Origin of the sequence: Paenibacillus sp. EZ-K15 (assembly GCF_002573715.1) — a bacterium.
Lineage (GTDB): Bacteria > Bacillota > Bacilli > Paenibacillales > Paenibacillaceae > Paenibacillus_AQ.
The window spans coordinates 57,672-115,342 of the sequence record NZ_PDHM01000010.1 but is presented as its reverse complement, the minus strand read 5'-3'; the positions used below and the strand labels follow the sequence as shown (position 1 = coordinate 115,342).

At 48.1% G+C, this 57,671-nt stretch carries 60 protein-coding genes and 1 riboswitch (2 of these 61 cut by a window edge); of the genes, 24 read left to right on the top strand and 36 right to left on the bottom strand.

All coding sequences use genetic code 11. The features are described from left to right. From CRG97_RS07510 to CRG97_RS07445, 14 genes are all read right to left on the bottom strand, one after another. Window positions 1–364, bottom strand: the beginning of a protein-coding gene (locus tag CRG97_RS07510; RefSeq protein WP_098742479.1) for a glycosyltransferase domain-containing protein. The gene continues 1,154 nt to the left of window position 1, outside the view; the window shows 364 of its 1,518 coding nt (coding positions 1–364); it begins with the start codon at window positions 362–364; the stop codon falls past the left edge of the window. Continuing rightward, window positions 357–1,733, bottom strand: a complete 1,377-nt coding sequence (locus CRG97_RS07505) for a nucleotide sugar dehydrogenase (protein ID WP_098742478.1) — start codon at window positions 1,731–1,733, stop codon at window positions 357–359. Before CRG97_RS07505 ends, CRG97_RS07510 begins: the two co-directional genes overlap by 8 nt. A gap of 244 nt (window positions 1,734–1,977) precedes the next feature. Next, complete coding sequence (locus CRG97_RS07500) at window positions 1,978–2,565, bottom strand: GNAT family N-acetyltransferase (protein ID WP_098742477.1); 588 nt, start codon at window positions 2,563–2,565, stop codon at window positions 1,978–1,980. After that, entirely contained in the window at window positions 2,562–2,795 is a 234-nt protein-coding gene (locus CRG97_RS07495) for an acyl carrier protein (RefSeq protein WP_098742476.1), read from the bottom strand. Before CRG97_RS07495 ends, CRG97_RS07500 begins: the two co-directional genes overlap by 4 nt. After that, window positions 2,792–4,504, bottom strand: a complete 1,713-nt coding sequence (locus CRG97_RS07490; protein WP_098742475.1) for an HAD-IIIC family phosphatase — start codon at window positions 4,502–4,504, stop codon at window positions 2,792–2,794. Before CRG97_RS07490 ends, CRG97_RS07495 begins: the two co-directional genes overlap by 4 nt. Before the next feature lie 71 nt (window positions 4,505–4,575). Continuing rightward, window positions 4,576–5,757 carry a phosphotransferase gene (locus tag CRG97_RS07485; protein WP_098742474.1) on the bottom strand — a complete coding sequence of 394 codons (1,182 nt, stop codon included), beginning with the start codon at window positions 5,755–5,757 and terminating at the stop codon, window positions 4,576–4,578. 258 nt (window positions 5,758–6,015) lie between these two features. Beyond that, complete coding sequence (locus CRG97_RS07480; RefSeq protein WP_098742473.1) at window positions 6,016–7,101, bottom strand: phosphotransferase; 1,086 nt, start codon at window positions 7,099–7,101, stop codon at window positions 6,016–6,018. Between the two features lie 193 nt (window positions 7,102–7,294). Beyond that, the gene (locus CRG97_RS07475) at window positions 7,295–7,588 is read right to left on the bottom strand and encodes a hypothetical protein (protein WP_098742472.1); all 294 of its coding nucleotides are present in this window, start codon (window positions 7,586–7,588) and stop codon (window positions 7,295–7,297) included. Window positions 7,589–7,608: 20 nt separating this feature from the next. After that, on the bottom strand, window positions 7,609–7,911 hold the full coding sequence (locus CRG97_RS07470) for a hypothetical protein (RefSeq protein WP_098742471.1): 303 nt from the start codon (window positions 7,909–7,911) through the stop codon (window positions 7,609–7,611). Continuing rightward, window positions 7,908–8,228 (bottom strand): alpha-helical endospore appendage domain-containing protein, encoded by a 321-nt coding sequence (locus CRG97_RS07465; protein ID WP_237566331.1) that lies wholly within the window; start codon window positions 8,226–8,228, stop codon window positions 7,908–7,910. Before CRG97_RS07465 ends, CRG97_RS07470 begins: the two co-directional genes overlap by 4 nt. 29 nt (window positions 8,229–8,257) lie before the next feature. After that, window positions 8,258–8,599 carry a nucleoside-diphosphate sugar epimerase gene (locus tag CRG97_RS07460; RefSeq protein WP_098742469.1) on the bottom strand — a complete coding sequence of 114 codons (342 nt, stop codon included), beginning with the start codon at window positions 8,597–8,599 and terminating at the stop codon, window positions 8,258–8,260. Between the two features lie 84 nt (window positions 8,600–8,683). Beyond that, window positions 8,684–9,388 (bottom strand): glycosyltransferase family 2 protein, encoded by a 705-nt coding sequence (locus tag CRG97_RS07455; RefSeq protein WP_098742568.1) that lies wholly within the window; start codon window positions 9,386–9,388, stop codon window positions 8,684–8,686. Window positions 9,389–9,568: 180 nt separating this feature from the next. Beyond that, the gene (locus tag CRG97_RS07450; RefSeq protein WP_098742468.1) at window positions 9,569–10,150 is read right to left on the bottom strand and encodes a WIAG-tail domain; all 582 of its coding nucleotides are present in this window, start codon (window positions 10,148–10,150) and stop codon (window positions 9,569–9,571) included. Between the two features lie 72 nt (window positions 10,151–10,222). After that, a complete protein-coding gene (locus CRG97_RS07445) occupies window positions 10,223–11,368 on the bottom strand; it encodes a glycosyltransferase family 4 protein (protein WP_076323042.1) in 1,146 nt (381 codons plus the stop codon). A gap of 290 nt (window positions 11,369–11,658) precedes the next feature. Between CRG97_RS07445 and CRG97_RS07440 the strand changes: the two genes are divergently transcribed. Beyond that, complete coding sequence (locus CRG97_RS07440; protein WP_098742467.1) at window positions 11,659–12,762, top strand: YheC/YheD family endospore coat-associated protein; 1,104 nt, start codon at window positions 11,659–11,661, stop codon at window positions 12,760–12,762. Window positions 12,763–12,816: 54 nt separating this feature from the next. Here CRG97_RS07440 and CRG97_RS07435 read toward each other — a convergent pair whose 3' ends face one another. From CRG97_RS07435 to CRG97_RS33205, 6 genes are all read right to left on the bottom strand, one after another. After that, complete coding sequence (locus CRG97_RS07435) at window positions 12,817–16,479, bottom strand: DUF5704 domain-containing protein (RefSeq protein WP_237566330.1); 3,663 nt, start codon at window positions 16,477–16,479, stop codon at window positions 12,817–12,819. An 11-nt stretch (window positions 16,480–16,490) separates the two neighbouring features. Continuing rightward, window positions 16,491–17,690, bottom strand: coding sequence for an S-layer homology domain-containing protein (locus tag CRG97_RS07430; RefSeq protein WP_098742466.1), 1,200 nt, complete (start codon window positions 17,688–17,690; stop codon window positions 16,491–16,493). Window positions 17,691–18,015: 325 nt separating this feature from the next. Continuing rightward, the gene (locus CRG97_RS07425) at window positions 18,016–18,414 is read right to left on the bottom strand and encodes a helix-turn-helix transcriptional regulator (protein ID WP_076323038.1); all 399 of its coding nucleotides are present in this window, start codon (window positions 18,412–18,414) and stop codon (window positions 18,016–18,018) included. 114 nt (window positions 18,415–18,528) lie between these two features. Next, on the bottom strand, window positions 18,529–19,152 hold the full coding sequence (locus CRG97_RS07420; RefSeq protein WP_237566329.1) for a hypothetical protein: 624 nt from the start codon (window positions 19,150–19,152) through the stop codon (window positions 18,529–18,531). A gap of 293 nt (window positions 19,153–19,445) precedes the next feature. Then, window positions 19,446–20,180, bottom strand: a complete 735-nt coding sequence (locus CRG97_RS07415) for a hypothetical protein (protein ID WP_098742464.1) — start codon at window positions 20,178–20,180, stop codon at window positions 19,446–19,448. Window positions 20,181–20,368: 188 nt separating this feature from the next. After that, window positions 20,369–20,527, bottom strand: coding sequence for a hypothetical protein (locus CRG97_RS33205; protein WP_202618884.1), 159 nt, complete (start codon window positions 20,525–20,527; stop codon window positions 20,369–20,371). A 220-nt stretch (window positions 20,528–20,747) separates the two neighbouring features. Here CRG97_RS33205 and CRG97_RS07410 point away from each other — a divergent pair, with 220 nt between their 5' ends. The 6 genes from CRG97_RS07410 (at window position 20,748) to queF (ending at window position 24,753) form a co-directional block, all read left to right on the top strand. Continuing rightward, on the top strand, window positions 20,748–21,200 hold the full coding sequence (locus CRG97_RS07410) for a hypothetical protein (RefSeq protein WP_098742463.1): 453 nt from the start codon (window positions 20,748–20,750) through the stop codon (window positions 21,198–21,200). Window positions 21,201–21,254: 54 nt separating this feature from the next. Then, a complete protein-coding gene (locus CRG97_RS07405; RefSeq protein ID WP_076323032.1) occupies window positions 21,255–21,959 on the top strand; it encodes an AIM24 family protein in 705 nt (234 codons plus the stop codon). 105 nt (window positions 21,960–22,064) lie between these two features. Further along, a riboswitch (PreQ1 riboswitch) is annotated at window positions 22,065–22,107 on the top strand. Window positions 22,108–22,235: 128 nt separating this feature from the next. Beyond that, window positions 22,236–22,913, top strand: a complete 678-nt coding sequence (gene queC / locus CRG97_RS07400) for a 7-cyano-7-deazaguanine synthase QueC (RefSeq protein ID WP_098742462.1) — start codon at window positions 22,236–22,238, stop codon at window positions 22,911–22,913. After that, complete coding sequence (queD, locus tag CRG97_RS07395; RefSeq protein ID WP_098742461.1) at window positions 22,910–23,401, top strand: 6-carboxytetrahydropterin synthase QueD; 492 nt, start codon at window positions 22,910–22,912, stop codon at window positions 23,399–23,401. The genes queC and queD overlap by 4 nt, the downstream gene beginning before the upstream one ends. After that, window positions 23,394–24,185, top strand: a complete 792-nt coding sequence (gene queE / locus CRG97_RS07390) for a 7-carboxy-7-deazaguanine synthase QueE (RefSeq protein ID WP_481856187.1) — start codon at window positions 23,394–23,396, stop codon at window positions 24,183–24,185. Before queD ends, queE begins: the two co-directional genes overlap by 8 nt. A gap of 70 nt (window positions 24,186–24,255) precedes the next feature. Next, window positions 24,256–24,753 carry a preQ(1) synthase gene (gene queF, locus CRG97_RS07385; protein ID WP_098742460.1) on the top strand — a complete coding sequence of 166 codons (498 nt, stop codon included), beginning with the start codon at window positions 24,256–24,258 and terminating at the stop codon, window positions 24,751–24,753. Window positions 24,754–24,870: 117 nt separating this feature from the next. Here the strand turns inward: queF and CRG97_RS07380 are convergent, their stop codons facing one another. The 3 genes from CRG97_RS07380 to CRG97_RS07370 form a co-directional block, all read right to left on the bottom strand. Further along, a complete protein-coding gene (locus CRG97_RS07380; RefSeq protein WP_098742459.1) occupies window positions 24,871–25,773 on the bottom strand; it encodes an EcsC family protein in 903 nt (300 codons plus the stop codon). Window positions 25,774–25,974: 201 nt separating this feature from the next. Further along, window positions 25,975–26,448: a Dps family protein gene (locus tag CRG97_RS07375; RefSeq protein WP_098742458.1), complete on the bottom strand. Its 474-nt coding sequence runs from the start codon at window positions 26,446–26,448 to the stop codon at window positions 25,975–25,977. A gap of 206 nt (window positions 26,449–26,654) precedes the next feature. Continuing rightward, window positions 26,655–28,097, bottom strand: a complete 1,443-nt coding sequence (locus CRG97_RS07370; RefSeq protein ID WP_098742457.1) for a potassium/proton antiporter — start codon at window positions 28,095–28,097, stop codon at window positions 26,655–26,657. 199 nt (window positions 28,098–28,296) lie between these two features. On the opposite strand from CRG97_RS07370, the gene CRG97_RS07365 reads away from it, so the two are divergent. After that, complete coding sequence (locus CRG97_RS07365) at window positions 28,297–29,406, top strand: GNAT family N-acetyltransferase (protein ID WP_098742456.1); 1,110 nt, start codon at window positions 28,297–28,299, stop codon at window positions 29,404–29,406. A 238-nt stretch (window positions 29,407–29,644) separates the two neighbouring features. Here the strand turns inward: CRG97_RS07365 and CRG97_RS33060 are convergent, their stop codons facing one another. Together CRG97_RS33060 and CRG97_RS07355 are read right to left on the bottom strand one after the other, a co-directional pair. Further along, a complete protein-coding gene (locus CRG97_RS33060; protein WP_161952922.1) occupies window positions 29,645–30,022 on the bottom strand; it encodes a hypothetical protein in 378 nt (125 codons plus the stop codon). Beyond that, entirely contained in the window at window positions 30,000–30,662 is a 663-nt protein-coding gene (locus CRG97_RS07355; RefSeq protein ID WP_098742455.1) for a general stress protein, read from the bottom strand. Before CRG97_RS07355 ends, CRG97_RS33060 begins: the two co-directional genes overlap by 23 nt. Before the next feature lie 235 nt (window positions 30,663–30,897). Between CRG97_RS07355 and CRG97_RS07350 the strand changes: the two genes are divergently transcribed. Together CRG97_RS07350 and CRG97_RS07345 are read left to right on the top strand one after the other, a co-directional pair. Continuing rightward, complete coding sequence (locus tag CRG97_RS07350) at window positions 30,898–31,851, top strand: hypothetical protein (RefSeq protein ID WP_098742454.1); 954 nt, start codon at window positions 30,898–30,900, stop codon at window positions 31,849–31,851. A 72-nt stretch (window positions 31,852–31,923) separates the two neighbouring features. Beyond that, window positions 31,924–32,163: an NHLP leader peptide family RiPP precursor gene (locus CRG97_RS07345; RefSeq protein ID WP_098742453.1), complete on the top strand. Its 240-nt coding sequence runs from the start codon at window positions 31,924–31,926 to the stop codon at window positions 32,161–32,163. Window positions 32,164–32,255: 92 nt separating this feature from the next. On the opposite strand, the gene CRG97_RS07340 is transcribed toward CRG97_RS07345, so the two are convergent. The 3 genes from CRG97_RS07340 to CRG97_RS07330 form a co-directional block, all read right to left on the bottom strand. Continuing rightward, window positions 32,256–34,145 carry a sensor histidine kinase gene (locus tag CRG97_RS07340; RefSeq protein WP_202618883.1) on the bottom strand — a complete coding sequence of 630 codons (1,890 nt, stop codon included), beginning with the start codon at window positions 34,143–34,145 and terminating at the stop codon, window positions 32,256–32,258. Window positions 34,146–34,294: 149 nt separating this feature from the next. Continuing rightward, on the bottom strand, window positions 34,295–36,211 hold the full coding sequence (locus tag CRG97_RS07335; RefSeq protein ID WP_098742451.1) for a sensor histidine kinase: 1,917 nt from the start codon (window positions 36,209–36,211) through the stop codon (window positions 34,295–34,297). A 198-nt stretch (window positions 36,212–36,409) separates the two neighbouring features. Beyond that, window positions 36,410–37,861 carry a SulP family inorganic anion transporter gene (locus tag CRG97_RS07330; RefSeq protein ID WP_098742450.1) on the bottom strand — a complete coding sequence of 484 codons (1,452 nt, stop codon included), beginning with the start codon at window positions 37,859–37,861 and terminating at the stop codon, window positions 36,410–36,412. Between the two features lie 351 nt (window positions 37,862–38,212). Between CRG97_RS07330 and CRG97_RS07325 the strand changes: the two genes are divergently transcribed. From CRG97_RS07325 to CRG97_RS07315, 3 genes are all read left to right on the top strand, one after another. Beyond that, on the top strand, window positions 38,213–38,917 hold the full coding sequence (locus CRG97_RS07325) for a hypothetical protein (protein WP_098742449.1): 705 nt from the start codon (window positions 38,213–38,215) through the stop codon (window positions 38,915–38,917). A gap of 550 nt (window positions 38,918–39,467) precedes the next feature. Next, complete coding sequence (locus tag CRG97_RS07320; protein ID WP_098742448.1) at window positions 39,468–39,860, top strand: hypothetical protein; 393 nt, start codon at window positions 39,468–39,470, stop codon at window positions 39,858–39,860. Between the two features lie 355 nt (window positions 39,861–40,215). Next, a complete protein-coding gene (locus tag CRG97_RS07315) occupies window positions 40,216–40,938 on the top strand; it encodes a peptidylprolyl isomerase (protein ID WP_098742447.1) in 723 nt (240 codons plus the stop codon). 169 nt (window positions 40,939–41,107) lie between these two features. On the opposite strand, the gene CRG97_RS07310 is transcribed toward CRG97_RS07315, so the two are convergent. Continuing rightward, on the bottom strand, window positions 41,108–43,240 hold the full coding sequence (locus tag CRG97_RS07310) for a class I SAM-dependent methyltransferase (protein ID WP_098742446.1): 2,133 nt from the start codon (window positions 43,238–43,240) through the stop codon (window positions 41,108–41,110). Between the two features lie 172 nt (window positions 43,241–43,412). Here CRG97_RS07310 and CRG97_RS07305 point away from each other — a divergent pair, with 172 nt between their 5' ends. The 3 genes from CRG97_RS07305 to CRG97_RS07295 all read left to right on the top strand — a co-directional run bounded on the left by CRG97_RS07305 (window position 43,413) and on the right by CRG97_RS07295 (window position 46,517). Beyond that, window positions 43,413–44,132 carry a 3-ketoacyl-ACP reductase gene (locus CRG97_RS07305; protein WP_098742445.1) on the top strand — a complete coding sequence of 240 codons (720 nt, stop codon included), beginning with the start codon at window positions 43,413–43,415 and terminating at the stop codon, window positions 44,130–44,132. Between the two features lie 246 nt (window positions 44,133–44,378). After that, window positions 44,379–45,302, top strand: coding sequence for an AEC family transporter (locus tag CRG97_RS07300; protein ID WP_076323014.1), 924 nt, complete (start codon window positions 44,379–44,381; stop codon window positions 45,300–45,302). 33 nt (window positions 45,303–45,335) lie between these two features. Then, on the top strand, window positions 45,336–46,517 hold the full coding sequence (locus CRG97_RS07295) for a MalY/PatB family protein (protein ID WP_098742444.1): 1,182 nt from the start codon (window positions 45,336–45,338) through the stop codon (window positions 46,515–46,517). Between the two features lie 105 nt (window positions 46,518–46,622). Here the strand turns inward: CRG97_RS07295 and CRG97_RS07290 are convergent, their stop codons facing one another. The 4 genes from CRG97_RS07290 to CRG97_RS07275 form a co-directional block, all read right to left on the bottom strand. Next, window positions 46,623–46,892, bottom strand: a complete 270-nt coding sequence (locus CRG97_RS07290; protein WP_237566328.1) for a beta/alpha barrel domain-containing protein — start codon at window positions 46,890–46,892, stop codon at window positions 46,623–46,625. A gap of 81 nt (window positions 46,893–46,973) precedes the next feature. Further along, the gene (locus tag CRG97_RS07285) at window positions 46,974–47,927 is read right to left on the bottom strand and encodes an ROK family protein (RefSeq protein ID WP_098742443.1); all 954 of its coding nucleotides are present in this window, start codon (window positions 47,925–47,927) and stop codon (window positions 46,974–46,976) included. Window positions 47,928–47,976: 49 nt separating this feature from the next. Then, a complete protein-coding gene (locus tag CRG97_RS07280; protein WP_098742442.1) occupies window positions 47,977–48,846 on the bottom strand; it encodes a MurR/RpiR family transcriptional regulator in 870 nt (289 codons plus the stop codon). 294 nt (window positions 48,847–49,140) lie between these two features. Beyond that, window positions 49,141–49,668, bottom strand: a complete 528-nt coding sequence (locus CRG97_RS07275) for a hypothetical protein (RefSeq protein WP_098742441.1) — start codon at window positions 49,666–49,668, stop codon at window positions 49,141–49,143. Window positions 49,669–49,842: 174 nt separating this feature from the next. Between CRG97_RS07275 and CRG97_RS07270 the strand changes: the two genes are divergently transcribed. From CRG97_RS07270 to CRG97_RS07255, 4 genes are all read left to right on the top strand, one after another. Beyond that, window positions 49,843–50,430: a M15 family metallopeptidase gene (locus CRG97_RS07270; RefSeq protein WP_098742440.1), complete on the top strand. Its 588-nt coding sequence runs from the start codon at window positions 49,843–49,845 to the stop codon at window positions 50,428–50,430. Window positions 50,431–50,970: 540 nt separating this feature from the next. Beyond that, a complete protein-coding gene (locus CRG97_RS07265; RefSeq protein ID WP_098742439.1) occupies window positions 50,971–51,357 on the top strand; it encodes a GntR family transcriptional regulator in 387 nt (128 codons plus the stop codon). Next, complete coding sequence (locus CRG97_RS07260) at window positions 51,347–52,225, top strand: ATP-binding cassette domain-containing protein (protein ID WP_098742438.1); 879 nt, start codon at window positions 51,347–51,349, stop codon at window positions 52,223–52,225. Before CRG97_RS07265 ends, CRG97_RS07260 begins: the two co-directional genes overlap by 11 nt. Next, the gene (locus tag CRG97_RS07255; protein ID WP_098742437.1) at window positions 52,222–52,950 is read left to right on the top strand and encodes a Tat pathway signal protein; all 729 of its coding nucleotides are present in this window, start codon (window positions 52,222–52,224) and stop codon (window positions 52,948–52,950) included. Before CRG97_RS07260 ends, CRG97_RS07255 begins: the two co-directional genes overlap by 4 nt. A 354-nt stretch (window positions 52,951–53,304) precedes the next feature. Here CRG97_RS07255 and CRG97_RS07250 read toward each other — a convergent pair whose 3' ends face one another. After that, window positions 53,305–53,904: a TetR/AcrR family transcriptional regulator gene (locus tag CRG97_RS07250; protein ID WP_076323000.1), complete on the bottom strand. Its 600-nt coding sequence runs from the start codon at window positions 53,902–53,904 to the stop codon at window positions 53,305–53,307. Window positions 53,905–54,091: 187 nt separating this feature from the next. Between CRG97_RS07250 and CRG97_RS07245 the strand changes: the two genes are divergently transcribed. Next, window positions 54,092–54,802, top strand: coding sequence for a futalosine hydrolase (locus CRG97_RS07245; protein ID WP_098742436.1), 711 nt, complete (start codon window positions 54,092–54,094; stop codon window positions 54,800–54,802). Continuing rightward, the gene (locus tag CRG97_RS07240; RefSeq protein WP_098742435.1) at window positions 54,799–55,653 is read left to right on the top strand and encodes a 1,4-dihydroxy-6-naphtoate synthase; all 855 of its coding nucleotides are present in this window, start codon (window positions 54,799–54,801) and stop codon (window positions 55,651–55,653) included. The genes CRG97_RS07245 and CRG97_RS07240 overlap by 4 nt, the downstream gene beginning before the upstream one ends. 220 nt (window positions 55,654–55,873) lie before the next feature. On the opposite strand, the gene CRG97_RS07235 is transcribed toward CRG97_RS07240, so the two are convergent. Continuing rightward, window positions 55,874–56,389 carry a mismatch-specific DNA-glycosylase gene (locus CRG97_RS07235; RefSeq protein WP_098742434.1) on the bottom strand — a complete coding sequence of 172 codons (516 nt, stop codon included), beginning with the start codon at window positions 56,387–56,389 and terminating at the stop codon, window positions 55,874–55,876. Window positions 56,390–56,432: 43 nt separating this feature from the next. Beyond that, entirely contained in the window at window positions 56,433–56,936 is a 504-nt protein-coding gene (locus tag CRG97_RS07230) for an LURP-one-related family protein (RefSeq protein WP_098742433.1), read from the bottom strand. Window positions 56,937–57,090: 154 nt separating this feature from the next. Here CRG97_RS07230 and CRG97_RS07225 point away from each other — a divergent pair, with 154 nt between their 5' ends. Continuing rightward, window positions 57,091–57,609, top strand: coding sequence for an RNA polymerase sigma factor (locus CRG97_RS07225; RefSeq protein ID WP_098742432.1), 519 nt, complete (start codon window positions 57,091–57,093; stop codon window positions 57,607–57,609). After that, on the top strand, window positions 57,606–57,671 hold the start of the coding sequence (locus CRG97_RS07220) for a DUF4871 domain-containing protein (RefSeq protein ID WP_098742431.1). 915 nt of this gene lie beyond the right edge of the window; only the first 66 of its 981 coding nucleotides appear in the window; the start codon lies at window positions 57,606–57,608; the stop codon falls past the right edge of the window. Before CRG97_RS07225 ends, CRG97_RS07220 begins: the two co-directional genes overlap by 4 nt.

Sequence of the window (57,671 nt, the reverse complement as noted above, 5' to 3'; positions counted from 1 at the left end):
AGCTGGCCGCATTAGACAACGGGCCGACGATACCGATCCTGTTATCGGATTCCATGGTTTCCGTCAGCCTTTCCAACCACTGACTGGTTACGATCGTGTCGCTGTTGAGAAGTATGCAGTATCGGGATGTTGACAGTTTTAACCCTTGATTCGCAGAAGCAGTATAGCCCTGCGGTTTCGCATGTCTAATTAATTTATAGTGAAATTGTCGTGTATACTGTTTCAGATATTTCCTTGTGGTTTGATCGCTTCCATCATCAATGATAATTAAATTAATTTTTTGTGTAGTATTATTTTGAATGGAATCCAAACATAGTTTTACTGCGTCCAAACCGTTATGCACACAAATGACAACATCAATCAATCCCTTCCCCCCCTTCCCCGTTATCTTGGATCGACACATCCTGAGATGAACTTTTCCCAAATCGCTTATGTCCGCCGAGCAATACGATGTTTCCTTTAATCGACTGAGTCACATTTTTCGTGTCATACAGCAAAGCGGCATGCTCAGCAATAAACTGGTAATCGATCATACTATGATCCGTAGTAATAACGACCAGATCTGCAGAGGCAATCAGATCCGGCAAAAGTTCTATCGAGGGTATCCTGTGTCCATTGTCTATAAACCATGGAATGAGCGGGTCATAGTAGGTTACAATAGCCCCCTTCTGCTGTAGAAGCCTGAACACTTCGAGTGCAGGCGATTCGCGCATATCGTTGACATCTTTTTTATAAGCCATTCCAATGCATATAATATTTGAGTTTTTTAGCGGCTTTTCATTGTCATTGAGTATGTCTGTAATCTGCGATATCACATATCGGGGCATATTACTGTTGATATCGCTGGCCAATTCAATAAATTTGTTATAGAATCCAAACTTTTTAGCCCTCCATGACAGATACGTCGGATCGATCGGGATGCAGTGCCCGCCGATACCCGGCCCTGGGAAAAAGGGGATATAACCAAACGGCTTGGTCGAAGCTGCGTCGATCACCTCCCAGATGTTAATCCCCATTCGATCACACATGAGCGTCAGCTCGTTCACAAGCGCAATGTTCACACTTCGAAACGTGTTCTCCAACAACTTAACCATTTCGGCCGCAGCCGTTGAGCTTACAGGAATGACGTTCTCCAAAAAAGAACGGTAAAATTGAATGCCGAGATTTGCACATACCTCTGTGATTCCACCTAAGATTTTAGGTGTATTTTTTACATTAAACTTAGGGTTTCCCGGGTCTACTCTTTCCGGAGAATAACATACGAAAATATCTTTTCCCACTTCCAATTGCGTATTGACTTCAATCACATTCTTAATTAATTCTTCAGTCGTTCCGGGATAGGTTGTGCTTTCCAAAATTATCAGTGTATCTCTCGACGCATATCGGATTATGGAATCAACGGCTGATCGAATCATGGAAACGTCAGGGTCTTTGTTGATGTTAAGCGGGGTTGGCAAGCAAATAATGATGATATCTGCCTCAGCCAGCACTGAAAAATCATGAACGGCATACAGGCGCTGATGGATCAAAGAATCGATATCTTCATCCTTTATATCCGTAACATACGATTTTCCGCGTTGTAACTGTTCCGTTTTATTCTCATCAATGTCAATTCCGTACACCCTGTAATTGGCTCTTGCCGCCTCCACTGCCACAGAAAGTCCGACATAACCGAGACCGATCACGGCCACCGTAGCCGTCCTGCTTCTTATTTTGTGCAAAATTTCGCTCATCCTGGTTGTCCATCCCTTCTTGAAGGTTGAGTCTTTGTTCAAAAAACATCCATGATGAAATACCGGACGATAATGAATTTCCTTCTCCTAATAAAATATGAAATACGCTTGAGGAGAGAAACGGCGAATTCACCAGACATATTACCCATGTCATTCTTTTCGTTTGATATATACAGAAAAGACAGCGAGTTGTTTCGCTGTCGTCAGTAAACAAGTCATATTTTCTTTCATTCCGTAATGTATGTTAATTATCTTCCGGATTCTCCCTCAGCAGACGCTCCGCCAAAATTGCAGGCTTCTCTAATCTTTGTTGAATCATAGGCCAGTTCTCCTTCGTAGCCGTATGAATAACCATGTCATAGGAAACGCCTCTAATAGTTAGGCCATCACGTTCAATTCCGGTCCGGGGCAAACCGCAGTTATCATGAAAAGAAACGACACTCGCATTATCAATAACCGTGTTGGAGAACACACTGGACAAACCCAGAATATCAAACGCAACGTGAAAAATAAGCCATACGCTGGCAGGAGCGGCAGGGATCGAATCGGAAATAATCCATCTTCCCCAATTCCCGGCTTGACCATCAATATCATAGATCGCTATGGTTCCGATAGGTACGCCCGAGAGATGCTCAATGCAGAAGTAATAGTCGCCTTCTCTGTGAAAATATTGTTTCAACCATGATTCATGAGTAGAATAACGAGAGTCGATTTCTCCAATATACCTGGATAAATCGGGGGATCTCCTTAGTTTGAAAATAAAATCAGCGTCGTCCATCGTAATGGGTCTTAATCGAATCCCGAAGCGTTCAACTTTGATGTTGTGCTTCACGACTTCACCTCAATGATCTCAACTATGTCATCCAAGCTTTGAATTCCCGCTACTTCCCTAATGGAGAAGCGAACATCAAATTGCTCTTCAAGACGAAGAATGAGTTCCATATGTTTTAAAGAATCCCAATTCGCCAACTCTTCCCGCTTTGGATTATCAAGAGGTGGTAATGCAATGTTTAATACCTCGGATAAGATCGACCCGATTTGTTTGCGTAATTCTGTAGTCATCGATTTACCTCCACTCTAGCAGGATGACTTCCGCAAGCTGCTTTAACACGTGCATAGAGATCTTTAAGCGACAGTTGTTCAGGCGAACCCGTAACAAAACGCTTTATCCAGTCCAAGGCGGGAGCATTTCGCGGCCCCTGAGCCATTTCGATATGGATACGCTGCACCCCTCGATCTATTAGTTTCTCCAAGATCCAGGCAAAGGCAACCGTTTCAATCTCACGGCCAAGCGCCCTGCAACTAAAAAGCGTTTCGATTAAATGCGCTTGCTCACCATCCAACCGGCATATAAAAGCGCCGATAATTCCACTGTCTGACAGTATATCCGAGAGGCGAATCGTAATCGTTATATATTTTGAGGCATTCATAACGTCATTCGCCTCAATTTCTGTCATCCGCCTTAATGCCAGGTTAAACTGATTCGTTTTATGACTTAATTCATGCAGCCGCGTGACATGGGAAGCTTCATTCTCATAGATGGTTATAACCATGTTCAAGCTGTCTAAATAAGAATGATAGTCGGATGCTGTTTGTCTGATCTTCTCCCTTGTTTGATTGGCCTGAATATCGGTTGTTCTGGATACGGCCATGGTATCCTGGTGAAGTTGATACAATCCGGGAAAATGACATACGCCGAACATCGTTTCTTCACCGCTTCGTTTTGCTCGCAGAAGACGAACCTCCGGTAATACGGCGGCCATCTTCACCAATTCTGCCGGATTATCATCCACAAACAAGAAAGCGGACGGGTCGATATTCAATATTTGAGCCAATCGATTCAGATTTTCTGCTTTTGTCTGCCAATTCGCGCAGACAGCGGCAAAATCATCCCATCTCAGCGGAAAATCGCTCCGGGTATCAAACAGAGCCTTAACATCTTCTTCTTCATTGCGGCTGCACAACGTGAGCAGCACTCCTGATTGTTTAAGCTTGAGCAGCAGCCTTTGCAACCGTTGATGCCCTTCCGTTAGCGTTACCCCTTCAGCCCCTTCCTCTCCTAATACCCCGTGATAAAGCGTATCATCGAGATCAAGGGCAATCGCTTTAAGTCTCGGAACACAGGAAGCAGGTAAGAGATGTACGCCAAGGTGACGGGATATGATCGTCGTTGCCTGATTGGAAAATGGGTAGTTGCTGATTTCCTCATTCCGATAATCATAGAAGGATTCGGTACCTTCATGGGCCAATTGGGATAAATCGATCAGAACACATCCTGTGTTGTTCTCAACGGACTCCAACAAATACGAATTTAACTTTCGGAACCATCCACGATCACTTGCACGGAAGCTGAGCACCCTATTTGCGTCTTCAAGGGACTCCGGCCAGTTATTTACCCAGATCGGTTTATCCGTTACCATACGGAGTTTATCGATCCGTTCATTCAGCCAATGAGCAGCTTCTTGTGCACTCATAGAGCGGGCGTAGATTCGCCAATCTAACCAAATGATATATACATCCGCCTGAGTTTCCCCGCCAATACCGGACAGAGTGCTATCATAATCAGAGTAATCAAAACAGACATCAGCCTCCCATAATCCGCAAAAAGGAGACATCAAATTGGCAACAAACTCAAAGGGCATCGTTCTGTCGACTCGTATTCGGATGGTTCGATTGCATGGGAGCTTCGGGCTTCCTGCAATCCGAGCCCTGGAGGGAAGGGAGCACAGCAGAGAATCCGCTAAATCTAGATAGGTTAACACATGGTTCATTCCTATACCTCCCTCCTGTTTTCAGAGCATTGACCTGGCCATTCAGATCCTATCCCGCTAAGTCATTGGCATTAATATAACCCAAGCTCCTTTCCCCACACATTGATTCTCTCTAAATAATGATCCAATAAATATACCGACTTCAGATCATCTACTCCCCAAAGCAGCTGCTGGAACAAACTGCGTTCCAAAACGCGCTGCAAATAAGCCATTTTGTACAACTTAACCGGGTCAGTATCGAACCGGTTTCCATATTTGAGCATTTCTGCGGCATATAAAGGCGCACAGCGTTCAATCACGGCATTTTCGTCGCCTCTCCAGTCCTTGCGGTATGCAAAAAACACGCCCAATAAATTAAACATATCGAACCAGCATGGTGAGAAACGTGCGCCTTCCCAATCGATAAATTTAATATTCCAGTTCTCTTCAGCTACATTGTGGCAGCCCATATTCGGAGTTTGCAGATCATTGTGAATGATACTTTTACCGGCCTGCAGGAGTTCGGGAAAATAAATAGGTCCCTTTTGTAACATGGTACGGACATTAGCATAGGTCGACTCCAGTCTCTGCTTTAATTCAGGACGTTCCATGGCCTTATCCAGATATTCCAACGTTTTTTGATGGTTCTTCTGGCGTTCTAGCGTTGTGGTTTCGGAATCGTAAAGCGGAAGCCATTCCTCGAATGTTCCCCAATGATTGTAAAAATTGTCGTTATAGGTTAGTGCGTGAAGTTTCGCCAACGAAGGGATAATCCGGTCGAAATAATCGGGTGTAAAGATAACCTGACCCTTAACTTGAGGGACGAACTCCATGAATACCCAAACATCCTCACCATTCATACCCTCCACGATCAAATATATGGTAGGTATCAAATCCGGTAAAATACTGGTTGCTTTTCGGTACATGTTTAACTCGATTAATTTCTGTTCGTTCACGGGTGCTTTGAATATCTTTAAAATAATCGGATATTTTTGTCCATTTGCCGTAATTTCGAGTTTCCAGATTGCACTCTTGAATGTTTCTTTCAAACATTCCATGTTCCGGTCATTTAAAACAACAGAAGATCCGAAATGGCTTGCAATCTGATCAGCACATCGAAGCTCTCGCCATTGCAGACTTATATCATTAAGAGGCGGGTTTACCAATAAGGCTTGTGCATCCTCAAGCCCTTTATTATATCCATCTTCTCTTCCCTTCCTAAATCCATCTGTACGACCTTGCTCGAATCCTCCTGAGTTACCCATTTTTGTCATATCCGCGATCCTCCACTCCGTATTCCTGTTATATCCTATGTGGAGGACCTCCGACATGACATTAAAAAAATGCGATTTAACATTCCACGCACATGATTTAACATTCTGCGAACAATTGGATTACGATTAGCCAAGAATTTCTACTGCGATCGTGAGATAGATTCATCATGATGCCTAGTAAAACAACGCAAAACAACCCGTGAACACGCGGGTTATCCGAGTAGTACTCAACTTAGTATCCATTGGATCGAATAAGCACTAATAAAGCTCCAATTTTTTTCCTAAAACTTTGATTTTTTCTAAATAAACCGGCAGTAGCTTCGCCTCTTTTTTACCGGTAACAGCCCAATTCAGCTGCAGATACAGCCCCTTCTCAAGTATTCGTTTTAGGAATGCCATCTGATACAGTTTGAATGGATCGGTTTTAAATATAACTCCATGCCTTCTCATCTCATTCGAATATAACTGAACGCAACGGCGGGTTATGGCCTCTTCCTGATCTTCCCACTCTCGGCGGTATGCCAAGAAAACCCCGATCAAATTGACGAGATCAAACCAGCACGGAGCATATTTTGCACCTTCCCAATCAATAAACTTGATTTTCCACGATTTCTCCTTAATATTGTAGGCCGATATGTTTGCAGTGTGAAGATCTCCGTGGATAATGCTGCAGCCTTCACGAACGACCTCCGGGAAATAATCTGGCCCTCTCTGCAGCAGGCTCTTTACGAGTGAGTAATATGGATTAATCATTTCTTTTAAATGGTTGTTTTTCATCGCTTCATCTAAATAATACAAGGTTAACTTATTTATGCTTTTTCTTTCTTCTCTCATAACATTAGAGCTAAATTGAGGCAGCCAATCACCGAATAGTCGCTCATGTTGTTTAAATCGTTCATTCATCGTAGAGGAGTGAAGCTTCGCTAACGTAGGAATGATTTTGTCAAAGTGATCCGGATTATACTGCACCCGCCCTTTAAGAGGTTCGATGTATTCCATGAACACCCACAAATCGCGTCCGTTTACATTTCTTTTAGTTTTATAAACTAGTGGCATGAACGGCTGAAGTACTTTTTTTCCTTTACGGTATATATTTTTCTCAACCGTGCTTTCCGGTCGGTCTTTTTCGAGCGGTTTCGAAATTTTAAGAATGATGGGAATGCGCTTTTGTTCATGTTTGATTTCAAGTTTCCATATGCTGCTTTTGTATGACTCTTTTAAACATTCCATGGTTTGATGATCTAATCTCACTTCGGTGCCAAAGGACTTTAATGATTTGGAAAACTCCATCTTACGCCATGTTTTTCGAATGAATCGCTTGTCTATTCTGCTGGTTGGACTCATTAGTCCTCACTCCATTTTCGCTTTTAAACCATTGTATGTCGAACATAGAGATGCGCATCCATTCATTTGCCTAACAAACGGAAGTGTGCTGCGCTCGTTCTTCAAGTGGCCTCAGTAGATTCTTCAATAATTTTGATTCTATATAAGATGGAGCGTTCTTCAGCTCAAGTTACATAGAATGCCACCAGAGTCGTTATGCAGAGGTATCCGCCTGTCTGCCATCTTCATAACCTTTCGCAAATCCAGCTTTAAAGTCTTCCATGTAGGAATGATCATACCCTTTGTCATGGACTTGAGATAAAGGCCGGGATCTGCCGACCCCCGGCCTGGAGCTGTAACGGCCACCGGCTCGATGGCGCTTGCCTTTCTTGCCATGACGGCGTTTAGTACCTGATGACTTCAGGCTACGCAGCCCCTTTGCGAATGACTTCTTCCGTGCCATTTGTGAAGTCTTACGATGATTCCTAACGGATAATGCCGTGTTCATGCCGAATCCTCCTGCAAGGTTCAGTTCGTAGCTTCTAACCCGGCCTCGTTGTTAGATAGCTGGCACTCGGATGTTATCCAGGGCGATGCCGGACTGCCTAATTTGTACCGATTTAACGGAATGCCTGTCAACATTTCAGCCATCACGGATTGATAGCCGACAAGCAGCCGAATATTCTCCGCGAGAGTGTGCGCGGTTGTTTCCGAATGGGCCGTAACCTCTGCGATACTTTCCAAAATACTTGCCAGCGCTTGCTGACTTCTAGCAATGGATGATACCATGGCAATCTTTGCCTCATGTTCCCGCTGTATGCGCGCGATCATGAGTCCGTGTCTCCGAAATCGAATGTATCAAATCCCATGGCGTCATCTTGTTCAGCTTCCGTTCCGAGAATAATTCGCAGATTCCGGCACAGACCGGAGCCTATTTTCGTCAAGCCCTCGATTTGCTCAACAATTTGCTCGTGAATGGATAGCGAATCCTTCAACTCTCCCTTGGAACGAGGATATTGAGTCAAGACCCATCGACAAACCTTTTCGGCTTCTACCGCTTTCCCTTGAAGAATGAGATAGGTATTATATTGAATAGTAACGGATGCATCGAGAATCCGCATGAACGATTCCTCTTTACTCACATACATTCCCCCTTAACCAACGAAGTCGGATCCCATTATTCTTCACCTTGCTCGGTCGCTTTAAGCTCTTTCATTACGATTTCCAAACTGTCTGCCGATGTTTGTTGTAGGTCGGCCATGGCGTTCAAATAAGCAGTAATGCTGCTATTGACTTGTTCCACCTGGGATCCTGACGATCGGCTTCCTAATAATTGTCCCCCTAACGATGGTCCTTCTCGTGAATTTGGTTCTTCGGAGGTTTGGATTTCATGATTGGGTAATGAATGTATAATTTGAGCCATGCGGACTGCTGCATGACGCTGAGCTTCTAGAATGCGCGCTAACTGCTGCTGGGAGTGCGAAAGGTGTTCGACCATATCATCAATTTTTTTCTCCACGACATAACTCTCCTTCGCTCATCATATTTTTCAACATATGCTTCGACAAGCTTTCTGGTGCCATGATTAATGCCGTCTTTCGAATCAGGTGAATAGATCCTTAGCCTGCAGCATCGTTCTATATTGCTGTGGAACACGTCCTAACCATTCGCTTATGCTTTCCTGTAATGATGGAAGCCCCTCATCTAGCTCTCCAACATCCGATAACATCTCCGGACGAAACAGAACACAGCACGCATTTAACCGATCATGAGTATCCACTTCATCCCTAGGCAGCATGGGGGGGCCTGACTGTGCAAAACTCACATAAACCGTTTTGATAGCGGGGGCATGTTCCAGCTCATCCGTCAGACCGCCAATCCAGTTATCCATAACAGGTGTACAGCCATATAGAATAACTAACTTCTTCCCGTGTGCAGCACGAAGTGCCATATTAAGAACAACCACTATGCCTTGATCACTTCTCCCGACAATGTGTCGTACCGCTCCGATACGGCCGCGTATATATTGCCTGGTTCCTTCCGAGGATCCGGCATCAGCTATTAGCAGCTCATATGGATGCGGCGTTAAGGCTTCAATTCTTTTGATCTTACCAATGGCATCTTCATTTGGATCATGAATGGGGATAATGATACTGATGCCGTCAAATGAGCAATCTCCGTTATTTTGTCCGTGTTGAACGCCATAAGAATAGCCAACGATAAATCCATCCTTCCGTCCTTCAACCGGATCAGCTTTGGGAAGAGTCGCCGATAAAGATGTCCGTAAGCGAGCGCCTCGTCTCCTCATCGTAAAAAGTCCTTCATATAAATTCCGCCTCCCGTTTCTCATCACTGCGTGAGGACCGAATAATCTTTGGCAATTCATTTCTATTGTATGTTGACTTTCTCGCTCCGTGACGGCATCCGCAGTGTCCCTGCTCACCAAAAAGGATGGGCGGAATCTCGCTTCCCCCATCCTTCCCCTCCCTTATGTTGCCATCCGGCCTATTGAAATCCAGTACAACCAGCCTTCTGAAATCATCGTACCTGCTGGTCGTGTAATTCCGATGGTCACCTCCTCATGCTGCCGTTTTCGAATGCCAGCTTGAAACACTGGATCATTGCACGATGCCACCACTACGTAATGTTCATCTTGGTAAGAGGTCTGAAGTGGTACTGTAATTTCGATCGCTTCATGTTCATCGGGAAAGGTAAAGGGGATATATCCAAACTGCTGAAGTAAAGGTGTGTCAGGTATCCCTTGGACCGGATTAAATGAAAGATGACTCGGTTGAACCGACTCAAGTGCTAGCTTGGAAGAAATGATGGATTCGGATGACAAATGAATACTGTGTATGGCATAATCCTCAATCGCCTCACTTCTTACACTACGATGCTGCAGATGGGAAGCACTGATTACATCATCAGTCAAGGCGTGATCCATCACATCCTTCTCTAAATCTGACCAGTTGGCGGAAGTTCCTCTGATGGCCATCTTCTTATAATAGCCATCGTACCGCCGAAAGGGCCTTCCCCTTCTTATCCTGGTGATCCTTCTGGCTTTGTTCACTGTCGGCTCTCTCCTCTGCTTCTAATCGTTACATTCATCCTATTCAAGAAATAGGGCTACTGCCACAGTCGGTTAGATGGTTTGCATCAGGTTAGCCCATCGTTCTGCCGTATGATCCCACCTGAAACGTTGACGTACCGTTTCACGACCGGCCATTCCGATTTGTGTACGCAGATTCTCGTCTTGAAGCAATCCGTTAATCCGTTCAGCGAGTCCGCCAGGAAAATCATCTCTTTGAACAAGATAACCCGTCACACCGTTCTCCACGATCTCCGGGATACCCCCTGCGTTCGCAGCGATGACAGGAACCCCAGCTGCCATGGCTTCAACATTCACGAGTCCAAAGGCCTCCCTCGGCGCGGAGGGGACAGCCACAATATCAGCAAGCGAGTACCAGTCTGCAATCGCTGGATAAGGGACAAAGGGTCGAAAATATACCCAATGCAGATAAGGCCCGGCAGCTTTTTTCAGTTCCCGGACATAGGCGGTTTCCCGATCGGATCCGTAAGCCGCACTTCCGATAATAAGCAATAGAACATCTGGATGCTTGTCAATAATATGTGGTAGTACGTCAATCAGATGGTGAACCCCCTTATCAGGGATAAGCCGTCCCGCAAACAGGATGATACGCCGTCCACTCCATCCGTAATGAGCAAGTTTTGCCTCTTTTAGTGCCTTGGCAGCAGGGCTGAATGCCGGAGTAAAATGATCAAGACTAACACCAAGATGATTAATCGTGATCTTCTCCAAAAGCCAAGCATGTCTTGAAGTAATATCCTCCAGTAGAAAACGGCTGTTTACCACAATGCCGTCCATCCAGCGGGCAATGTTCCCAAAGCGCTGCTCGCTCATATATGGAGGCATAATAAATGTATTGGAATGAAGATTAAGTACGACTTTCACATCCGGCAGATGCATTTTGAGGCGCTGGGCCAGCAGCGGCCGATTGTGAACTTCAATAATATCCGGTCTCCACTTCTGAAGTCTCCGCAGCAAGGAAGGATAATAATTCGTACCAGATGGCAGGCGGTAGCACGGAACGCCGTTAATCGTGTCTTTTGAAGGGAGCCCTTTTCCCAGCACTCCGAATATGCGTACATCCATGGTACCCTGTGCCAATGGAATGGTCTGCTCCACTACCCGCTCGACGGAGCTGCTCCTCCCCGATGGAATAACAAACGATCCCGGCGTCACAACCGCCACCTTCCGCAAACCCATAACTCCACATCCTTCTCACATCTTATCTATATGAAAAACACCTGCTGATATATCAAAGGTATCCATCCCCTTGTACCAGTAGTGTTTCGTTGCCATATTCAAAAAAAGCGCATACCTGTCATTTGTATGGTCTGATACCTTAACATATACCGGATCAGGGTCTATTGGTGACTAATATCCGGTAAAGAATAGGCCAACCACGGGCGACACCCGTCCATCCGGGACAATCTTTCTCATGCATACGATGTGGTACAAAGACTACATGATCTGTGGTAACAAGGAGGATGGCCATGCATCTGGAATATGTCGGCATTCTACTCAACAACAATACGTATCGCAGAATTTCCAGCGGGGAAATCGGTACTGAATCACTGACCAATTATGAAGAAGCTGCTGCCGTGAACGGGTTGATTCCTTGTTTTTTTACCATTCATCATATTTCACTAGAGACTGGAAAGGTGACTGGTTATATTCCGGCTCCAGCTGGATATTCACGAGTGCATATTCCCATCCCGCGTGTTGTTCATATGCGAGCTATTTATCATAAAAAACAGGAGCAGGCGCTGATTGATCAACTAATCAATCGCGGGATATTTGTTTATAACGGACGTACACGCTACGGTAAAAACGTCATACATCATATGCTGGAGCAGGACCAGGGGATATCACCATCCCTGCCTCATACGGTTAAAGCTACCCCCGCCTCGATTCACTCCATGCTTAGTCAGCACGGGGATCTCGTTCTAAAGCCATGCAATGGAAGCATCGGGGTTGGTATTATGCGATTGAAAGGTAACTCTCTGCGCAGTCAATTCACTTACTCCCGCTCATCACCATCGGCCAAGGGTTGGAGAACGGTTACCTTGCCGCCCGGAAAGCTCCATCCCCTGATCTATCAGCGGATCAGGAAAGCTCCATTCCTTGTACAGCAGCGCATTCCACTTGCCGAATATGATGACCGCCCCTTTGATATCAGAGTTACCGTTCAGCGCGGGGGAAGCGGGCGCTGGGAGGTCGCCGGCATGTTTGCAAAAACATCTGCCCCACGAACGTTCGTCTCCAACATTGCTCAAGGCGGCTCAGCTTATCGGGTACCGGACATATTATCCCGCTGTTTGCCTGGTGTGCCTGTCGGGCCAACCATAGAAAGAATCGCTGAGTTTTCCCTCCACATCGCCAAAACGCTGTCCTTGTTTATTCCGTTTGCAGCTGATTTTGGAATGGATATTGGCATTACTGAGGATGGAAGGCTCTATTTCATTGAATGCAATGGCTGCGATCAACGTTATGGTTTTTTGGAGGCTGGTATGGCAGATGCATGGAAATGCTCATACCACAATCCAATGGCCTTTGCCCGTTATCTCTATGATAACGGTGTCTGGCCGCATTATTGAATGACAAAAACCAGCCTCTTCCTGAAATCAGGGAGAGGCTGGTTTTTTACGATTTTAATGAGGTACCTGGGACTTAAAATCCCCTTTACTGGACTGATCGGCATGATAGAATATGACATCCCCGTCCATCAGAGAAAACCGCTTACCATACGGATCTTTATACGTGCGACTGTACCCTTCAAGCTGCCATTGATTCATGAGTGGGCCATGAATGTACTGCAGATGAGGTTTGGCTGTATTGCCCTCCCGGATCGTCTCGATATTGAAATTGACCACGATATACCCTTTTTTCAGAAAAATCGGGGATTTCTCGTCCAGTCGGTTCGTCCGTCCATATGCGGCCAGGTCGGTCCCTTTTTTCACCACGTACACCTCGGCAGGAAGACTGTATTCACCATACCAGCGCTGAACAGCCGCGTTGGCCCGCTCCGTGTCAACGGAGGCAGGCAATCCTGACTTCGGGCCGATCAGTGTGCGTATTTCGAATGGTAGCAGCATCCAGTCGAGCCTCCCTACCCACGTCTTACTCTTGCTGATCTTCTCCAAGTACTGCTTCATATAGGCTGCCGCGGACATTCCCGCCGGGGCTCCGCCATGGTTGTACCCATACGAAGCGGTATCCTGCAGCTCGTCTTGCGGAACATTGCGCAGCCTTTCATTCAGAATGACATAACGCTTCTCCGTGTCTTGCGGGGAACCGATCCGAATGAACTTTCGATTTCCGCTGTGGTAATACAGATCAACGGGCTGCCGTCCGCTGCCGTCTTGATTCACGAAGTAAAAACTCGGTGTAATTGAAATGCCGTCTTGTGCACCAAACATATTGCCCTTCGTCTTCAAATCGAATTTGAAATGGTAGCCTGTCTTTACGGCCGCATTCTTATATCCCTTTGCCGGATGCTTGCCCGGTGCGATGGGAAGTGTGTACGGCAGCGAGTTCCCGCGTGCACCGCCGTCAATATCGCGAAGTCCTGTCCAATAGGATGCGCCGGTTAATGCCGCATTTCCTTTTTGTTTGCGGAAGACCGTCTCCCAGTTATAATCGGCAATATCCGTGATATGGAAATCAAATACGCGCCCGATCACTTCAACCGGTTCAATATCCGTAGCCACATGGTGAGCCAAATCCAGGTTCGCGCTGGGCTGTGTCGTAAAGTCGGAAGGAGCGTTCTCCGCAATCGTACGGAAGTATACCTGATAATCGCCCTCATCCACCCATACCGGCAGGAAAAACTCCGTGTCCAGCTGAGCCGTCGGGATTGTGATCCAGGTGTCTTTGGGATAAAAGGTGCTTCTGTCGCTGCTGTAGACATCGAACGGAAAATAGACCTGCTTCGATCTTACATATTTCGCATAGTCTCGATCTCCGTATCCCTGGATATTCCGATGCTGACCCGAGGTAGGAATACGTACCGTAAACGGTCGATCCAAGATGAACGCAGACCGGTTCGGGTTCGGGGTCGTCTTCTGATTGTGGGCCTGATCATCCGTCACCGAGGAATAATTGACTACCGGCGTATGGACAGTGACGGTGTTAATGGCATTGACCGGAAATGATTGATTAGACCCGCCATTAATGTTGCCGGGTATGAGATCATAATCAATCGTCCCTGTGCTCGTCGTATTCGCTTTATTCAATAACGTATTGCTAATGAGATAGTTTCTGCCGTATAGGACGTCTCTTTGAATCGTCGCAGCCGGAGGAATGATCCCTGGTGTTGGTGCCGTCCCTTGCGCCCAACTGTCACTCATTACGGTAGATCCGTTAAACAGGACTCTATCGTTTTTCACTTGGTTTTGACCTACAGCCGACTCCGCTACGGATGTAAAATCCGTTGTCGGTACTGCTGGCCTGCTCGAACCGCCTGAAACGGTTTCTGTCCCTAAATCCACTTCTTCGCATGACGCAGGCTCCACATGATCGTCAACGTTCGCGCTATGATCGGATGTAAGGACAGGAGGGGTGTAACCGGTTGGAGTAAGGCTCACTGCACCACTAGGTAATGCATAATTGCTAACGGTTGTTTTGGCTAACTTATAAACCTCCAGGTTATCGATTTGCCAGTAGGAATACGGCCTGGTTATCGTAACTTGTTCTTCTACCTGAACCTCTTCTTCCATGGGTTCATCTGGCGTACCGGGATCATCCGGACCCGAGCTTGGTTCACCCGGTATCGTCCAGGTGAGAATGTACGTCTTCTTGACGGGGACGGTGTAGGTGATGTCCCCCAACATGTTCGCCCATTGGTTCTTGTACAGATAATTGAGTCCAAACACATTGACGTACAGGGATTCCGAAGTCGGTATCCCGTCCAGAACATCAAACTTTTCAGAGTCTCGATTGTCCGCCTTAATTACGCCCGTTGCCACGGGGTCCATAACCGTATGCGATGTAACGGTTCCCTTTCTCGCCGCACCGATTTGGATTCCGCATGTGTTGGGTAAGCCACCCGGATCTCCTCCACCTGTGTTCCCGCAAGACGAGCCTGTCCCAACCTGAATCGAGGTATCGTCGGTTTCATCCAGTGCCTGGGCCGTATCTTTAAAATGAGCCGTAATCGTCGCTTGCCCCGTCGTTGCTACGGCTGTCACTACACCTGAAGCATTGATAGTCATGACACTGCTATCCGAGCTTCGCCATGTCAACTTGTCGTGTCTTTGCAGATTGTATGTACTTCCGTCCACCTTCGTTAATTTCGCTGTGAGCTGAATAGTACCCGACGGTGGCACGCACGTCGCGCCTGTGATTTCTAAGCCTGATGTTCCATCTGCAAAGGTGGCTCGAAGGAGTTTGTCTTTGTAGACGTAAGTGTAAGTTGTAAAATCCGCATAAAACTTATTGAAATAAAATACCTGTTTGGCACCAGGATTTGCCCAATAATGATTATATTTATCATTATTAAATGTTTGACTAAAATTGATGGTTATTAGATTTAAATCCGTAACATTTGCAAGTGCCCCTGACCTTGGCAAAGTACTTGCATCAGCATACCCTGTATCCGTAGGAACACCACCGCTAACAATTAATGAGTTCCTATCAACCCTAACGTTCGTGGCCTCAACTTCTTCTTTTGAAATCCCACCATCTTTAATCCATAGATTATAGAAGGGGGAGTTAGCGTCAATAACATAAAACGCTTTAGTTCGAGGGATCTTTGCCTCAAGCGCATCATCTGTGCAGTTTGGATATTTCGGAAGTGCATTGCCCTGAACACTTTCAGTTGCAGCTGAGTCATCACAACCTCTACTGTCTCTCTTACTTACAGTACCTCCAGAGGCTCTCCAATGTTTCCCGTACCAATTACCTGCATCAAAAATGGACCAGCGATCCCAATAATAGACCCCACCATAATTCGTATTTTCTTCCGATCGGACCTTTGTTTTAGTACCACTTAAAGTATCAGTTTCATCATCCCATTTATTCTCGCCTGGTGTAAAACCTGCAAATGAACGAATGGTTGCACCTGTGCTCTTATCGATCCACTCTAATTTTTTTATTATTTTTCCGTCCGGGACTTTGACAGAGATCGGCTTCGTGGTTAACTGCTTTTTATCCGAAAACAAATAACCGCCATACTCATAATCATCAGGATCTTTCACCATTTCGTAAGTGATATCCTCTGTTATATCCCCTGCTGCATCAATTATATTTGGATAAAAAAGAATAATATTAATAAACAAAATAAATGACATCAATAACGAAAGAGTTCGTGACATCAAAAGTCCTCCTACCTAATCAATATTGATCTGGAAAGGACTTGACTTATGATCGGTGCCCCTGCTGAAATAGACTCTATGGAAACTCTGATAGATCCATCTGTACTAAATTTCTCTTTTGGAATTACTAGCCCGTATATCTTTTTGCTCGAATCACTTGATTCAATAACTGAAGGCACTATGAGACTATTTCCAGTCGGCACACCATTGTAACCATGAATGTGAAGATTTACACGATCCGTTATAGGATATCCTTTTGGATTTTTGTTAATTACTATACGAGCATTAACAATGATAACGTAACATTTGAGATCATCGGAAAATTTTGCCCACCCCCCACTATTTGTTCTATATGAAAGTTTATTTTTTGTCGGAAGTAATTTCCTATTTGGATCTCTTGGGTCATTCCAATCAATTGCTAGAAGATCTTCAACTTGTATAGTGGTACCGTCTTTTCCCTCGAACTTCAAATTCGAGACTTTCCAAGATTTAATCCCAGTATTATTTTTGTTATCCGGCCCATTAAAAATCTCCGGTGCCACCGAGAAAATATTCGTCTTATGCCAATACACTTCAGCCGCAGCTACAGCATAGTTATCAATGGGGAGCGTCTTGCCGCTCTTTACCTGAAGCAAACGCTCTATAACCGCAATGGCCTGAGCCCTTGTCGTAGTGCCCGTAGGCGATATTACGCCAGGCGCGGTCCCCGATATGATGCCGTCCTTAGAGGCAAGATACATCCACTGCTTGTCCTCCACATCCTTATATCCCAGCGCTTTTACCACTAGCTTAGCCATCTCTTCACGCGTCATTCGTTCCGTCAAGTTACTGTTTCCGAAATCGCCGGCCTTATAGATTCCTGCCGATTCTGCGGCAGCCACGTAAGGAGCATACCAGGAACCTGAACTTAAGGAAGCCACCTCAATATCCATAGCTGAAACCGCCATTTTAATAAATTCCGCTCGGGTTACCTGTTTGTTAGGCAGGAATCTTTTATCTGGATAACCATCGGCATAACCTCGTTGTATTGCATCTTGAATAGCTGCCTGGGCCCAGTGGCCTTGAATATCCGTAAAATGGCTCGTCTTCGTCTCACGAGACTCCGCCATTTTGTCTGCGTTGCTCTCTTGCGCTGCCTCCACCGTGTTCAGATAGAAGCTTCCGACAAACAGAGACAATACCGTTAATACACTGATCGAGATCTTCTTCATGAATATCCTCCTATACAAGTTGTGGAATAAAACCTATGCCATTGCTCCATATCTCCTTCCTACGCCCTTGCTTAGGGACATCTACCGCCGTCTCTCATAATTGCACATCAATTACATTTTTGGATGGATGAGAGAAATTATAGTTATATTATCATATAATCATCTATTTTGGTATAATATTCCTATCCTGATTCTAATTCACTACTACATTCGCATCTCCACATGAGAATGGTTAATTCCTCATAAACTGATAAAAACCTCGACGATAGTCACATGAAAATGTGTCCTTTCGTTCGAGGTTTAATTGTTACATGTAGTGGAACCGTTATAAACCGGTGGAGGATTCATCCCGGTCCCCGGCCTGAATTTCAGCTTTTTCCGCGCTTTGCTTATATACAGCAGCCAATACCTTCTCATAAGCGCTTTCAAATTCATCGGGCAGCATCGGCTTAATTTGTTCCAATATGGTCAACAGTTTAAATAACGCCTGTACCTCCTCTTCCGTTAAACCAAGCGGGTACATTGCAAAATGCCCGATAAATGTGTAGCCTCGGCCTCGGCCTTGGTGAGTGATGGGAATATGCATGGCGCTGAGGGCATCCATATCCCGATAAATGGTTCTTTCGCTGGTTCCACAACGTTCGGCTAGCTCGCGAGCCAGTATACCTGGTCTTGCTTGTACAAGGGTAATGATTCTCATTAGTCGGATCAGTCGGTCTGTCATATGGCATTCTCCCTATCTTTCTAGTAAATTAGACATATTTTTCTTGACTGCTAAATAGTACATTCGACCCTGAAATCATTTTTCCTTTTTTATATACAGATTCTTCATTCCTAGTTAATTTTTAAGTCTAAAGTCCCTCTTCCTATTCGCATTTTCAGAAGAAAATTGCCGATATGTATCCAGATACAAACCAATTAGTTGATAAAGGGTCTCTGCCTCCTTCAAATAATCCGCATCTCGAAATCGGATTGCGTATAAAAGCATCTCATCTGCCTGTCTACGAATCATTCCTTCCCCTCGAGCCAGCTTTCCCCGTTCCAGCTCTCCTCTAGCCTGCTCCAGAATGGAAGCATTCTGGTATAATTTCAGCACCTTCTCCACACGATAATCTGCCCTTCGGTATTTCAATGCCGTATGATTGCTGAATTGAAGCGGAATCGTTCGGGACGGCTGCAAAACCACCTTCCGCTTCTGTACATCCATATATGTCCATAGAGCGGTAATAATGGGATACACCCCCGATTGCCTAGCTCCGACACTTAGCTCAAGAACCAACTGTTTGGATCTCCCTTCCGACAAAGAGCCTAAAGACAACGAAATGTTACGATCATTCAATATCTCACCATGGCATCCATACATACGCTCCACTTGAACGCGTTCCCCTAATTGAAGGTGTAGCTGGACATCTTCAGCCATGCACTGATTAAAGCCATGGAACTGCGTTTTTTGCTTTAACACACCAGCCCTCCACTCGATCAGCAGAAAGACCTGACTAGTGCCCCCAGCGAATACATGGCTGTGGCTCCATGTAAAATCCGAAAACAAGCCAGACTGCAATACATCCACCTCTTTCCTCTTCTTCTAATAATGTACCAATACAGATGGACATCTTACTGTCACGGAACATATGTTCCTATTACGAATTCGACAAAAAAAGACCACAGCCCTAGCAGCTGCGGTCTTTTAGATATGCAGATTTTTGTCAGATGTCGGAAAAGGAAGCCTTTTACTACCTCGAAACTGACTTATTCCTACAATAAAACGGTCTGTACAATAGCAAGGATTAAAACATAAATGCCTAAAGCAATCCCAATAAATTTAATCAATTGGCTTGATCCAATGCGGTACAATTCGATAACGGCTGCGCAGTTCGCTGCCAATCCCGTCATTAAAGCAAATACAAGGATGAGGGATGCCAGCTTTAACGACATGAAACTGATCAATCCGCTTACGATAAGCGCCGCTCCGAATGGCAGCTGAAAAGAGCCGATCTTCGCAATGAATTCCTTTATGTCAAGCTTCTGCTTCGTAACCATATTGCCCGTAAACCAGAAGGAACCCAATAAAATAACGGTTGAGAACAACCCCATTAAAAGCGCCCGGTTCCCCATGCCGAAATTACTTAACACGGCCGACATCATGCCCAAGCCGGAATAGATAAGCTGCTTAAATCCAAGGCCGAACAACCAAAAGCCGATGATACTGGAAGCCATCCCGATGAGACCGTAGATTAAACCAGTCTGATCTCCCCGCATGTTCAAAGCACTCATCGGATTTTTCAATAAGTTCTTCAGAACCTGGCCATCGACTTGAATGGTTGAGGCAGTCTTGGCATCTGAAGCTCCAGATGATGAGGACGCTGTACGCTCTTGTCCCGGCTCCGCCGCTGACGCCGTGTATTTCATAGAATTCGCTGCGATGTCGTCAACGCATTGATGTGCGACGCCTTCCGTTAATTTCTTGCCGCAATGTGTACAAAATGCCATTTCTTCAAAACCCCTTCTCACATATTATGGTTTATGTATATTGGTTCATGTTACAACCTAGTATAAAGGAAATTTGTAATGAAATCTTCCATAAACCGTCATATTCAGACGAATTCTTTGTTTTTTAACGCAAAAAAACCGGAGGCGTTCTCCGGATTTTAGAGGCTGTGTTTTCATATAAAGGTCTATTAACCTATTTCTGCTGCCGAAACGGGCTTAGTATTCCCCATATGTCTTGGTGTACCTTGAATGGGAGCGTACGTTACTTTATCAATTAATAATCCGTTACCCACGGGTTTTCCATTCACTGTAATCATAATTTTCTTCACGTTGTTATCTTTCATCATGATCAAAATCTCCTTTTATCTACTGTTCATTTATGATAATTCGTAGGGGATGGCTTGATAGTCGCTTACTTACATTCATTACCCTTTACATGAGCAAGTTAAACAACTTGGCCTGCTAATAGATTCACTTCCACCGCAAATGTGGGTAATATATATTAATAGAAACCTGTCGGAATCTAATTCGTATTTACTATAAATAATCGAATGGTGGTGATCCCTCTTGCATAAGCCGACAAAATCCAAGCTAATTCAACTTTCTCTCATCTTGCTGGTGGCGGGGATCGCGCTGCCGGTCGGTGGACGGACCGCCAGCGCCAATTACTTTAACAATATGTATGATGATATCCAGCAGTTCTCCGGACTACCGGATGAAATAAACCAGCTCAAGAACAACTACAACCAAGCCCTGCAGGAACTTGATAAAGCCATGAGCGCTTCCGAACGGCTGCAGCAGCAAAATCTAACCCTGGCGGAACAGAACTCCAATCTCGCGGAGCAGAACCAGCAATTAACCCAAATGGTAAGCCAGCTTCAGGAGGCTGAAGCCGCACGAAATCGCGGGGCGGAACGTTTAAAGACCGTGGCGATCACCGCCGTGGCATTGGCTGCCGGATACTTTGTGATCATTCGTGTCCTGCGATTCGGCATGCGCCGAACGAACCGATCTAAATAGGACAAGCTCTGATCCAGATCCCCACCATTCAACCAGGCAAAAGGAGGCGCGGCCATGATTATTCGAATGGAAGATGCAGCCGGGAGCGGAGCGGGACAAGCGGTCACGTTCTCCCTGACTGAAGGGGACACAGCCCACGTCCTTCATCCTGAGCAAATCGTTGCCTATCGGGGTCCCTCCTCCGGACGCAGCGACCGTCTCATGAACGTAAAAGGCATATACCGCAAGAAAAAACTGATTCGTGCCGATATTACGGGGCCTAGTCAATTTACGGCTGCGCTCCCCCCTGGCTTCAATATGCATGAAATTCAGCTGGAAGGCGAACAGGACATGCTCTATGATTTTCGGCATGTTTTCTTTTATACTAAACATGTTACGATGCAGACACGAATCCTTAAGATCAAAAACATGCTGGTCACGCGAGACGCCATTAAGATGAAGTTTTCGGGAAATGGCAGTATCGGGATTTTGACCCAGGGTCCCGTATGTAAAGTCAAGCTGCATCCTACCGAGCCATTGTATGTAGATGCCGGGAGCATCATCGCCTATCCCGAAGCGGCCAAGCTGGACCTGACCGTATATGGCAATCATCTCGCCAGCCAGCATATGAACTATCACTGGAAGCTGACCGGTGACGGTTATGTGTTGTTTCAAGCAGGACGCCAGAATCAGCGGCTCGTGGACGAATTAAATGACGAGGGCATCATCAAGCGTTTTCTGCGGGAAGCAATTCCCTTTGGCGGAGTGTTTATCAAATAATCGGGCCGTGTTATAATGGAGGGCGTAATCAGACTGTACGCCGGATCAACACCCACTGCGGTCACAAGGACAAACAGAAGACAATCCATACGCCTATCGCGGTGTGTGGGAGAGGTTCGTGAACTCCCTCTATAAAAAACTAGCGTGTCTTATTCGGTGTTACACCCTAAGAATAAGGCTTGTTTTTTTACGGATTCAGTTCAATGAACTTCTCTTTCTTCTACAGGTTCAGCCCTTTCGGCTGTTCTTAAATTATGAAGGATGAGAGGTTTTTTTATGCTTAAAAATGAAAAAGCGGTCGTTGTTTTCAGCGGTGGTCAAGACAGCACCACCTGCCTGTTCTGGGCGAAGGAACGCTTCGCCGAAGTCGAAACCGTAACCTTCGATTATGGCCAACGCCATAAGCTTGAAATAGAATGCGCGGCACAGATCGCCAAGGAGCAAGGCGTGAAACAAACAGTGCTCGATATGAGCCTGCTTAATCAGCTGGCGCCGAATGCGTTAACTCGCAGCGATATCGAAATTGCCGAAGGCGACGGTTTGCCTACTACGTTTGTGGAGGGACGAAACCTGCTGTTCCTCAGCTTTGCTGCTGTACTGGCCAAGGGCATCGGCGCAAAACATCTGATCACGGGCGTATGCGAAACGGATTTCAGCGGTTATCCCGATTGCCGGGACAGCTTCATCAAATCGCTCAACGTTACGCTGAATCTGGCCATGGATTACCCGTTCGTCATTCACACGCCGCTCATGTGGCTCGACAAGTCGGAAACCTGGGAGCTCGCCGACCAGATGAATGCACTCGAATACGTTCGCGACCATACGTTAACCTGCTACAACGGCATCAAGGGAGACGGCTGCGGGGAATGTCCTGCATGCAAGCTGAGAAAAGCGGGGCTCGACAACTATATGCAGCGCCGTAACCGTGTGTCTGAAGGGGGGGGCCTGGTATGAGCCGCGAGCCCGGGGCTTTCCGCATTGTAGAGCAACTGCAGAAGCTTGGCGAAGACATCGATGCCGGAAGCCTGCGTTACCACCGGAAACGGGTACTTGTCTCCAAAGAGTTTACCTTTGATGCTGCCCATCATCTGCATTGCTATGAGGGAAAATGCAAGAACCTCCACGGCCACACGTACAAAGTGGTCTTTGGTATCAGCGGTATTCCCAATGAAGTCGGCATTACCGTGGATTTTGGCGACATTAAAGATTGCTGGAAAACGGAAATCGAACCTTATCTGGATCACCGTTACTTAAACGAGACCCTGCCGCCAATGAACACAACAGCGGAAAACATGGTGGTCTGGCTGTTTGAAAAAATGGAGGAAGCCCTCCGCAGCAAAGAGTCGCACGAGCAACAAGGCACACGAACCGAATTCGTTCGCCTGTTCGAGACGCCGACCAGCTACGCCGAGGTCAGACGGGAGTGGATGATCGATGAATAATGTGCATGTAAAGCATGAGAACGATTCAAGTGCCTCCTCCCCTGTCATCGCGGTGGACCGTCCGATTCCCGTGATGGAGATTTTCGGTCCTACCGTTCAAGGTGAAGGCATGGTCGTTGGCCGCAAGACGATGTTCGTTCGTACGGCGGGCTGCGACTATCGCTGCTCCTGGTGCGATTCCGCATTTACGTGGGACGGGTCAGCCAAGGACACCATTTCGCTCATGAGTGCAGATGAGATTTGGCAAGAGCTGTATCGGCTGGGCGGAGAACGCTTCGATCATGTCACCCTGTCCGGCGGCAATCCCGCTCTTCTCTCCCAGCTCGGCACGCTGGTGGATGAGCTGCACCGGCACGGAATTACCGTTGCCGTGGAGACCCAAGGTTCACGCTGGCAGGATTGGCTGAATGATATCGATGAAGTCACCATCTCCCCCAAGCCGCCAAGCTCAGGTATGGATACGGACTGGGGCAAGCTCGATGATATCGTCTCCCGGCTGTCCGCTCGGGCGCCCGGCAGATCCTTCAGCCTCAAGGTTGTCGTGTTTGACGATAAGGACTTGAGCTATGCGGAAACGGTCCATGAACGATACCCGAATGTGCCGTTTTACTTGCAGACCGGTAATCCCGATGTAGGTACGGGTGATACCACTTCGCTGGTCTCCCATTTGCTGGATCGGTACGAGTTGCTTGTCGATGCCGTCATGCAATCCGATCGGTTGAACGATGTGCGTGTCTTGCCGCAATTGCACACGCTGGTCTGGGGCAATAAACGCGGAGTGTGACGGTTGTCCTAAAAAATGCGCTACACCTGATTGAGCATTTATTAATATATTTATAAAGGAGCTACACTATATGGCTGGAAGACAAAAAGAAGAAATGGAAGACGTTACCCTGCTTGGCAACCAAGGCACGAAATACACGTTTGAATATGATCCCGGCATTCTGGAGAGCTTTGACAACAAGCATCCCTACCGGGATTACTTCGTCAAATTCAACTGTCCCGAATTTACAAGCTTGTGCCCGATCACTGGCCAGCCGGACTTTGCGACCATTTACATCAGCTACATTCCGGACATTAAGATGGTGGAGAGCAAATCCTTGAAGCTGTACCTGTTCAGCTTCCGCAACCACGGGGATTTTCATGAGGACTGCGTCAATATCATCATGAATGACCTCATCGAACTGATGGATCCAAGATATATCGAAGTATGGGGCAAATTTACCCCGCGGGGCGGCATTTCCATCGATCCGTATTGCAATTACGGTCGTCCGGGAACCAAATACGAGGAGATCGCCGCGAACCGTCTGATGAACCATGACCTGTATCCGGAAAAGGTGGACAACCGATAGGAAGCTGAAGCCTTTTTTCTGAATACGTCAGTTCCATTTTCCGTAATGATTATAAAAAGGGTTGCCCGTCTATGGTGGGCAACCCTTTTTTTTCATTTCAACAGGAGGAATAAACGATTACATAGGGTATTCCGTATTCCTAAGTCGGTAATTTAGACGCCGCTTCTTGTACAGCATTTTCCCCGCTTCGGCCACATCGCTGATCGTCCCTTTATTGCTGATTGAACCGAATACAATCCCGGCAATCGGAATCAGCTGAAACAGCTTCTTCATCCCGAAGTTATCGGTATACGACTGAACGACTTCACGCCAGCCCTGCAGCTGTGAGAATACCTGCTCCGTCATTTGTTCATCATCAAAACTGGCGAGCTCCTCAAGCACCGCTTTTTTTCCCACGATATCGGCAGATGCAAACTGCAAGCACTTCACGATAAATACCCGCTCCCGGGGATCGTTCGGATCATACCCGTAACAAAGGGCCATCTCCTGCAGCACCTTAAGCGATTGACCGAGCACCATCGGCAGATCGGCCGCAATCGTAAATATGCCCCCGATTCCCGTTGCTGCTCCTTGCGCTGCGGCGAATTTGACGCGTTTTACCGTTAGCGTACCCGCTGCGGTATCCATGACTTGGAGCGGTAGCTTCGCGGCAGATGCCAAAGTAAGCCCGGAAACCGCCTCCTCCTCTCCGTTCTCGTCTTCCATGTATTCCTCCAGAGCGGACTTGACGGTAGTGCCGGAAACCGCATTCAGACCGTCCAATCCCGCTGTTTGCGCCAGAACCTTCATAACCGACTTCTCGCGAACCAGATGTTTCCCGCCGCTCTGAATAAATCCGCCTACCTCATTCAAGGCACTTCCGATTTTCTCTTGTACAGCCTTGGGCGTGAGGCGATCCAGCAGCATAAAAGGAATTCTTCCGAGCTTCTCCCAGAACATGACGTCCTTCTGCTCTTTTTCCCATATCAAAATCTCTTGAAGCTGCGACTCCAGCTGTTGTCGCGATTCCATCTCGGTCATCCCTCATTACTCCTATCTGCAATTAAAAATAACTATAAACTGTATACGCAGGGCATGGAAGAAAGACGCAATAAATTTCAAATTTAATCTTATAACATCACTCGTAAGGTTAACCAAAAAAGAGATCAACCCCTATCAGGTCGATCTCTCTCTTTTAATTTCGCAACCCGTCATGAGACGGCAAGCATACAGATATGAAATTTATTTACCCAAGAAGGCATTCAGCATCCAAGTATGCTTCTGTACATTGCTGACCATGCCGGTCAACAGATCGGATGTAGCGTCGTCCCCTTCTTGATCAGCAGCTTCGATTCCCGCCTTCAGTTCGCTAGCAAGCTGCTCGAAATCCGCAACCAGCTGTCCAACCATCTGTTCAGCCGTGTTCTCATTGGAAACCTCCTGCAGCGTGGCCAGCTTCAAATATTGTGCCATGCTCGCTGCCGGTTTACCGCCAATAGCCAGCATCCGCTCTGCCATTTCATCCACATAACTTGCCGCTGTGTTGTACAGTTCCTCGAATTTCCCGTGCAGCACGTAGAACTGATGACCTTTTACATACCAGTGATAGTGGTGGAGCTTCACACCAAGCAAACTCCAGTTGGCTACCTGCGTGTTCAAAATTTGTAAAAGTTCATCGGTTGTTGTTCCTTGTGCTTGTTGGGTTGAGTTACTCATCTATACCGTCTCCTTTGTTATTGTATTTAGACTTATTCTAAATCCTTGTATTTATCATAACAGATTCTTGTCTCTTTTGCAAAGGTAATCGAAACTTATCAGATGAAGATAGGATGAAGAAATTACCTCCTATTTATACCTATCCTAATTTATTTTTAAGATCAACTGCAATGACAGGCATCATATCTCTCCGGCCGTGAAGAACCCTAAGACAAGCCCAGGATCGTTTTCATTTCCTTCCGCTTTTGCTTTGGATTCATCACATATAAAGTATCCCCTGCCTCAATGACCGTACTCCCCTTAGGCGTAATGATACGCTTCTCCCGAATAATAGCCGTAAAGAGGATATCATCTGGCAGATTCAGCTGCTGAATCTCCTTGCCGACAATGGGCAAATCTCCATCCACCAGAACGTGGTTGATCTCGGAATCCGCTTGTCCAAGAGCCATTAACTCTAATAAAGTCGGTGCTTTGGCTTTATCCTTCTCCACCAGCGAAAGCTTTTGCGTAAGCGGAGAGATCGTGGTGCCTTGGATCACCGCTGAGGTCAACACAACAAAGAACACGACATTAAAAAACAATTCTCCATGCCTGATGCCCGCCAGAACGGGATATGTAGCCAGGACGATCGGAACGGCCCCGCGAAGGCCCGCCCATGAAATTAATATTTTCTCCCGCATGGCAAATTTGGTGAACAACAGGCTGCTGAACACGCCGATCGGCCTGGCAATTAATATGAGAATCAATGACAATAATAGTCCTTGCCATACGACCTCCGACAGCTCGTTCGGGAAAACAAGAAGCCCGAGCAGCACAAACATGACGATCTGCATCATCCATGCAAAACCTTGGTTAAATGCTTGAATTGTCTTGCGGTACGTCAGCTCGGTGTTGCCGAGCAGCAAAGCCATAACGTATACGGCCAGCAAACCGCTGGCACCAAGCCATGCGGCAGCGGCATAAGTTAGTACGGCGAATCCCAATGCCGTCACGGGATATAAACCCGAGGAATCGAAATTGATGCGATTGATCACATATACAGCCAGCATTCCAATAAGAACACCGACAACCAGGCCCAATCCCATCTCCTTCACAAAGGAAAAAATAAGACCGATCAAATGTAGTTTCGGCTGTTCGATCCATTCGATTAAGGACACGGTTAGAAACACCGCCATCGGATCATTGCTTCCAGATTCAGCCTCCAGCGTCATTCGAATCCGTTTCTTCAGATTCGTTGCGCCGAGAACCGAGAAGACGGCCGCCGCGTCCGTCGAACCAACAATCGCACCAATTAACAGCCCCTCTTGTAACGAAATATCCAGAATGAATGCGGCGCATATTCCGACAACAACCGTTGTCAGCAAGACACCTATCGTGGCAAGCGAAATCGCCGTCCCCAAAACCGGCTTGATTTCTTTGAAATCGGTCTGCATCCCGCCTTGAAACAATATAACAATCAGTGCAAATATCCCGACCAGTTGGGTGAGCTCCGCATTATCATAATAAATGAAGCGGCTGAGAATCATCCCGATGGCAATAAACAGCACCAGGGCGGGCATGCCGAAGCGAGAAGAAAACTTGGTGGTGAGTACGCCTGTCAGAAGCAAAGCGCCGCATAATAAAATCATGGAATCAACAAAACTTGGCAAGCTCCATCCCTCCGGTGTCAGATTCGTATATTATATTACCCGAAAACCATCCCTTCCTCGCACAAACGAAGTGCCTCATGGGGCACATGTTAACGAGGCAGCCGGACAGACAAAAAAGTTGCAAACGTTTACTGGAAATTCCATACCCAATGACTTTATACTGGTAACAAGCGACATACATAGGGGAGGCGTCAATCGAGTGAACATTTCTATTATGAAAAGTGATCAACTATTTCAAGCAGTTGAGCTGTCCGACCGTATTTTTCTGAAGCAGCCGGAACAGCCTTCTATGGGGGTATCCTTTCCTCCGATATTCTCGCCGGGAATCAGCCATTCCTACGGCGCCTGGGATCAAGACAAACTCGTCTCATTCATGGGATTCGTACCATTTACCATTCAAACTCGCGGTGCAAGGTTAAATGTCTATTCCATCGGCTCCGTCTGTACGGATCCGGATTACCGGGGTCAGCGACTGGCAGGCAGTCTCCTGGAACAGTGTATCCGTCATGGGGAAGTTTCCGGGGCATCCTTAATCCTCATTTCCGGCGGCAGATCCCTGTATACACGGGCAGGCAGCCGTTTGTTCGGCCGTGCATTCCGGTTCCGTCTTGACCAGGGAGCCATTGAACCCTTACGGGCGGTGACGGGAAAACAAGTGCGCATTCGGGCGATGCAGCCGCAGGATCTATTCCACCTTCAAAAACTGATGGAGCAGCGGGAAGCCGGTTATGTTACCACGGCTTCGGAGCTTAACAAGCTGCTAGATGCAAGCGCCTACTCCAACGTGATCCGCCTTGAGCAGCAGGTGCTTGTCGCCGAAGAAGACGGCGTGCTGACCGCATTTGCCATCATCGCCGTACCCGGAGCCGTGATGACTCCTTCGAGAGAGTCTACCCTTGTAGAATGGGGGGGAAGCCCTGAAGCGGCGGCACTGGTCATAGCCGAGGCGATCTCGTCCTTCAACCTTTCAGAGTTAACGGTTCCGCTGCCTTGGCAGGATAAAGAGCTGGCAGCATTAATCCAATCTACCGGCGTCACGCCTGAATATATTCAGAATGAGGGGACCGTTTATTTGGTTAGCGGCCCGGAACTGCTTCGCCAGTTGGCTGCTGTGCTGCCTGAGGGGCTGATTCAGGCAGATGGCGAACATGGTCCTTACCGTATAACCCTGAACAATGAAGTATTGGAGCTGGATGATGAGGGGTTGCTCTCGCTCCTGTTTGATCCGGAATCCTCTTATCGGGCAAACGGCAGCGTAACCTTTGATCCTATTCCTCTCCCGTACACAGCAGGTCTTCAGTATATTTGACTGTAGGTTGACACTGAAGGTGCATTTGATCCTTCCCCTTAGCAGGGAGGTCATTTGCACCTTTTTATTTGCTAGGTTGTATATCTGAATCGTTCTACCAGGCTGCACAGCGCTGATATTCATAACCGACGATGGCCGTCCGCCTATTTTTGGCGGGATATGTGCCCTTCTTCTCCGCTTCTACATAGGATGAGATAACCTATCAGATGGAAAGAGGTGCATGGCTTGAGACAACATCCTAAAAGAGGCCTTGGTATTCCGGGTCTCTATCCCGGATACCCGTTCTATCCTTATCCTTACTATCCTCCACCTTACTACCCGTTCTATCCGTTCCCTCCGTTTTACCCGGGATATCCCGGTGGCCATGGATTCCCCGGACATGGGCATGGACACGGTCCATGGCATCCCGGCGGACCTGGTGGTCCTGGCGGTCCCGGACATGGGCACGGACCTGGCGGTCCTGGTTACGGGCCGAGGGGAGCGCAAGGACAACGCAGTAAACGCTAAACACTCGCTGTCTTCGCGCAAACAAACCGTCCGGATTCATCCCGGGCGGTTTGTTATTGATGATCCATATTTTATTAAAATGACCCTTATCGTCTCTTCGAAATCTCATCCCGATCCGGACTTATGGCACCGCCATTACCATCACCATAACCTTGATACAGGTTAGGGTCTGGAACTGCATCCTCGGTAGCAGCCGCTGCTTCAGAGCGTGAGTCTATCGGCGCACCAGTACCGCTATAAGTGCCTTCTTCACGGTAATGATGTTCATTAATGGCGCTATTGCTGCGGAATATATCATATACCCGGCCACCATTCGTTTCATCTGCATCCACCATGACCAGAATATGGCCTTCATCCACATAGCCCCCATATTCCTCTGCTTGCTCTTCCGGAATTCCGAGGCCGATCAAACCACCAACCAATCCGCCCGCCCCAGCGCCTACGGCTGCTCCCGTAAGTGTTGCCGCGATCGGACCAGCCGCGATGATCGGACCAATGCCCGGAATGGCCAATGCACCTAAACCGGCCAGCAATCCGGTTACACCGCCTAACACACCGCCTGTGGCCGCTCCGGATGCCAAGCCCTCAGGTGCCTTGGTGCCGGTCTCGTCCTGAATATGAGAAGATTCACCGCGATCCTTGGCAATAACCGAGATTTCATCGGCTCTGAAACCTTGCTGCTTTAGTTCCTCAATGGCCCGGGTTGCTTCCTGCTCCGTCCGAAAAGCTCCTACAATTTTCTGAGTCATATGAATTCCTCCTCGTGGTCATTTTCGGTTTATCGCTGTACATCCCTAACTTAAACGTCCGTCGCCATAATCAAACAAGAAAACCAATGTACCGCCTGCAAAAGAACCCGCCACAGCATCAAAAATCCCATAATACCCCATTCAATGCAGCTGGTAATATTTAACTTTATGATGATTCATGTTAACATAGCAAGTAAGCACTTGTTCCTTATAAATAGAATAGGTTGGTGATTCCATGAACTGGTTCAAGCCTTTCGAGGACGATCTTGCGGCCGCATTCTCAGTCTGCGAAGCAAGGCTATCCGAGCTCCCCGCTCCCTTGAATGAAATTGGTCTTTCATACTTGAGAAAGTTTGACGTATTCGAGCAGGACAGTTCCAAAAATTACATTTGTTATCTGCTTCCCTTCTGGATGAAAGAACTGACCGCACTCCCCGCCGATGTATACCGTCACCTCTCGGCAGCCAACATTATCGGCATGTTATACTACTTCATTCAAGATGACATCATGGACTCGCCCTATGACAGTCAGTCTCCCATAGATCCGAAACACCATCTCGCACTTGCCAACCTGCTGTATTACGAATTTCTCACATCCTATCAGCCCTACTTTCCAGCGAATTCCGACTTCTGGTCTTATTTCAAAAACTACACGCATGAATGGTCTGAAGGCGTCCTCCACGAAACCCGGGACGATTACTTTAAGCACAACAGGGCCATGGTTGCAAAAAAAGCGGCTCCCGTAAAGCTGGGAAGCACTGCCGCACTGCTGTTATCTGATCAAGCAAGCCTCATTCCACGAACGAATGATGTGATGAACCAGGTTCTGCTGACCTTGCAGATGATGGACGATTGGACCGATTGGAAGCAGGATCTTGCGGATGGCAGCTACAACTGCCTGCTGTCTCTCATTAAATCGGAATCGGGACGACCACATGGCGCAAATCTGACGCTGCCCGAAGTTCAAGAAGCCATCTATATCAACAACATGATGAAGCCCTATGCAGACATTGCCTCAGCAACCCACAATCATCTCTTATCGATAGATATAGATGCCCCCCATCTCATCTCCTTTCATCAAACGATGGTGGACGAGCTTCAAACCGAAGCGAATCATATCGAAAACAGCAAAGAAACGCTTTCTTATGGCGGGTTAAACTATTATTTGTCTATTCTAAGCAAAAAATAATAGATTTTATATTTGTTCCATGGTATTCTTTAAGAGTAAAAAATAACCAATTTATTTGAAAGGGTGATTCTTATGACGACAGAAGCCATCTTTCAAACACAATTGATTCAGAAAGCTTGGGAGGATCCTAGCTTTAAGGCAAAATTGCTCAGCGATCCGAAATCCGCCATCAAGGAAGTTCTTGGGGTACGGATTCCCGACCACATCGAGATTCGAACGCTTGAAGAGAACCCTAACGAGCTGTATCTGGTCATTCCTCCGAATCCATCAGGCGTGATCAAGTCAGAAGCCAAAGAAAGAGCCATCTGGTAAAGACTACATAACAGCGTGGACATTTCATAAATAGAAGTAATCGGTACAAAGAGTGGGGACGATAATCGTCATCGCTGCCGCAGCTTAGCGAATTATTCGCCAGCTGCGGGAAGCGTAATGACGGCATCCGTCCCCACTCCTTTTTTACTCGTAAAATAAATGTCTCCATCCATCGCCTCGATAATACGGAAAGTCACCATCAGGCCAAGCCCCGTCCCCTTCGTTTTGTTGGAGAAATAGGGCTCTCCTAGCCGTGCTAACACATCCGGCCCCATCCCTTCGCCATTATCCACAACATGAATATATACCTGATCTTGCTGGCGATAGCAGCGGATATGGACCAATCCCTCTTCGCCCAGCGCCTCGATGCTATTCTTAACAATGTTGATGAAAGCCTGCTTGAATTTCGAGGAATTCCCCCGAATCGTAATATCCTCCGGAATATCTACGGTGATCTTGCCTCCTTGGAGGTGGGCAAGCGGGCCAAGAATGCCTTCAATATGCTTAAACTCCTCCGAAACTCGAAGCACGGTGTCTTTGCCGAATTCCGGTTTGGCAAAGGTTAAGAAATCCGTAATAATGCCGGAAGCACGGTCCAGCTCCACCAGAGCCAAATCTAAATATTCGCGTTCAGTGGCTTGTGCTTTTCCGGTGAGAAGCTGCAGGAAACCCCGCGTTACTTGCAGCGGGTTACGAACCTCGTGCGCAACCGATGCTGCTAGCTCACTGATAATCTCCATTTTCTCCGAACGCTGCAGTTCATTGTTGAACATCTCAAGCTCCTTGGAGTATTGAAGGATCCGTTCGTGGTTTTTGGCAAAATGCCGTCCGAGAATGACAATCAGGGCAATAATAAAGCTGACAATCCCCCATTTCCAGAGGAAGAGATTATAGCTGCCCCGAGTGAGGAAAAATTGCAACAGCTCACTTAAGCCAACAACAGCGAATACCGCAAAGCCTGCATTAAAAATAACAGCGTCCTTATTTCCCTTAACGGCATAATACATGGAGCTTCCGACCAGCAATACAAATTGAACGATCATCACAACACCCATGACCTGAACGGAGAAGAAATAATACAGGTCGAACCATTGATTCGAACCCCATTGATTAGCAATCAGAAACAGCCCGCAAAACAGCGAGTAGACGATCTGGAACTTGCGGAGTTTACGCAGCGAACCCTTCCAGCCGGGCCCGAAGATTTTTTCAAAAAAGAGACTGAACGAAGGAAGTAAGATAAATAATGAGATGTCATATAAGTGAGTGTACATATTGCCATATTGATTAAAAATCGTATAAAGAAACGGGGAGTATGTAAATACCAGGATGCCTACAGATAAAATAATTAAAGATAAGGATAATACAGCGATCAAATATTTTCTGTTCAGAAAAATAGCGCAGATCAACATCACCAATGCGATAAATATGAAGGCGCTCCCGAGAATGATGTCCATCAAATTCGACTTAACAAACCGATTAAACATGTCTTGATAATCGCCGACGAGGATTTTCCCTTCAATCGTCACATGATCCCTAGCGGTCTCCAGCCAGATGTGAAGATCCTTGCCGAGCATATCCTGATGCAGAGGAAGCAAAATGTAATTAAGCTCATAATTGTACGTTCGGGTAGATTCGTAAATCTTCTCATGGTCCGCATAAACCGCAACCTTCTGCCCGTGGAGCTTATCAATCAAAATGCCAGGGGATGTGGAGGCGATCTCGGGAATCCTCATATAAATCCACGCGGATGCCTTGGTATGCGGCTTAAAAGGCTTCGAATCACCAGCCGAAGTTTCCATCCAGTCATTGATGTGGACAGGCACGCTCTCCGGTATCCCTCGGGATTCCGACCAGAGGATTCTCCACTCCTTAATCGCTGCACGAGCTGCCGTTTCTTCGGTGGCAAAGACAAGCCTGGGAAACCCCTGGCTTAAAGTAAAAACGATGATCAGGAACACAGCGATTCTCCATCCAGACCTCATTGACGCACCTCAAACATTATAATGAGTGAAACTCTTACTGTGTTATTCGATGCAACAAAACCTTCCACCTTCTAATATTCGGAAAAATGATAAAATTTTCTATTAAAGATATAACAAAGAGAGATACCGTTACGGCATCCCTCTTAAATTTATACTTCCCCCTCCTGCAAAGCAGGTACGGCCGGAAACCGGATAATAGCCTCGGTTCCGTTTCCTTTTTCACTAACAAATTGAATGGTGCCATGCATCGCTTCGATGATTCGAAAGGTGACCATCAAGCCGAGCCCCGTCCCTTTGGACTTATTGGAGAAGTACGCCTCACCCAGTCTCTCAAGATCCGCAGCATCCATTCCGATGCCGTCATCTTTGATGTGAATGACCACATCTTCGTTCTTGGCATAGGCCCATATGCGAATAACCCCTTCTCCATCCAGTGCCTCTATACTGTTCTTGACGATATTAATCATCGCTTGTTTGAGTTTGGAAGAATTACCGGTCATGTATAATTCCTTCGCGACATCCAGCTCGATCGTGCCCCCGCTAAGATTGGCCAGCGGCAGGAGGATGCCTTTTACATGCTTCAGCTCTTCATACACATTCAGCTTGACCTCATTCTCCAATTCAGGCTTAGCAAACGTGAGGAAATCCGTGATGATCCCCGAAGCCCGGTCCAGCTCCTTCAGCGCCAGTCCAAAATACTCCTTCTCCGCCTGCTTGGAGTTCTGTGCCAGAAGCTGCATGAAGCCGCGCGTCACTTGCAGCGGATTGCGAACCTCGTGTGCAACCGAGGCGGCCAGCTCGCTGATAATCTCCATTTTCTCCGATCGCTGAAGTTCATTATTAAACATCTCCAGCTTCCTGGAATACTGCAGCACTTGCTCATGGCTGCGGACGAATTTACGCCCCAGCATGACGATCAGAGAGACAATCAGTCCGATGATACCCCATTTCCATAGAAAGAAATGATATTGCCCGTCATGGTAATAAAAGGCCAGCAAATCTCCGAGCGCTGCTAACGCCACCATCCCGAAACCAACAGAAAAGATATAAGCGTCCTTATTCCGCTTGGAAGCGTACAGAATCGTGGTACCGACAAGCAGCAGCATCTGCAGGATAATCAGAATGCCCAGGATCTTCACCGAAACAAGATAGTAAATCTCGTGAAATGAATGATCGCTGACCACCTGGGCAACTAGAAATATCAGGCACATTATGGAGTAGGCTATTTGAAATCTTCGGCAGTAGCGAATGACTCGATAGGGCCCGGGACCATATATTTTCTCAAAATAGTAATACAGCGCCGGCAGCACGGCAAAGAGTGAAATATCAAACACCGCGACCCACACGTCACCCAGGTCTCCATAGAAGGTGTATAGGAACGGCGAATACGTAATAAGCATAGCCCCGCTTGCCAGAATAATCACGCTAAGCGACAGCCAGCTGGATACCGTATGCTTCGGAAGGAACAAGCAACAGAAAAACATGACCACCGCTATAAATAGAAACGAGCTGCCCAATATAAAATCTTCCAGGTCATTCTTAATAAAGCTTCCGCGCAGATGCTCATATTCGCCAAGTATAATATCGCCATCGATGCCTAACGTCATATCCCTGACGCCGTTTGTCCATATATAAACGGTCTTGCCAGCATCATCCGGATGGATCGGAAGCAGAAGAGAATGACTCGTATACATATAGTCTCGCTTGGCTTCATACACCTGTTCATCATCCAAAAAAGCCAAAACATCCTGTCCCTTAATGCGGTCAATCATGATGGCCGAATGCTTCCAAGGGAGAGCGGGCAAAGTAAAACGATTCCATGCTGAATACACCCCATCTGACTTTGGGGGTCCCTTCTTGTCTGGTATTCCCGCCAACCAACTTCTTCCCTGCAGGTTGACCGGCGAAACAACATCCTGTTGTTCGTCATCCCACATAAACTGCCAATCGGGTATCACGGTTTGAGCATTCTTTGCGTCCGATTTTCCCGGTGATATGATCGATATAAGCAGCAGCAGCGGCACTACCAGCAGAAGCAGGAATATGTATTTGGGCATATCCTTCATCTAGTCAGCACCTCTAACCGTCTATAGTCAATAAAAGTCCGCATCTTCACCGTCCGGCTGATTCGACAAACTTCGTGTTCATTTACAATCAATATAACATGAAACGTCTGTTCCGTTTGTAAAATTTTTATTACATAAAGGCAAAATAAAAAGGGATCGCTCTTAACCCTAAGGCTAAAAAGCAATCCCTTTTCGTTTCTAGTGTGTGGAGCTTGAAGCAAGGCCGACTCTATCAACCATCCGCTGACTTTCATCGTTCAACCCCACGAGCGTAATGGCTTTACCCGCTTCCTTGTACTTATTCAATACCTTGGAAATGGCATTCGTGGCTGACTGATCCCATACATGGGATTTGGAAAAATCAATCACGACATGCTCAGGGTCCTCATTCACGTCAAACAGGTTTATAAAATACATCATCGTTCCGAAAAATAACGGCCCCCGGATTTCATATACCTTCGTACCGTTTGGCTGCACATGCGGTACGGCCTGGATTTTTGCCGTTTTCCAGCCGAAATTCAACGCGCTTAACATAATACCGGTCATGACCCCGATGGCCAGATTATGCGTTGCCACCACGATGATCACCGTTGCCAGCATGACAATGGCATCACCCAGCGGAACACGGTGAAGTGTGCGAAGCGATCCCCATTCAAACGTACCGATAGAAACCATAAACATGACCCCGACAAGCGCTGCCATCGGAATTTGTTTCACGACGTCGCCGAGCACAATGATGAGAAACAGCAGGAACACACCAGACACCAGCGTTGATAACCGGGTGCGACCGCCCGATTTCACATTAATCACCGTCTGTCCGATCATAGCGCAACCGGCCATGCCGCCGAAGAATCCAGTGATCACGTTGGAAACACCCTGACCGCGGATTTCGCGGTTCTTGTCGCTGCCGGTATCCGTCAGCTCATCCACTAGCGACGCCGTCAGCAGCGATTCCGTCATCCCGACGACAGCAAGAGCTAGAGAAATAGGAAATATCGTCATGATCATATCCATACTGATAGTTACATTCGGAATGTGGAAGAACGGAAGAGCCTGCGTAATGTTGCCCATGTCCCCCACCGTTTGCACAGGAGCCTTGAACCACACCGCTATGATCGTCATTACGATGATGGCAACAAGCGCCGAGGGAATCGCTTTGGTAACCAGCGGCAGCAAATAGATGATAAGCAGCGTTCCGATGACCATCAAGTACATCGGCCACGATTCACCCTTGAAATTCGGAAGCTGGGCCAGAAAAATAATGATGGCCAGCGAGTTCACGAATCCGGTGATGACCGGCTGGGGAACAAACGTAATAAACCGTCCGAATTTGAGCGCCCCCATCAACAATTGCAAGATTCCTGTAAGAATGGTTGCGGCATACAAATACTCAATCCCGTGCATCGCCACAAGCGGTCCCATTAATGATGCCATGGCCCCTGTCGCTGCGGAGATCATACCGGGACGTCCGCCGAAGAATGAAATACTGACAGCAATCACAAAAGAAGCATAGAGTCCGACCATGGGATCGACACCCGCCATGATAGAGAATGCGATCGCTTCCGGTATGAGAGCGAACGCTACCGTCAATCCTGACAAAATATCTCTGCGTGAGTTGCCAAAGAAGCCTTGTTTAATCCATTGAAACAAAGTCCTAATCACTTCCTGTCCTATTGTAGTTGATTGACAATCCACTCTCAGGATTGTCCCGGTCCGATAGTCACTTTTTCGATTATAACGGGATCATTTCAAAATTTCATTATCTATTTAGCGGATCTATTCCACGAAATCATTTCTTTTCTCCCGTTTGTTTTGGATTTCGTCCATTTTTCTTATTTTAAAATTTTCATAATGCGGCAAATGACAGGGAAAGATAGAACTTGTTTGGTTCATCATAGCCTGAAGGTACCCGGGATTCATTCTTGCTTCAGCGGGTAAAGTCGAAGTATAGAAACCTGTTGTATTGAAATGTATTTGAAATCATAGAAGGAGATGGGCAATATGCGAGACGAAAACAATCGGAATACGCTGGCAGACTTAACATATTTGGAATTCGAAGCCAAGCGGAGAGTTGAAGATACGGAGATGATTCCGCAAGATGATCTGAGAGACGTCAACACCTACACGGAGCAAAGCCTAAGCAGCGAAGATGCGGACCATATCGCGTACGATCTGAATGAAGCGGCACCTGCGGATGCAAAACCGGAGGAACGTATGGACCCGGATCACAGCGCCATCGATGCATGGGAAGCTACCGGTGCCGATCCCGAGCAGTGGACCATTGCCGACGAGAGAACCTTTTCCTCTTCACCCTCAGAGCAGGCAGAAGCAGACCGGATAGAGCGGGATCGACCAGTCGATGAAACCTACATTCGCGATGTCGCAGATGATGTAACGGATCGGGAATGGCGGGCCGTCGAAGGCGAACCCCCTTCTCGTCCCGGAGACGAAATTATCGGCCAATACTCCGGCGATACGGAGCGGCGGCTTGCAGCAGACGCATCATTAACCGGCAGCGGGACTGCGTTTTTAAACCAGGACATTTTTAAAGATTACCCGTCCGGAGAAGATGAGTACCAGCCGCTGGAGGATGTACCGGATGCGGATGCTATTGCGGCCAATAGCCCGGTGGACCCCGCTGCCCCGCCGACGGAGCAGATGCACGGTATCGATCTACTAAACGGCAGCCATGGTGGAGACGACTAAACCTGCAAAACCCGCCTCTCCAATAGAAAGGCGGGTCTTATACTAGTATGGGTACGATCGTCTATTTTCCGAATATGATATCCAGCCAGCCGAGAAATGACATCCACAGCAGGATGCCGATCAAGGTACCCCATATGAGTGCTGTTAATATGTTTCCCTTTCTTTCCATGCCTATGCCTCCCATACAACATCTTTATAGTAAAACAGTATGGGTCGAGCTATCAGTTCTTATACTAGCCAACCATTTCAAAGACTAGATTCACTAGGAGGAACCGCCGATGAAGAAGCATTCTGACGAGAATCAACGTCTAGTGACCGAACGCGATATTGATGAGGATTTTGGTCTGTTTGTCGAGGATTCATATCCGGACAGTATACCGATACCAAGGCAGCATTAAACACGAGAAGCCGGATGGCAGTGAAACGAGCAACCGCGGAAACTCTTCATCTTCCTGATCCTTCACGCCGGAAATGTGAACCTCTACGTTCACCCATGTCATACCTTCCAACATACACTACACTATACGACCCTGGAAGGATGATGCTGAATATGAAAGGATTGCCGCTCCATCCCTGCGGACATAAAATCACGCTGCAGCAGCGACTGGCCTCTTTAACCGGTCATCTGGTAGAAGTCAACGCTCCGAACACCGGTTTAGAGCCCGGACGTTTGCAGCGGGTATTCCCGAAAAATTTCATCAAGGTACACGGCGAGCTCTTTGTGCCGTCCAGCCTCAACTCGGTTCGGGTATTTGAAGTCAAGCCGCCGGGCAAAACGATGCTGGTAGGTGTGCGGACCACCTTCCCTACCCGTGGTGCCTTTAACCGGATCCGTCTGGTCAGAATCGGAGCCGATTTTATTGAATTGCTTGCCAAGGATAAGAACCGCTCCCGGATTCTGCTCCCTCTAAACAAAGTGGAGGGCATATTTCCGGCGAAGTAGAGACAGTTCAAACTTTTCCTTCCCTTAAGCTTCCAGACTTGCGACAAGTCCGGAGGCTTATTTTTTGAGTATAGGGCGGGAAGCTGAACCGACTCGAACATCGTCATCAGCAAGCTGTAAGCTTTAGTTTAGATGATCGAATGCCTACTGTTTCGGCGCAGCGAAACACCCATTCGATCATCGCAAGGAAAACATCCTCTTAAAGCGGTCTGGCTTCTGTGACATTACTTCGATGGAAGCTTTAGATATGTATACTCCGCTTTTTCGATTTTCAGTACTTGTCCAACCTGTGATAAAATATGATACAGATTAAATACTTAAGGCTTGATAAGGAATAACACAGGAGGAATCAATGATGTTGAAACGCAGAATACGCTGGATGCCCGCCCTATTCGTCATCCTTGGGCTGCTGCTTGTGATGACGGCATGCGGTCAGAATGACAAGGGAGCCGAAAGCGGCTCAGGCGGCGGAACAGGTTCGACAAACGGGGCAACAGCACCCGAAGCGGAACCCCCGAAGGAGCCCGAGGTTAAGCAGAATGTGCCGGACCCGAACGCCAGCCATCCTATTGTCACGATTGAGATGGAGAACGGCAAAACGATAAAGCTGGAGCTTTATCCGGAGGTTGCGCCGAATACGGTGAACAATTTCATCTCCCTGGTGGAACAAGGATTCTATGACGGGACAGGCTTTCACCGCGTCATCCCCGGCTTCATGATTCAGGGAGGCGACCCTGACGGTAACGGAACGGGGGGACCCGGTTACGCTATTCCCGGCGAATTTACGTCCAACGGCTTTCAGAATGATCTAAAGCATACGACAGGCGTATTATCGATGGCCCGGGCACAGGATCCAAACTCCGCCGGATCGCAATTCTTTATCATGGTTGCGGATGCTCCTTCCCTGGATGCCCAGTACGCATCCTTCGGTAAGGTGATCGAGGGGATGGAAACGGCTGAGGAGATCGTGGGCTTGGAGCGGGACCAGATGGACAAACCGCTTGAGGTGCCCGTCATGAAGAAAGTGACGGTTGATACGCTCGGCAAGGATTATCCGGACCCTAAGAAGCAGGAATAGTATCTCTTTGGATTAGGACTGTGTCGCAAATTCTAGCAATGGAATACATGCCGGACCACTTGTGTACACAGTGACCATGGCAGATTAAACGACGACTAACGAACAAGGACCCGTGCGCTGAATCGAGCGTGCGGGTCCTCTTTTTTTTAGCTACAACCTGTTATCTCTTCTAGGTATGGGCCGGCTTCTCGATGACGTACAAGCAAGTGCTGTCAGGCAGCGTCACCGGCTTTCCTTCTTCATCCATGAATTCGATGCGATCAGCCAATGCCTCGGCATATCCTTCCTGCAGATAATGCTGCTGCACGCGGATGATCGCTTCAGGACCTAACGTCCTGCGTATACATTCCGCATACTGCGTAGGCGTAAAGTAACCAAACTGCTCCTGCACCTCATGAACATAAGCCTCGGCGCCCCAAGTATAGGTATACAGGAACTCCATTGCATCGTTTATAGGCATGCGCACTTCCGTCTCGGACAGCTGCTCGTATGTTATGACCCGGCCCTTGAAATCGGAGACATACCGGGTCAGCCATTCCAGCCCATCCGCCTCCAGGAAGCGAATCCTTCTCCAGATATCCCCGGGCTCGGTCATAATCCCGTCACGGATAATGATGCGGCCGCCGGATGCGAGTACTTCGTAGGCACTGGTCAGCGCGGCCTCTACAGTGGCCATATTGAAGCGGGATCCGTCCATCTCAACATAAGAATACAACTCATGCAAGATCGAGGAGAAGATGACCGTATCGACACTTCCCGGCTTCACGTAGTCCCTGAGATTCAGCGCATCCCCCTTCATCACTTCCCATGCTTTGTGCTCCAAACGTTTGCGTTTCTCCAGCGCTTCAATCACGTTCGAGGAGATATCGATCCCGACCGGACGCACATGCGGCAGCCGTTCCTCGATCAGGTCAAGCAGCACGCCGCCCCCGGGACCGATATCCAGCACCGCCGTTCCCGTAATATAATCCAGAATCACTTTTTTGTAATTCCCCGTGCTGTTCATATCACTCAAATAACTCTCTTCGTTATGAAACCTGTCGTAGGCGTCCCGGCGCAGGCCGAACAGGTCAAACAGGAGCAGCACCGCTTTCTCATAGAGCGGCGACTTCTCCGCTTCGATGCAAAATTCAATTAATTTCTCCGCCGCTTGCGAGAATTCGAAGGTAAAGAATACCGTATCCGGTAGCTCCGGCTTCCGTTCGATCCGATGGCTCAGATGCGGGTTAGCCATCACCGGCCCGTGAAGGCAAGCCGTCCAATCCGTTTGGCGCAAATATTGTTCAATCATTCTCTTCTTATATACGTTCAGCTTCTTGACGCCTTTATAATCGTAATACATATCATTCATCAGCGGCTCAAAGCTTAAGTGACTCACCGAATCCGGTAGCAGCTGATCTCGCTGCCCCTCCGCAACTTGCTGATCCGGGCTCTGCTTCTCCGAATGGAGTGCAAGCAAAAGAACCTTCATGAACTCCTCCAACGAGAAATCCTGCAGGGCAGCTTCCACATACCAGAGCGTCATATCCTGAAATCCATGCAGGGCAGCTGACAGATCACACTGCTCACGAATCCCTTGAAGCTGCTTATCGAAGTCTTCTCCCCGGGCAATCGAAACGGACCGAAGACGGCGCAGCCGTCCCTCGTAAGTCCACCGGTCCGGTCCGATCCCTTCGGCAAGATTACGAATAAGCTGCGTTATTTCTTCCTGAACGGAATGCCAAAGCTCCTCCGATACGCCACCGATGATGCAGTGATTCAAAGGGATTAGCAGCCGGATCAATTCATCCGCGGTCAGCCGTCCTTCCTCCGTAAGCTTATACAGCGGCAAGTTCTCCTCAAAAGCGACTTCGCCCCGAATGTGTTGCCCGAGCAGTCCATGGGTAAGTATGAGTGTGTGGACCATCTCCTCATGTGGAGACATGGTTCCCTTGCTGTCCTGGATATGTCTCTCATATAGCTGGGCAGACCCGATATTATGAAGGAACAAGTTCATACCCGACTGCTGCCAACGAAGGCGATCCCGCATCGTTCCGCCCTTCGCCGTTTCCGCCCATACCAGTACTTCTTCCAGCAGCTCTTTAATCCAATAGGAAACAGGCAGCGAATCCAGTATATTCAATGTGCGTTCTACATAATCGAGCACGGGGTTGGCATGGGCCAGTTGGCCGATGGACGTAATCCGTTCCAAATTCACGATTCGTTCTTCGGCTGATACCAGCTTCATTAACCATGGATGCCTCTTGGCAGCCGCTTCATCCCCCTGCCGAAAAGCGGTTATGATGTCCAACGCGTGCAGCATAGGTTGTTCCTCCACTTCCTGAAATAATAATGAACACGTTTATGTTTTTTCGCTGCTACGATTATAACAAATTCCTGTCGATGGATCGCAAGCATTTGGTAATAGCCGATGCTACAGGGTATACTGGTCAACGAAACCATATTTTTTTATTGATGTGAAGGAGTGAGTGTACATGAGCCTGAAAAATAAAACAGCCCTCATCACGGGTGCAGGTAAAGGGATTGGACGCGCCCTGGCGATCGCGCTTGCCAAGGAAGGCGTGCACGTCGGGCTTGTCGCCCGTACGGCAGCTGATCTGGAGCCGCTGAGCGCCCTGGTTGCTGAACAATATGGCGTCAGAGCCGTGGCGGCAGTTGCCGACGTTTCCGTACAGAGCGAGGCAGAGGCTGCTTTTGCAGCGGTAAACATGGAGCTGGGCTCGGTGGACATTCTAATCAACAATGCGGGCATTGCCCAATTCGGCAATCTGCTGGAGATGGAACCTGAAGCCTGGAAACGTATCGTCGACGTGAACCTGATGGGGACGTACTACATGACGCGCGCGGCACTGCCGGGCATGATCGAGCATAACAAGGGTGATATCATCAACATCTCTTCTACGGCCGGAGAGCGTGGATTCGCCACAGGCTCTGCCTATAACGCTTCTAAATTTGCCGTTATGGGACTGACCGAAGCCGTGCTGCAGGAGGTTCGCAAACACAACATTCGCGTGACCGCTCTGACCCCAAGCACCGTGAACACGGATCTTGCCGTCAATGCCGGCCTGAAGATCGGGGATGAGGACCGGATGCTGCAGCCGGAAGACGTAGCTGAGCTTGTGCTCGCTGCACTGAAGCTGCCGCAGCGTGTATTTGTCAAAACCGCCGGAATTTGGACAACCAACCCGCAATAATGACGCGTCGACAGACGCTCCTATTGCTATAACCATCCAAGGGTGTTCCCTGGGCGTCGGCCAAGGGAACACCCTTTTTGCGTGCAGCCCAGGTGTAAAGCGATTGGTTATGGCCAGCGACAATTGTTCTTTTTTCCATACGGAATCAAGTGTCAACTATCCTTTGTCATGATATAATGACATGGCGTCATACGACAGCCAAATATTTACCTTAAGCTACACTCATGGAAAGAAGATGACAACAGCATGATCGCCGACATTTTACTCGAAGTGGTACTTCCCATCTTTGTCCTGATAGGCTTTGGCATTATTATGCAATATGCCTTTAAACTCGATTTGTACACACTCGCCAAAATTAACTTTTACTACATTACGCCTGCAGCCGTATTTATGAGTATGTACGAGTCCAAAATGTCACCGCAGCTGCTGGGCATGGTGGCCTTATTCTATGCGCTCTATATCGGCGTCCTCTACCTGATCAGCATGCTGGTTGCCAAGCAGCGCAAGTTCAATCGGGGGATGAGAGCAGCTTTTACCAATAGCCTTCTGCTCGATAATTCGGGAAACTACGGCCTTCCGATCAATGACCTCGCCTTCAAGGGTGATCCGATGGCCGGCTCGGTACAAGCGCTCATCATGTCTTTTCAGAGCCTCCTTACGTTCACGTACGGAGTTATTTCCATTCAGGGAGCCAAGACAGAAGGATTATACAAACAGGCCATCATCGGATTCCTGAAAATGCCCGTTCCCTATGCCCTCGTCATCGGCATTGTGCTGCATGCCCTGGCGTTGCCGCTTCCGGTCTTTATCTCACAACCTCTGATGTATGCGGACCAGTCCATGGTGGCGATCGCCCTGCTGACGCTCGGCGCACAGATCATCAAATATCCGCTCCGCCTGCGCCGGCTTGATGTTTACCTCAGCGTGCTGCTGCGTCTCCTGGTCGCGCCGGCCATCGGCATTCTGATCGTGCTGCTGCTCGGCTTAAAGGGCATCCCGGCTCAAGCGCTCATCATTGCTTCAGGCATGCCGGTTGGCGTAAATTCATCCATCTTGGCGGAAGAATATCAGAATGAGCCGGATTTTGCTGCACAAACTGTCCTTATATCGACCATACTAAACGTAATTACGATTACCGGCTTAATCACATTAGCTAAATTTGTAGCTTAGCGCTAACTCATCTCTACTAGGAGGAATTTACATATGAATTTTGATCTTGCGATAGACCGAAACTGTACCGACTGTCAGAAGTGGGACAATGTTCCCACCATCTTCGGCGTGCCAGACGCGCTTCCGATGTGGGTGGCCGACATGGATTTTGCCGCGCCACCCGCCGTTGTAAAGGCGCTCCATCAACGGGTGGAGCATGGCGTATTCGGGTATACGTTCCCGTCCGTCTCTTACCGTGAAGCGATTTGCGACTGGATGAAGAAACGCCACAACTGGAGTATCCAGCAGGAGTGGATTCAATTCTGTCCGGGTGTCGTTCCGGCACTCAGCCTTATCGTGGATGCGTTCACCGAGCCGGGAGATCAAGTCGTCATCCAGACGCCGGTCTATCCGCCATTCTATAGCGTCGTTCAGGACCATGGTCGCGAGCTGGTGCATAATCCGCTTCTTCGAAGTGAGGACGGAGATTACTCGATGGATTTCGAGAATTTGGAGAAGAGTTTTTCTACCGGCAAAGTCAAAATGATCATTCTGTGCAGTCCGCACAACCCGATAGGCCGGGTGTGGACCAGAACGGAATTGGATCGTCTGGCTTCCCTCTGTCAGCAATACGATGTGCTTGTTGTATCCGATGAAATCCATGCAGATCTGGTGTTTGAATCTGGTGCGCATACGCCATTCGCCGCTCTGTCCGAGGATGCTGCCGAGCGTTCCATCATCTGCACCGCACCAAGCAAGACGTTTAATATCGCCGGTCTGAATACGGCGAATATCATCATCTCGAATGCGCAGCTGCGCAGCAAGTTCCGCAAAATACTGAACCGTTACGCCATTGGCTCCATTACACCAATGGGTGCCGCCGCCACCGAGGCCGCTTACCGTGAAGGCGGATCATGGCTGGATGAACTTCTGGTTTACATCCGCGAGAACATGGAGCTGGTTTCGAATTACGCCCAGGAGCATCTGCCCGAGCTGAAGGTGGTTATCCCGGAAGCTACTTACCTACTGTGGATTGATTTCCGCGGGATGGGCATGTCCCACGAGGAGTTAAACCGCTTCCTGGTTCAAGAGGCGAAGCTTGGTTTAAACAGCGGCGCGGCCTTCGGCAAGGAAGGCGAAGGTTTCATGCGCATGAACCTGGCCTGCACACGCGCCACCGTTCAGGAGGCGTTGTCTCGCCTGCATAAAGCGATCGAGGAATGGCGGAAAGCATAAGAAACAAACTCAATTAATAAAAGGAGCCGCGCTAAACGCGCGGCTCCTTTTATTGCTTTTTTAAGACGATGCAAAACTGCCTTAGTTGACACCCTCGTTCGCCCACTACCTCTTCAGTAGTTTCCCATCCGGTCTCGGTCTCCGTGTCCCGTCCATAGCTACAGTGTCAGCGCCGGCCTCATGAACGGCAAAGGCATCCTCAAGGGTCGGGGTAATATAAACGGGATAATCCTCGATCTGCCGTTTGAGCAGCCCGATGACCGGAACATTCACGGCAGCTTTAATCACCGCAATATCTGCCGTTCCATTGGCCCTTATACCTATGGCCCCTCCAGTACGGCCCATTCGCCATTTCAACCATATGCTGTGGCCCAAACAACGGTTCACCCTCATAAGCCTGACAAGACACCACTAATCCTCTACCTGATTTTTGAAGGAATAATTCTCCTATATTACTTACAACATAGAATCAATCTCACCATAACGCCACACTTGAGCTGCTGCACCTATGACACCTGCATCACTGCCAAAGTTAGCGAGCATAATCCGGCAGCAGCTTCTCATATACGAAGAAGTCCTGACATCGATCTCCTGATCAAGCGCCTGCAAAAAACGAGGACCCGATTCCGCCACTCCGCCGCCGATCACGACAACCTCCGGATTAAATGCATGAATATAACCGGCAACAGCCGCTCCCAGTGCTCGGATGACAACCCGCATCACCTCTGTGGCCGATGGATCATCCCGGTGCCAGGCCTCAATAATATCCCGGGCATTAGGTTTCCAGGCATATGAAGCGCTTTCATCCTTCTGCATCTCAAGCCCTAATCTGGCAATGCCGCTGCCTGAAGCATACAGCTCAATACAGCCGTTATTTCCACAGCTGCAGCGAGGACCGTTGATGTCAATACTGACATGGCCAAGCTCCGCTGCCCCGCCAAAGACGCCTCGAAGAAGACGCCCCGATTCGATAACGGCACCGCCAATCCCCGTACCAAGAGCAAGGCACACAAAGTTATCACAATCCTTGCCAACGCCGTACATTTTCTCGGCAATGGCTATAACATTAACATCATTGTCAACATGCACCCGGGTATCGTAACGTTCCGATACCTTTCGTTTAATCTCCATCCCCGTCCAACCTGGCAACGTATCCCCCGCGTATAGAACGGTCCCTTCCCGAAAATCAATTTGGCCTGCGCTGCCGATACCGATACCTTGCACCTCTTCCTCTGAACCGGCGGATTCCATCATCATGTCGATGCCAAGCAGGACTTTGTTCATAAGCTGCTCCGGCCCTTTGTTCGCCTCGGTAGGCATCAGATGCCGGTTTATGATCTTTCCTTCTCGATCAATGACTGCAAACTGGACTTTCGTCCCCCCAATATCAACACCGATCGCGTAACTCATAGTATGTATACACTCCCTTCTGTAATCAATAAAATGGATGATCGATTCACTAATACAGCTTATCCACAACGGACCTTGCGGTTTTCTCCAACGACTTCGAGGCATCCTCTTTTTTCATCGTTAAGAGCGTTGTAAGAATGTTCAACATATACGTCTGCATGAACTTTGTTGCCAGCGCTCCGCCCTCTGTCGGCATTTCCCTGGAAGATACAGGAAGTACCGTATCCGCGTATGTAACAATCGGGGAACGGAGATGTCCGGTCAAACAGATGACGTCCGCTCCATTCTGTTTCGCTTCCTTCACCGGATCCACCAGGTCACGCGTGCTGCCGGAAGTGGAAATGGCGAATACGAGATCGCCCTTCTTGACCAAGGAAGCGGACATGGCAATAATATGCGAATCCCGGTGCGCTTCCACATTAAGCCCCAGTCTCATCAGCTGATAATGCAAATCCAGTGCGGTTATGCCTGAAGAACCCACGCCATAGACATACACTTTGTTTGCGGCCAGCAGCTTATCCACCGCCATCTTTAAATTGTCGGCGTTAACCAGATCCAGCGTATTCTTAAGTAAAATTTCATGCTGCATCGTCAGCTTGCGGGCCACCGTCATCATGTCATCCTGCTCATCGATAGCGGTATCCACTACGGATGGAGGACGATCCACCAAATCCTGTGCAACGGACAGCTTGAATTCATGAAATCCCCGAAACCCCAGCTTGCGGCAGAATCGAATGACGGATGTCTCGCCGACCCCTGCCTTCTCAGACAAATCCGTTACGGTAGCGAGCACGGTTTCCTCAGGGTAACTTTTCACGTAATCAGCCACTTTTTTCTCCGTCTTGGTCAGGGAAGAATAAATGCTTGATATCATCAGCAGCGTGTTAGAATGATTCAGTCTTGGGCCAACTCTTGCCATTCCACATCCCTCGTTTCTCTCTAACAGGCACAAAAAGAATTTTTTCTCCTTAATTATATAATAAAAAGGAGTTTTCTTTCAATCACTAAAAAAACGGATATTGACGCAGTTTCTCTAAAGACAGACTTCATATAGCAGAAGGTTTTCGTGCTAGATAAGGAAGGGTAAGCATCTGGTATTTATACGTTCATATCTCTTAAAAAAAAGAAGCTGTCAGCATCCTGTGAATCGGATCTGCAGCTTCGATTATTGTAGTTAACTGTTATCCTGTTTCGATCCTCCGATCGAGCAGTCTTACATCATGCTTCCACTATCGTCCGTAGCTGAAGTCAGCCCCTCCAACGTGACGGCTCCATTCAGACTGTCGCCGGTCACCTGTCCCCGCTCCATCTGATAACCTGCATCCAGCATCGAACCATCCAGCTGATGAAGCTGCTGGCTGACTTGATCCATCTGCTGGAACAGCTGACGATGTTGATAAGCTTCGGCGTACTCGCTCTGCTGCGCAGTCTCGTCCATTTGCTCGAATGCCGTTTTGTTCTCGCCCAGCACTTGGCGGTACTGCTCCGCCGTAGCGGTTCGGATATCCTGCACCGCGTTCATCATCCCATGCAAAACCATCCGGCAATTCACCAGTTCCTGACGGACGGCAGCAGAAGTTTCAGGCGTAACCGCAGCCTGGGCGCTTTGAAGTTCGGCTTGGATCTGACTGAGCTGGCTTACGATCACTCCAACTTCGTTCATTCCCCCGTTTTGCGCTGCCGTAGTCAATTGGCCCGATAGCTGATTGAGTCTCATCGACATATTTTGAATATTGCTCATTGCAATCCCCCTTTTTTCGGATAGCGACCATTTTTATGAATAGGATGCGATAAACCATGGATTGCTATTCATGTCGATATCTGGTCAGGAGGCCCCGTCTGTTGGAATACGGGGCGGGATGCCGATATAATAGAGTAAGCCATTATATGAAAGTAGGTAGATTAAAGAGTTCGCATGATCAAACGCAAAAAAATGACACTTTTCCTTATTGCTGCCTTATTACTCGCCATATTTTATATGCAGCTGCAAACCTCCATACCGGGATTCATCAACGATCTTGATTTTAATAATAAAGAAACTCCTAAAGTCTCCCAGCTCCACCCGTATGTATTGCAGCAAAAGAACGAGCTTGTCCGTCTCACCAAGAAAAAAGGAATCACGATCATCATAACGGACGGTTACCGCAGCCATGAAGAGCAGACCCGCATCTACAATCAGGGCCGCAGCACCGAGGGCGACATCGTGACGAATGCCAAGGCAGGAGAATCCCTTCACAACTATGGACTTGCGATTGATTTTGCGCTAAGACTAAAGGATGGAAGCATCATCTGGGATATGGAATATGACGGGAACGGAAACGGCAAGGCCGACTGGATGGAAGTTGTGGAAATTGCCAAAGATTTAGGCTTCCAGTGGGGCGGTGATTGGGCAAACTTCCCGGATTATCCGCATCTACAGATCGATTTTGGACTGACGATCCGTGATTTGAAACGGGGAAAGCTCCCTCCCATGGACGCTTCCGAGACTTTGGAAGCAAAGTGAACGGCTATAGCAATTTGAAGAACTCGATAGGTATGGTATGTCCAGATAAGCGCAGCCGGATCCCATGTATAGAATATTAACGGACACCATCGACGTTATTTACGATTTCATTCCGTATTCTCGGAATATAACGGACACCAAAGTCGCTATTCTACTAAAAATATAGTTTACCTCCGCTTTTAATCGTAAATAAGAGCTCCCCTGTCCGTTACGGTGAGAAGAGAGTCTGTTTTTAACGAAATAACGTATTCTGAGTCCGTAAGAATTACTGGAATTTTTGTATTACGTATCATGTTTTAATGAGCATCGAGGTTCGCATACTTTAGTCATACGCAAGATAATGACTTACGCATCAGCGTTTAGATCAAGGTCGACCAGATCCTTCTGGTCGACCTTTTTGACGTTGTTCTTTGGAAATGCGTGTTAATGGATTTATGACAACCAACCAAATGCTTGACATTCGATTCACCTTTTGGTTATATAGTCATATATATGAGTATATAACCTTAACAGCACATGAAGGTAAGGCGGTGATTCTTATTGAGCGGTACCGTGCATCCAGATAATAAGCCCCTGTTCATCCAGATCAAGGAGAAGATCGAGGACCAGATCGTGAATGATCAACTGCTTGAAGGTGAACAGGTTCCTTCCACGACGCAGCTCTCCCAATTTTACAAAATCAATCACATCACGGTGTTAAAAGGCATCAACCTGCTGGTTGATGCCGGACTCATCTATAAAAAGCGAGGTGTCGGCATGTTTGTTGCAGAAGGAGCCAAGGAAATGCTGCTCCAGACCCGAAAGAGTGCATTTGCGGAACATTATGTGGTGCCTATGGTACAGGAAGCAGACAAACTCGGCTTGTCCACGGATGAGCTTTTTCAAATCATAACCCAGTTAAAAGGAAGTGACCTCCATGAATCTTGATGTTCAGTTTGACCGCGTATCGGTGGTATACGGTGACCTCGAAGCCGTCCGCAATGTTTCGCTTCATCTCCCGGCAGGCAAAATTTATGGTCTCCTGGGGCGCAACGGAGCAGGCAAAACCTCACTACTGTCTGTTCTTGCTTCATTTCGTGAACCCTCATCGGGATCGGTTACGATTGGCGGCGAGCAGCCGTTCGAAAATGCGAAGATCATGAGGGAAGTCTCCTTCATCTATGATGTAGACTACAAAGACGAGACGGACAAGGTCAAGGTAGCGATTGATTCCATAGCCAGACACCGGCCCCATTTTGATACCATGTACGCCCTTGAGCTCGCACGCAAATTCAATTTGCCCTTGGATAAGCAGCTGAAGCAGCTTTCCAAAGGAATGCAATCGGCTTTTAACGTATGCATCGGACTTGCCAGCCGCTCGCCAGTTACCATACTGGATGAAGTTTATCTCGGCATGGATGCGCCGTCACGCGAAATTTTTTACCGGGAACTGCTGAAAGACCAGGAGCACCATCCCCGTACATTCATTCTCTCCACCCACCTGGTTTCGGAGATGGATTATCTGTTTGAGGAAGTCATTATCATTCACAAAGGCCAGTTCGTGCTGCAAGACGATTATGAAAGCCTCACGTCCCGGGGCGTTTCCATTACGGGACCGGCGGCAAAGGTAGATGAATTCATCCAGGGCATGAAGGTACTCAACGTGCAGCAGCTCGGTTCTACCAAGGCCGTCATGGTCTATGGGGAATTAAACGAGGCATCCCAACTAGCCGCACATCGGGCAGGACTTGAGATCGGGCCGATCTCGCTCCAGGACTTGTTTATCCATCTGACGGGGGAGGAATATTCCGCATGAAAAAAACGTCATCGGCCGTAACCAGAGTATCGACGGATATGTTTATTCAGCAAGGCAGCTGGGCCTTGGGATTTCTATTTATTGTGCTGTTGATCTATTTTGGAGTCGGCATCGGTAACAGCATTGGTGTCAATGTTCGCGAAGGAATCGCAGAGGAGGACTTTTTCTCTCTCACTTATCGCTCAACCAAAGGATTTATGCTCGTCATCGGCATTATTTCGGCCTACGGCTTTCTAAGCTATTATGTAAGACATGGAGTAACCCGCAGGGATTTCTTCACTGGAGCCGCTGTGGCTGCCGTCTATCTGTCATTGGCCTTTCCAGTCGTGGTGGGTCTAGTCAATTGGATCATCGGGATGGTTTCCTCCCATGATGCCGGCAGCACCTCGCTGCTGCAGGATTTCGATAACAACTGGCTGCTGACACTTGTCTCCTATGGCGTCCAAATCTTTACCTATTATCTGATGGGGTGGATGATCGGATCCGGATTTTACCGGTTTGGCTGGATTCGCGGCTTGGGGTGGATCGCCTTAGCCCTCGTGTTAATCGGCTTCATGGATGCATTGTGGCAATTTGAGCTGGCTTCCATATGGGAACAGTGGCTACCAGTCACGACAGCCTTTTCCGTCACGCTGCCGGTTTCTCTTGCAGGCTCCGTGGCCGTCATCCTGATTACACTTATTCTGATTCGACTGATAACCCGAAGAGTTACGATTAAAATGTAATATATACGCCAAAATGGCTGATCCATCGGTAGTAGCTTCTACCCCGGGGTCAGCCATTTATCATGATCATTTACATCGCTTTGAATTAAGTAGCGCTGCTCTTCGTTTTATTAAGGAATGGAGACGATGCCTGCCAGAAAAGGGGCAATCAATTGACCTTCCAGAACCATCCTGGTTAGACCCCAAAACACCAGCATCATCTTCATCATGGAGTAAGTCCCCCGATTCTTACTTGCTGGAATTCGGCTCTGGTCAACAGCAAAAAAACAGGCTGTCCACGGTTAACCCTAACCATATGACTGCCTGTTTCTGATATTTTAATTATCTTATTTTTGTACATTAAATTTCATTGCCTTATGTAGCCCGCTTAGCCGGATAAATGCTGATGCCGTGCATAAATAAACTCACCACGTGACGCGCAAGATCCTCAGGAGTCCGCTTGCCTGTCAGAAGCTGCTGTGAGGTCAGTCTTTCAATGACGCCGACCAAGCACTCCGCAACGATGTGCATATCGGAATCTCCGTCAAAGTACCCGTCCCGCTGCTCAGCTTTCAGATTTTGCTCAATCATGGCTACCATTTCAGACTTTACGATGACAGCGTCATCCCCAATGAAAAAACCGATTTGTGTCAGGTCCGAATCTTTGCCAAGAAACGCGAACAACCCCGTCAGCACGCTCTGCAAACGACCGGTTACATGCTCCTCATCAATTCCGCTTTCCAATCTGCTTCCCTCGAGCAGGATCTTGAGCTCAGAGCGAAATTTCTCCACCAACTCCTTGAAAACGGCTTCTTTGCTTTCAAAATACAAATAGAATGACGGCTGCGTCAATCCAGCCCGGGAAACGATGGTGCTGATCTTGGTCTGATGGTATCCTGACTTTGCAAATTCATTGGCAGCGACAATCAGTAGTCTAGCCCGGCTTTCTTGTCCGTTCGCACCCTTCTTACGCAAAGCTATCCAACCTCCGAATCTAATCATGATGTATGTAAGTTACCGTCCATTATACTCTATATCGGAAAGTTACTGCTACACATAAAGTCCAGTCTTAACATGCACGAGACTTTACATCGCATCAAGAACGTTATAACGTAAAAGGATAACGATGTTTATCGTTACAGCCAATAAGGAGATTAATAACATGCAGAAACATACCCAATCCAACTCGGTGGATATGACCGAGTCACATAACTTGCCAGACCCGTCTTCCAAGCGCGTGCTTATTGTTACGGCAGTCGATGCCGAAAAAGAAGCCGTCTTGCGCGGGCTTAAGGACGCACATGGATTTGATGTCATCGCGGGTGGGGTCGGTCCCGCGGCTACCGCTGCTGCTACTGCCCGCCAGCTGATTCAAGGCACCTATGATTTCGTTGTCAGCGCAGGTATCGCCGGAGGATTTGCCGGCCAGGCTGAGGTTAGCTCCATCGTCATTGCGGACACCATCATAGCCGCTGATCTCGGTTCTGAAACCGAAGACGGCTTCAGCAGCGTCCAGGAGCTTGGCTTCGGAATGGATCGGGTGCAGGCAGATCCAGCCTCTGCCCGCAAACTTGCGGAGGCCTTAAAGATTGCTGGCGCAGCCGTAACCCTCGGGCCTGTCCTGACGGTTTCCACCACGACGGGAACAGCAGCTACGGCCGCACGCCTCCTCCATCGGGTGCCAGACGCCGCAGCCGAGGCGATGGAGGGATTCGGCGTGGCTACAGCTGCCGCCGCAGCCGGCGTGCCCGTGCTCGAAATCCGTTCCATATCCAATCAGGTCGGTCCGCGGGACCGCAGTGCATGGAAGATCAAGGAGGCCCTGCAGGCGCTTGAGACCGCAAGTTCATTATTACCGGAGGTGTTACGATGAAAATCGCTTTTTCCCCTTGCCCCAACGACACATTTGTATTTCATGCCTGGGTTCACGGACGGATTCCAGGCGCTCCCAAGCTTGATATATCCTACGCGGATATCGATATCACCAATCACTGGGCAGCCGAAGATCGAGAACATGATATCTTAAAAATATCCTATGCCGCGCTGCCCTGGGTGCTGGATGAATATGCCCTCCTGCCCTGCGGGGGAGCACTTGGCCGCGGATGCGGACCGCTCGTTCTGACAGCGGACAAGCTCACGGACGGAAAAACACCAGCCAGCCCTGCAGATTTGTCCGGCCGGCGGGTAGCCGTTCCAAGTGAGCGCTCCACAGCTTATCTGTTGTTCCGTCTGTGGGCCGCACAGAATGTACCCGGGGGACTCGGCGAAATCGTGGTGATGCCGTTCGATCAGATTATGCCGGCTGTCCGGGATGGAGCGATCGATGCCGGGCTTGTCATTCACGAAGCACGATTTACCTATTCGTCCTATGGATTGAAGCTGATGACGGATCTGGGCAGCTGGTGGGAATCCGATACCAATCTGCCTATTCCTCTGGGGGCAATTGTGGCCCGGAGGTCGCTGGATCTGGCAAGCATTTCGAACTGGATCCGCTCTTCTGTCGAATATGCCTGGGAACATCCCGAGGACTCTCGGACGTATGTCCTCCAACACGCTCAGGAAATGGACCCGGATGTCGCCGATGCCCACATCGACTTGTATGTCAATCCATTTACCGCAGAACTGGGCGAAGACGGCTATGCCGCGATATCAGCTCTGCTGAACCGTGCAGCCGATGAAGGGCTTGTACCGCGGATCGATCCTGTACTGTTGAAGCGTCCATAATATGGCGACCTAACCCTAAAATATATTCTCAATGGATGTACTTTCAATAGAAGAAAAACTACAAATAGAGTTTTCTTGCAGTAATCAGAAGATTTAGCTTCCGCTGAAAGCTTATGTATTCTATGTTCAAAGAGGAGCACCAGGAGTCCGACAAATCGGGTCTCCTGGACGCTCCTCTTTTTCATGATCCTCATGGATGGTTCTTGTCCAACTCCTCTGTTCAGAACTCATGCCTCGATATAAAATCATGCAATCGTCGATAAATTTCGATAATCTCATCCATGGGCATTCGTACCAGTCCACTGGAAGAAGGAGCAACAAACTCATGAACACCGTCCACGACGGAGTCCGGCTGAATTCCCCAATCCGCTTTTGCTTTACCGCTGAATTCGGTATACACGCCCTTGCCGACAAAACAAGCAACCTCCGGTCTGTACTCCCCCAGCTTCTCCCGCAGCGTTTCTCTACCGAGTTTGTACTCTTCGCGGGTAATATCTTCGGCCCCCCGTGTGGGCCTGGCTACAATATTGGTAAATCCATACCCCAGTTTAAGCAATTCCCCATCCTCCGAGGCTTCATATAAGCGAGGGGTCAACCCGGATTTATGCAGAATCCTCCAAAAATTGTTGCGGGGGTTGGCATAATGATGTCCGACCTCCCCCGATCGCAAACTAGGATTAAATCCGATAAAAACAACAGTCAATCCATAATCGAGATGATCGCTGACTTCGTTCATTCTGACTCCTCCTATCATCGTCTTATTCTGGGTTAACCTGAACTTAATGAGAGCTCGATGCGGCAGCGCTGTTGTTGCGTTTGCGTATTTGGTGAATGCCCATCACCACGGTCACGAGCTCCCAATCTCCAAGGACGTCGCTCTCATTCTCCAGCAGATAGGCTCCGGCCTGAAGCCAGCCGCTAATACGGGAAAAATGGGCGATTCCCCTTCCGGTACCATCCGTAATTTCATATTCATTGGAAAAGGCAGGCGAAGTGATCTCATATACGCCCCGCGATCCCGCGTTGTATTCAAATTTTTTCGTGAAAAAGCTCATACGCATACGCAGCACGCCCAGCTCTTCCCCGCTGCCGCTCACGATATGCCACTTGTTGGAGAAGAAACGAAACGAGCCGCTGCATACCGGATCTCCCGTAGCGTTATACACGTCCAGCGAGGAACCGAAAGCACTCTTCAAATCCAGACTTCCTATTACACTGCCTTCCCTATCCATAATATCTGTTATACCCGAGCTAAAAAAGTTATCCTTAAAATATAAATGCATACGCCTTCTCCCCTTCCTCGATTCCTTGCATACCTGTTACTCATTACAACGATTTGCACGTTAAATTGTTTCATTTTTTTGGGGGAATCTGGGAACCAATCCTATGTTCAATTGTCTAATATTTGAGGTGATGTGATTGGAGTACCTGAAACAAATGGTGGCCGTAAATGAAGCAAGCACGGTGCTGAGCGATTTAATGGAGTCCTTCGGCCAGGACGTGTGGAACTATGCGTTCTTCCTAACAAAACGCAAAGATGCGGCTGATGATATCAGTCAGGACGTATTCTTGAGTGCATTTAAGCACTGGAATGAGTTTCAGGGCCGAAGCTCTGTAAAAACATGGCTGTTAACCATCACCCGCAACCTTTCCCTGAACTATCTCAAATCTTCCTTTATGACGAGGGTGTCTTTAACCGGCTGGGTAACCTCCAAGCAGACTGAACCCTCTGCGGAAAAAGAGTTTATGGATGCTGCTGCCGTATCGCAGATTTGGAAATACGTGATGGAGCTGCCGCCCAAATACCGCGAGGTGCTCATCCTTGAATCCCATTACCAGCTGCCGCGAAAAGAAATGGCGGAGCTGCTCGGCATATCCGAAGGAACGATCAAATCCAGACTGCACCGGGCTCGCGCCCGAATGGAGAAGATGTTGAAAGGAGAGGATGTCCAGTGAAGACCGAACAAGAGCTGCAGCCCGATTGGATACAGGAACTCGCTTCTTCTCCATTCAACGAG

Excerpts from the sequence above, each read along its gene's own strand:
- CRG97_RS07505 (WP_098742478.1), bottom strand. The coding sequence starts at position 1,733 with ATGAGCGAAATTTTGCACAAAATAAGAAGCAGGACGGCTACGGTGGCC.
- CRG97_RS07495 (WP_098742476.1), bottom strand. The coding sequence starts at position 2,795 with ATGACTACAGAATTACGCAAACAAATCGGGTCGATCTTATCCGAGGTA.
- CRG97_RS07490 (WP_098742475.1), bottom strand. The coding sequence starts at position 4,504 with ATGAACCATGTGTTAACCTATCTAGATTTAGCGGATTCTCTGCTGTGC.
- CRG97_RS07485 (WP_098742474.1), bottom strand. The coding sequence starts at position 5,757 with ATGACAAAAATGGGTAACTCAGGAGGATTCGAGCAAGGTCGTACAGAT.
- CRG97_RS07480 (WP_098742473.1), bottom strand. The coding sequence starts at position 7,101 with ATGAGTCCAACCAGCAGAATAGACAAGCGATTCATTCGAAAAACATGG.
- CRG97_RS07475 (WP_098742472.1), bottom strand. The coding sequence starts at position 7,588 with ATGAACACGGCATTATCCGTTAGGAATCATCGTAAGACTTCACAAATG.
- CRG97_RS07470 (WP_098742471.1), bottom strand. The coding sequence starts at position 7,911 with ATGATCGCGCGCATACAGCGGGAACATGAGGCAAAGATTGCCATGGTA.
- CRG97_RS07465 (WP_237566331.1), bottom strand. The coding sequence starts at position 8,228 with ATGTATGTGAGTAAAGAGGAATCGTTCATGCGGATTCTCGATGCATCC.
- CRG97_RS07455 (WP_098742568.1), bottom strand. The coding sequence starts at position 9,388 with ATGAGGAGACGAGGCGCTCGCTTACGGACATCTTTATCGGCGACTCTT.
- CRG97_RS07445 (WP_076323042.1), bottom strand. The coding sequence starts at position 11,368 with ATGGGTTTGCGGAAGGTGGCGGTTGTGACGCCGGGATCGTTTGTTATT.
- CRG97_RS07440 (WP_098742467.1), top strand. The coding sequence starts at position 11,659 with ATGCATCTGGAATATGTCGGCATTCTACTCAACAACAATACGTATCGC.
- CRG97_RS07435 (WP_237566330.1), bottom strand. The coding sequence starts at position 16,479 with ATGTCACGAACTCTTTCGTTATTGATGTCATTTATTTTGTTTATTAAT.
- CRG97_RS07430 (WP_098742466.1), bottom strand. The coding sequence starts at position 17,690 with ATGAAGAAGATCTCGATCAGTGTATTAACGGTATTGTCTCTGTTTGTC.
- CRG97_RS07425 (WP_076323038.1), bottom strand. The coding sequence starts at position 18,414 with ATGACAGACCGACTGATCCGACTAATGAGAATCATTACCCTTGTACAA.
- CRG97_RS07415 (WP_098742464.1), bottom strand. The coding sequence starts at position 20,180 with ATGGCATTTTGTACACATTGCGGCAAGAAATTAACGGAAGGCGTCGCA.
- CRG97_RS33205 (WP_202618884.1), bottom strand. The coding sequence starts at position 20,527 with ATGATGAAAGATAACAACGTGAAGAAAATTATGATTACAGTGAATGGA.
- CRG97_RS07405 (WP_076323032.1), top strand. The coding sequence starts at position 21,255 with ATGATTATTCGAATGGAAGATGCAGCCGGGAGCGGAGCGGGACAAGCG.
- queC (WP_098742462.1), top strand. The coding sequence starts at position 22,236 with ATGCTTAAAAATGAAAAAGCGGTCGTTGTTTTCAGCGGTGGTCAAGAC.
- queD (WP_098742461.1), top strand. The coding sequence starts at position 22,910 with ATGAGCCGCGAGCCCGGGGCTTTCCGCATTGTAGAGCAACTGCAGAAG.
- queE (WP_481856187.1), top strand. The coding sequence starts at position 23,394 with ATGAATAATGTGCATGTAAAGCATGAGAACGATTCAAGTGCCTCCTCC.
- queF (WP_098742460.1), top strand. The coding sequence starts at position 24,256 with ATGGCTGGAAGACAAAAAGAAGAAATGGAAGACGTTACCCTGCTTGGC.
- CRG97_RS07380 (WP_098742459.1), bottom strand. The coding sequence starts at position 25,773 with ATGACCGAGATGGAATCGCGACAACAGCTGGAGTCGCAGCTTCAAGAG.
- CRG97_RS07375 (WP_098742458.1), bottom strand. The coding sequence starts at position 26,448 with ATGAGTAACTCAACCCAACAAGCACAAGGAACAACAACCGATGAACTT.
- CRG97_RS33060 (WP_161952922.1), bottom strand. The coding sequence starts at position 30,022 with ATGAGATTTCGAAGAGACGATAAGGGTCATTTTAATAAAATATGGATC.
- CRG97_RS07355 (WP_098742455.1), bottom strand. The coding sequence starts at position 30,662 with ATGACTCAGAAAATTGTAGGAGCTTTTCGGACGGAGCAGGAAGCAACC.
- CRG97_RS07350 (WP_098742454.1), top strand. The coding sequence starts at position 30,898 with ATGAACTGGTTCAAGCCTTTCGAGGACGATCTTGCGGCCGCATTCTCA.
- CRG97_RS07345 (WP_098742453.1), top strand. The coding sequence starts at position 31,924 with ATGACGACAGAAGCCATCTTTCAAACACAATTGATTCAGAAAGCTTGG.
- CRG97_RS07340 (WP_202618883.1), bottom strand. The coding sequence starts at position 34,145 with ATGAGGTCTGGATGGAGAATCGCTGTGTTCCTGATCATCGTTTTTACT.
- CRG97_RS07335 (WP_098742451.1), bottom strand. The coding sequence starts at position 36,211 with ATGAAGGATATGCCCAAATACATATTCCTGCTTCTGCTGGTAGTGCCG.
- CRG97_RS07325 (WP_098742449.1), top strand. The coding sequence starts at position 38,213 with ATGCGAGACGAAAACAATCGGAATACGCTGGCAGACTTAACATATTTG.
- CRG97_RS07320 (WP_098742448.1), top strand. The coding sequence starts at position 39,468 with ATGAAAGGATTGCCGCTCCATCCCTGCGGACATAAAATCACGCTGCAG.
- CRG97_RS07315 (WP_098742447.1), top strand. The coding sequence starts at position 40,216 with ATGTTGAAACGCAGAATACGCTGGATGCCCGCCCTATTCGTCATCCTT.
- CRG97_RS07310 (WP_098742446.1), bottom strand. The coding sequence starts at position 43,240 with ATGCTGCACGCGTTGGACATCATAACCGCTTTTCGGCAGGGGGATGAA.
- CRG97_RS07305 (WP_098742445.1), top strand. The coding sequence starts at position 43,413 with ATGAGCCTGAAAAATAAAACAGCCCTCATCACGGGTGCAGGTAAAGGG.
- CRG97_RS07300 (WP_076323014.1), top strand. The coding sequence starts at position 44,379 with ATGATCGCCGACATTTTACTCGAAGTGGTACTTCCCATCTTTGTCCTG.
- CRG97_RS07295 (WP_098742444.1), top strand. The coding sequence starts at position 45,336 with ATGAATTTTGATCTTGCGATAGACCGAAACTGTACCGACTGTCAGAAG.
- CRG97_RS07285 (WP_098742443.1), bottom strand. The coding sequence starts at position 47,927 with ATGAGTTACGCGATCGGTGTTGATATTGGGGGGACGAAAGTCCAGTTT.
- CRG97_RS07280 (WP_098742442.1), bottom strand. The coding sequence starts at position 48,846 with ATGGCAAGAGTTGGCCCAAGACTGAATCATTCTAACACGCTGCTGATG.
- CRG97_RS07275 (WP_098742441.1), bottom strand. The coding sequence starts at position 49,668 with ATGAGCAATATTCAAAATATGTCGATGAGACTCAATCAGCTATCGGGC.
- CRG97_RS07270 (WP_098742440.1), top strand. The coding sequence starts at position 49,843 with ATGATCAAACGCAAAAAAATGACACTTTTCCTTATTGCTGCCTTATTA.
- CRG97_RS07260 (WP_098742438.1), top strand. The coding sequence starts at position 51,347 with ATGAATCTTGATGTTCAGTTTGACCGCGTATCGGTGGTATACGGTGAC.
- CRG97_RS07255 (WP_098742437.1), top strand. The coding sequence starts at position 52,222 with ATGAAAAAAACGTCATCGGCCGTAACCAGAGTATCGACGGATATGTTT.
- CRG97_RS07245 (WP_098742436.1), top strand. The coding sequence starts at position 54,092 with ATGCAGAAACATACCCAATCCAACTCGGTGGATATGACCGAGTCACAT.
- CRG97_RS07240 (WP_098742435.1), top strand. The coding sequence starts at position 54,799 with ATGAAAATCGCTTTTTCCCCTTGCCCCAACGACACATTTGTATTTCAT.
- CRG97_RS07235 (WP_098742434.1), bottom strand. The coding sequence starts at position 56,389 with ATGAACGAAGTCAGCGATCATCTCGATTATGGATTGACTGTTGTTTTT.
- CRG97_RS07230 (WP_098742433.1), bottom strand. The coding sequence starts at position 56,936 with ATGCATTTATATTTTAAGGATAACTTTTTTAGCTCGGGTATAACAGAT.
- CRG97_RS07225 (WP_098742432.1), top strand. The coding sequence starts at position 57,091 with ATGGTGGCCGTAAATGAAGCAAGCACGGTGCTGAGCGATTTAATGGAG.